Annotated in this window: 42 protein-coding genes and 3 tRNA genes; 40 read left to right on the top strand and 5 right to left on the bottom strand. The window is 68.8% G+C overall.

Annotation, left to right across the window (positions count from 1 at the left end; all coding sequences use genetic code 11):
- Positions 1 to 168: 168 nt before the first annotated feature.
- From H6A07_RS09380 to mfd, 17 genes are all read left to right on the top strand, one after another.
- On the top strand, positions 169 to 438 hold the full coding sequence (locus H6A07_RS09380) for a hypothetical protein (protein WP_204814662.1): 270 nt from the start codon (positions 169 to 171) through the stop codon (positions 436 to 438).
- A gap of 42 nt (positions 439 to 480) precedes the next feature.
- On the top strand, positions 481 to 816 hold the full coding sequence (locus H6A07_RS09375) for a YbaB/EbfC family nucleoid-associated protein (protein ID WP_204814661.1): 336 nt from the start codon (positions 481 to 483) through the stop codon (positions 814 to 816).
- Positions 817 to 834: 18 nt separating this feature from the next.
- Entirely contained in the window at positions 835 to 1,443 is a 609-nt protein-coding gene (recR, locus tag H6A07_RS09370; RefSeq protein WP_204814660.1) for a recombination mediator RecR, read from the top strand.
- A gap of 22 nt (positions 1,444 to 1,465) precedes the next feature.
- On the top strand, positions 1,466 to 2,296 hold the full coding sequence (locus tag H6A07_RS09365; RefSeq protein ID WP_204814659.1) for a hypothetical protein: 831 nt from the start codon (positions 1,466 to 1,468) through the stop codon (positions 2,294 to 2,296).
- Positions 2,297 to 2,401: 105 nt separating this feature from the next.
- Positions 2,402 to 2,478, top strand: a tRNA-Asp gene (locus H6A07_RS09360).
- A gap of 128 nt (positions 2,479 to 2,606) precedes the next feature.
- Entirely contained in the window at positions 2,607 to 3,308 is a 702-nt protein-coding gene (locus H6A07_RS09355) for an HAD family hydrolase (RefSeq protein WP_204814658.1), read from the top strand.
- Positions 3,309 to 3,338: 30 nt separating this feature from the next.
- Positions 3,339 to 3,827 carry an RrF2 family transcriptional regulator gene (locus tag H6A07_RS09350; protein WP_204814657.1) on the top strand — a complete coding sequence of 163 codons (489 nt, stop codon included), beginning with the start codon at positions 3,339 to 3,341 and terminating at the stop codon, positions 3,825 to 3,827.
- Positions 3,824 to 4,693 carry an adenine glycosylase gene (locus H6A07_RS09345; RefSeq protein ID WP_204814656.1) on the top strand — a complete coding sequence of 290 codons (870 nt, stop codon included), beginning with the start codon at positions 3,824 to 3,826 and terminating at the stop codon, positions 4,691 to 4,693. The genes H6A07_RS09350 and H6A07_RS09345 overlap by 4 nt, the downstream gene beginning before the upstream one ends.
- Before the next feature lie 68 nt (positions 4,694 to 4,761).
- Complete coding sequence (gene rbr, locus H6A07_RS09340) at positions 4,762 to 5,307, top strand: rubrerythrin (RefSeq protein WP_204814655.1); 546 nt, start codon at positions 4,762 to 4,764, stop codon at positions 5,305 to 5,307.
- 206 nt (positions 5,308 to 5,513) lie between these two features.
- The gene (locus H6A07_RS09335; RefSeq protein WP_204814654.1) at positions 5,514 to 6,785 is read left to right on the top strand and encodes an ATP-binding protein; all 1,272 of its coding nucleotides are present in this window, start codon (positions 5,514 to 5,516) and stop codon (positions 6,783 to 6,785) included.
- A 159-nt stretch (positions 6,786 to 6,944) separates the two neighbouring features.
- The gene (glgB, locus tag H6A07_RS09330) at positions 6,945 to 9,089 is read left to right on the top strand and encodes a 1,4-alpha-glucan branching protein GlgB (RefSeq protein ID WP_204814653.1); all 2,145 of its coding nucleotides are present in this window, start codon (positions 6,945 to 6,947) and stop codon (positions 9,087 to 9,089) included.
- A 97-nt stretch (positions 9,090 to 9,186) separates the two neighbouring features.
- Positions 9,187 to 11,637: a glycogen/starch/alpha-glucan phosphorylase gene (locus H6A07_RS09325; RefSeq protein WP_204814652.1), complete on the top strand. Its 2,451-nt coding sequence runs from the start codon at positions 9,187 to 9,189 to the stop codon at positions 11,635 to 11,637.
- A gap of 57 nt (positions 11,638 to 11,694) precedes the next feature.
- A complete protein-coding gene (locus H6A07_RS09320; protein ID WP_204814651.1) occupies positions 11,695 to 12,843 on the top strand; it encodes a glucose-1-phosphate adenylyltransferase in 1,149 nt (382 codons plus the stop codon).
- A 2-nt stretch (positions 12,844 to 12,845) separates the two neighbouring features.
- A complete protein-coding gene (glgD, locus tag H6A07_RS09315; RefSeq protein ID WP_204814650.1) occupies positions 12,846 to 13,940 on the top strand; it encodes a glucose-1-phosphate adenylyltransferase subunit GlgD in 1,095 nt (364 codons plus the stop codon).
- Between the two features lie 14 nt (positions 13,941 to 13,954).
- Positions 13,955 to 15,454: a glycogen synthase GlgA gene (gene glgA, locus H6A07_RS09310; protein ID WP_204814649.1), complete on the top strand. Its 1,500-nt coding sequence runs from the start codon at positions 13,955 to 13,957 to the stop codon at positions 15,452 to 15,454.
- A 93-nt stretch (positions 15,455 to 15,547) separates the two neighbouring features.
- Positions 15,548 to 18,724: a 4-alpha-glucanotransferase gene (locus tag H6A07_RS09305; RefSeq protein WP_342636586.1), complete on the top strand. Its 3,177-nt coding sequence runs from the start codon at positions 15,548 to 15,550 to the stop codon at positions 18,722 to 18,724.
- 292 nt (positions 18,725 to 19,016) lie between these two features.
- Positions 19,017 to 22,460, top strand: a complete 3,444-nt coding sequence (mfd, locus tag H6A07_RS09300; RefSeq protein ID WP_204814647.1) for a transcription-repair coupling factor — start codon at positions 19,017 to 19,019, stop codon at positions 22,458 to 22,460.
- Between the two features lie 207 nt (positions 22,461 to 22,667).
- Here the strand turns inward: mfd and H6A07_RS09295 are convergent, their stop codons facing one another.
- Complete coding sequence (locus tag H6A07_RS09295; RefSeq protein ID WP_204814646.1) at positions 22,668 to 23,708, bottom strand: YitT family protein; 1,041 nt, start codon at positions 23,706 to 23,708, stop codon at positions 22,668 to 22,670.
- Between the two features lie 207 nt (positions 23,709 to 23,915).
- Here H6A07_RS09295 and H6A07_RS09290 point away from each other — a divergent pair, with 207 nt between their 5' ends.
- From H6A07_RS09290 to H6A07_RS09190, 21 genes are all read left to right on the top strand, one after another.
- Positions 23,916 to 24,377, top strand: coding sequence for a PTS sugar transporter subunit IIA (locus tag H6A07_RS09290; protein WP_204814645.1), 462 nt, complete (start codon positions 23,916 to 23,918; stop codon positions 24,375 to 24,377).
- 27 nt (positions 24,378 to 24,404) lie between these two features.
- Positions 24,405 to 24,890 carry a PTS system mannose/fructose/N-acetylgalactosamine-transporter subunit IIB gene (locus tag H6A07_RS09285; protein ID WP_204814644.1) on the top strand — a complete coding sequence of 162 codons (486 nt, stop codon included), beginning with the start codon at positions 24,405 to 24,407 and terminating at the stop codon, positions 24,888 to 24,890.
- A gap of 119 nt (positions 24,891 to 25,009) precedes the next feature.
- Positions 25,010 to 25,804, top strand: a complete 795-nt coding sequence (locus tag H6A07_RS09280) for a PTS mannose/fructose/sorbose/N-acetylgalactosamine transporter subunit IIC (RefSeq protein WP_204814643.1) — start codon at positions 25,010 to 25,012, stop codon at positions 25,802 to 25,804.
- Entirely contained in the window at positions 25,804 to 26,646 is an 843-nt protein-coding gene (locus tag H6A07_RS09275) for a PTS system mannose/fructose/sorbose family transporter subunit IID (RefSeq protein ID WP_204814642.1), read from the top strand. The genes H6A07_RS09280 and H6A07_RS09275 overlap by 1 nt, the downstream gene beginning before the upstream one ends.
- On the top strand, positions 26,646 to 27,758 hold the full coding sequence (locus tag H6A07_RS09270) for an SIS domain-containing protein (RefSeq protein WP_204814641.1): 1,113 nt from the start codon (positions 26,646 to 26,648) through the stop codon (positions 27,756 to 27,758). Before H6A07_RS09275 ends, H6A07_RS09270 begins: the two co-directional genes overlap by 1 nt.
- A 176-nt stretch (positions 27,759 to 27,934) precedes the next feature.
- Positions 27,935 to 28,654, top strand: a complete 720-nt coding sequence (locus tag H6A07_RS09265) for a GntR family transcriptional regulator (protein ID WP_204814640.1) — start codon at positions 27,935 to 27,937, stop codon at positions 28,652 to 28,654.
- 50 nt (positions 28,655 to 28,704) lie between these two features.
- Positions 28,705 to 29,334, top strand: a complete 630-nt coding sequence (locus tag H6A07_RS09260; protein WP_204814639.1) for an HAD family hydrolase — start codon at positions 28,705 to 28,707, stop codon at positions 29,332 to 29,334.
- A 348-nt stretch (positions 29,335 to 29,682) separates the two neighbouring features.
- Positions 29,683 to 30,579, top strand: a complete 897-nt coding sequence (locus tag H6A07_RS09255; protein ID WP_204814638.1) for an HAD-IIB family hydrolase — start codon at positions 29,683 to 29,685, stop codon at positions 30,577 to 30,579.
- Entirely contained in the window at positions 30,576 to 32,672 is a 2,097-nt protein-coding gene (locus H6A07_RS09250) for a BglG family transcription antiterminator (RefSeq protein ID WP_204814637.1), read from the top strand. The genes H6A07_RS09255 and H6A07_RS09250 overlap by 4 nt, the downstream gene beginning before the upstream one ends.
- 327 nt (positions 32,673 to 32,999) lie before the next feature.
- Positions 33,000 to 33,473: a PTS sugar transporter subunit IIA gene (locus H6A07_RS09245; protein ID WP_204814636.1), complete on the top strand. Its 474-nt coding sequence runs from the start codon at positions 33,000 to 33,002 to the stop codon at positions 33,471 to 33,473.
- 84 nt (positions 33,474 to 33,557) lie between these two features.
- Positions 33,558 to 33,851 (top strand): PTS sugar transporter subunit IIB, encoded by a 294-nt coding sequence (locus H6A07_RS09240; RefSeq protein ID WP_204814635.1) that lies wholly within the window; start codon positions 33,558 to 33,560, stop codon positions 33,849 to 33,851.
- A gap of 50 nt (positions 33,852 to 33,901) precedes the next feature.
- The gene (locus H6A07_RS09235; RefSeq protein WP_204814634.1) at positions 33,902 to 35,281 is read left to right on the top strand and encodes a PTS galactitol transporter subunit IIC; all 1,380 of its coding nucleotides are present in this window, start codon (positions 33,902 to 33,904) and stop codon (positions 35,279 to 35,281) included.
- 50 nt (positions 35,282 to 35,331) lie between these two features.
- A complete protein-coding gene (locus H6A07_RS09230; protein ID WP_204814633.1) occupies positions 35,332 to 36,000 on the top strand; it encodes a class II aldolase/adducin family protein in 669 nt (222 codons plus the stop codon).
- 115 nt (positions 36,001 to 36,115) lie between these two features.
- Positions 36,116 to 36,685 carry a hypothetical protein gene (locus tag H6A07_RS09225; RefSeq protein WP_204814632.1) on the top strand — a complete coding sequence of 190 codons (570 nt, stop codon included), beginning with the start codon at positions 36,116 to 36,118 and terminating at the stop codon, positions 36,683 to 36,685.
- A 28-nt stretch (positions 36,686 to 36,713) separates the two neighbouring features.
- Positions 36,714 to 37,706, top strand: a complete 993-nt coding sequence (locus H6A07_RS09220; protein WP_204814631.1) for a dihydroxyacetone kinase subunit DhaK — start codon at positions 36,714 to 36,716, stop codon at positions 37,704 to 37,706.
- A gap of 33 nt (positions 37,707 to 37,739) precedes the next feature.
- On the top strand, positions 37,740 to 38,384 hold the full coding sequence (locus tag H6A07_RS09215) for a dihydroxyacetone kinase subunit L (protein WP_204814630.1): 645 nt from the start codon (positions 37,740 to 37,742) through the stop codon (positions 38,382 to 38,384).
- Positions 38,385 to 38,393: 9 nt separating this feature from the next.
- Positions 38,394 to 40,094 (top strand): dihydroxyacetone kinase family protein, encoded by a 1,701-nt coding sequence (locus H6A07_RS09210; protein WP_204814629.1) that lies wholly within the window; start codon positions 38,394 to 38,396, stop codon positions 40,092 to 40,094.
- An 848-nt stretch (positions 40,095 to 40,942) separates the two neighbouring features.
- Positions 40,943 to 41,794 carry a nucleoside triphosphate pyrophosphohydrolase gene (mazG, locus tag H6A07_RS09205; protein ID WP_204814628.1) on the top strand — a complete coding sequence of 284 codons (852 nt, stop codon included), beginning with the start codon at positions 40,943 to 40,945 and terminating at the stop codon, positions 41,792 to 41,794.
- Positions 41,795 to 41,893: 99 nt separating this feature from the next.
- Complete coding sequence (locus H6A07_RS09200; RefSeq protein ID WP_204814627.1) at positions 41,894 to 42,478, top strand: FtsB family cell division protein; 585 nt, start codon at positions 41,894 to 41,896, stop codon at positions 42,476 to 42,478.
- The gene (locus H6A07_RS09195; protein ID WP_204814626.1) at positions 42,475 to 43,488 is read left to right on the top strand and encodes a Ppx/GppA phosphatase family protein; all 1,014 of its coding nucleotides are present in this window, start codon (positions 42,475 to 42,477) and stop codon (positions 43,486 to 43,488) included. The genes H6A07_RS09200 and H6A07_RS09195 overlap by 4 nt, the downstream gene beginning before the upstream one ends.
- 42 nt (positions 43,489 to 43,530) lie before the next feature.
- Positions 43,531 to 43,615, top strand: a tRNA-Leu gene (locus tag H6A07_RS09190).
- Positions 43,616 to 43,688: 73 nt separating this feature from the next.
- Here the strand turns inward: H6A07_RS09190 and H6A07_RS09185 are convergent.
- Positions 43,689 to 44,342 (bottom strand): zinc ribbon domain-containing protein, encoded by a 654-nt coding sequence (locus H6A07_RS09185; RefSeq protein WP_204814625.1) that lies wholly within the window; start codon positions 44,340 to 44,342, stop codon positions 43,689 to 43,691.
- A 125-nt stretch (positions 44,343 to 44,467) separates the two neighbouring features.
- On the opposite strand from H6A07_RS09185, the gene H6A07_RS09180 reads away from it, so the two are divergent.
- Positions 44,468 to 44,543 (top strand) — tRNA-Glu (locus H6A07_RS09180).
- A gap of 77 nt (positions 44,544 to 44,620) precedes the next feature.
- Here H6A07_RS09180 and H6A07_RS09175 read toward each other — a convergent pair.
- The 3 genes from H6A07_RS09175 to H6A07_RS09165 form a co-directional block, all read right to left on the bottom strand.
- Positions 44,621 to 45,811, bottom strand: coding sequence for a Fic family protein (locus tag H6A07_RS09175; protein WP_204814624.1), 1,191 nt, complete (start codon positions 45,809 to 45,811; stop codon positions 44,621 to 44,623).
- A 142-nt stretch (positions 45,812 to 45,953) separates the two neighbouring features.
- A complete protein-coding gene (locus H6A07_RS09170; protein WP_204814623.1) occupies positions 45,954 to 46,913 on the bottom strand; it encodes a hypothetical protein in 960 nt (319 codons plus the stop codon).
- The gene (locus tag H6A07_RS09165) at positions 46,910 to 47,932 is read right to left on the bottom strand and encodes a response regulator receiver protein (RefSeq protein WP_204814622.1); all 1,023 of its coding nucleotides are present in this window, start codon (positions 47,930 to 47,932) and stop codon (positions 46,910 to 46,912) included. Before H6A07_RS09165 ends, H6A07_RS09170 begins: the two co-directional genes overlap by 4 nt.
- Positions 47,933 to 48,165: 233 nt before the next feature.
- On the opposite strand from H6A07_RS09165, the gene H6A07_RS09160 reads away from it, so the two are divergent.
- The coding region (locus tag H6A07_RS09160; RefSeq protein ID WP_204814621.1) for an iron-containing alcohol dehydrogenase at positions 48,166 to 48,775 on the top strand (610 nt) is incomplete at its 3' end.

Raw genomic sequence — 48,775 nt, 5'->3', positions numbered from 1 at the left:
GCCCCCGACCCCGTCCCCTACACCGACGCCGACCTCTCTCCGTGCGCGGAATCCGCCGAGCCCGAGCCGGCCAACGCGGCGCCCGCGGAGCCTCCCGTGTCGGCGAACTCTCCGACAACGTCTCCGGTCGCCGACCCCGCCGGGGCCTCCCCCGATGCGAGTCACGAAGTGAGCGACGAGCGTAGCGAGGAGCGCCGAGCGATCGGGGGAGGCCCCGGCGGGGTCGGCGCCCCGCAGGACCTCTCGCCGGAGTTCGCCGACATCGCGGCCCAGCTCAGCGCCGCGTTCGGCCAGCCCCTCTCGGTGAGCGTGGAGTCCGCGGCCTCCACCTCGGACGAGGAGGCTGCTGAGGAGCTCTCCTACGAGGAGGCTCCCGCCGAGGACCCCGGCTTCATCGACGAGCCGACCGACGACAGCGAGGACGGGGACGACGACTAGCCCTTCTCGCCCGCCAGACAACGACGACGAAAGGAAACACAGATGGCAAAGGGATTCAACATGGGCGGCATGAACCGCAACCAGATGATGGCGCAGGCCCGCAAGATGCAGGAGCAGCTCATGGCCGCCCAGCAGAAGGCGGCCGAGACCGAGGTGTCCGCGAGCGCGGGCGGCGGCGCCGTCAAGGTCACGGCCAACGGCGGCCTGCGCCTGACCTCGCTCACGATCGACCCGGACGCGGTGGACCCGGAGGACGTGGAGATGCTGCAGGACATGATCCTCGCCGCGGTCAACGACGTCCTGGAGTCCGCCGAGCAGATGGCCAGCCAGCAGCTCGGCGCCGTGACCGGCGGCCTCAACATCCCGGGCCTCTTCTAGGACGCGGTGACCGACCGCATGGACGCAGCCATCAACGACGGCCGGGCGCTCCAGCGCCTGCTGGACGAGCTGGGCCGCCTGCCGGGGATCGGCCCCAAGTCGGCCCAGCGCATCGCCTACCACCTGCTCGAGGCCGACGTCGACGAGGCCCGGCGCCTCGCGCGGGCGATCATGGAGGTCAAGCAGCAGGTGCACTTCTGCCCGGTGTGCTTCTCGTACGCCACGCGCGAGACCTGCGACGTCTGCGCCGACGCCTCGCGCGACCGCGCCTCCATCTGCGTGGTCTCCGAGCCGCGCGACGTGAGCGCGATCGAGCGCACCGGCAGCTACCACGGGCTCTACCACGTCCTCGGCGGCGTCATCAGCCCGATGGACAAGATCGGCCCGGAGCAGCTCCACGTGCGCGAGCTGCTCTCGCGCCTGGCGAGCGGCGAGGTGGGCGAGGTCATTCTCGCCACCAACCCGGACGTGGAGGGGGAGACCACGGCCACCTACCTCGCGCGCACGATCCGGCCGCTCGGCGTGCGCGTCTCGCGCCTGGCGAGCGGGCTGCCCGTGGGCGGCGACTTGGAGTACGCTGACGAGGTGACCCTCGGGCGCGCCATCGAGGAGCGCCGCGAGGTCTAGCACGAGGGATCGGGGGACTTTCATGCCTTTCAGGGACGAGAAGAACGCGCGCCCCGCACATCACGCGAGCCACGCCGCGCCCGCCGGCCGCCCGACGGCGCGCCGCGCGCGGCGGCAGGGCCAGGGCCCGGGCCTTGCGAGCGACTCCGAGCAGATCTCCACCATCCGCGCCGGCCAGGGCGCCCGCGTCACCACGCGCGCCAACGCCGCCGAGGCCGCCGGCCGCGCCCGCAAGAGCGCCGAGCGCCGCTACGCCGAGCGCCACCCCGAGGCGCGCGCCCCGCAGGCGGGCCCCCGGCGCAGCGCGCTCAACGTGGTCCTTCTCGTCGTCGCGGCCATTCTGGCGCTGGCGGTGATCTTTGTCCTGGGCACGCTCGTCACCTCGTGGCTCTTCCCGACGCCGCAGGAGGAGCCGGCCGCCCAGGAGCAGACCCTGCGCCCCACCGAGGAGGAGCTCCAGGTCCAACAGCAGCAGGAGGAGCACGACGCGGGCCAGGAGCAGGTCGGGACCGACGGCTCGGTGAGCTACGGCGGGGAGACCTACGCGCTGCGCCAGGCCGACGACGGCTCCTGGGGCCTCGTGAACGCGGCGGGCGACGTGCTGCTCCAGCTCGAGGGCACGCCCTTCGGCCTGGTGCGCTCCGCCGACACCCTGCTCGTCCCCGAGAGCCGTGACGGCGGCTGGGACGTGGTCAGCTACGTGGTCGGCGGGCACCTGGACGGCATCACCTACGTCATGGGGCCGGACGGCAACCCCGTCGGCGGCTCCGGCGACATCACGGCGGTGGAGCTCGACGGGACCACGCTGCGCGTGACGGCGGGCGGCGCCACGACCGACGTCGCGCTCGCCTAGCTCCGGGCGCCCGTCCGGGGCCTCGGGGCGGCCCTAAAATTTTTTGAGATTGGGCCTTGCCACGCCCCGGAGTCTATGAGAGAATAGCTCCCGCGCAAGGCGCACGGGGTGTTAGCTCAGCTGGTTAGAGCGCCGGCCTGTCACGTCGGAGGTCGAGGGTTCGAGTCCCTTACATCCCGCCATTGCAACGCGAGGGCTCCTTCGGGAGCCCTTTTTCATGCCGAACGGCGCCCGCTCGTCCCGCCGCCGTCGCGCGAATGCACGCGGCGCGCTATCATATCCCTGTCACACACGCGGGAGCGGGGGCGCCATGGCAGCCAGCGCAGACAGCTCGGACAGACGGCCGCGCCAGGTCGCGGTCTTCGACTTCGACGGCACGTCGATCGACGGCCAGTCCGGCTCGCTGTTCACGCGCTACCTCTTCTCGCACGGCATGATGTCGCCGCTGCGCCTGGCAAAGCTCGCATGGTGGGGAATCCGCTACAAGCTCCATCTGCCGTTCCGGCAGGACGAGGCGCGCGAGCTGGTCTTCGGCTGCCTCGGCGGGCGCACCTCCGAGGAGGTCGACGCCATCATGGCCGGCTTCCACGACGAGGTCCTTGCGCCGCTCTACCGCCCGCAGGCGCTCGCGGAGGTGGCCTGGTGCCACGAGCGGGGCATGGTCGTGCTGCTCGTCTCGGCGACCTTCGAGCCGATCGCCGAGGTCGCCGCGCGCCGGATGGGCGTGGACGGCTTCGTGGCCACGCGCATGGAGCGCGACGAGCGCGGCCGCTACACGGGCCGGGTCGACGGCCCGGTGGTGGCGGGCGCCGAGAAGTGCCGCGCGGTCGAGACCTGGTGCGACGCCCACCTCGGCGCCGGGACCTGGGTGCTCGAGCGGGCCTACGCCGACCACCACACCGACGCCCCGCTGCTCGAGGCCGCCCGCGAGGCGCGCGCCGTCTGCCCCGGCAAGACGCTCGCGATGAGCGCCCGTCGCCACGGGTGGCCCGTGCTCGACTGGGGGCTCTAGCGGGACGCCGCCGCGAGGAAGGGACATCGCATGGACGTATCCAGAAAGACCGACTACGCGCTGCGCATGGTCGCCGAGCTGGTGGAGAACCCCGGCGGCACGCTCTCGGTGCGGACCGCCGCGCGCGAGGGCGGCGTGCCGTACTCCTTCGCGCGCTCGATCCAGCGCGACCTCGCCTCGGCGGGCATCGTCACCAACGCGCGCGGGGCGAGCGGCGGCATGCGGCTGGCCGTGGACCCGCGCACGACCACGCTGCTGCAGGTCGTGGAGGCGGTGCAGGGCCCCATCGCGCTCGCGTGCTGCCTGGACGCGGACGGCGACGGCGCCGTGTGCCCCAACCGCGAGCGCTGCCACTACACGTCGGTCTGGTGCAACGCCGAGCGCCTGCTGCGCGCGTTCTTCTCGAGCGTGACCCTGCACCAGCTCGTGGTCGAGCGCCGCTCCCCGCTGCCGCACGCCACCTTCGAGCTCGTGCCCGAGGAGGAGGCCCGTCGCGCCGCCGGGGAAGCGTCCGCATGACGGGCGAGAAGGACCTCGAGGCCTTTCGTTCCCTCGTGCTGGGGCGCGGCCGCGAGCTCTACCGCGACCTGCCGTGGCGCCGCACGCGCGACCCGTACCAGATCTGGATCTCCGAGGTCATGCTCCAGCAGACGCAGACCTCCCGCGTGGACGGCCGCTGGCAGCGCTGGCTCGAGCGCTTCCCCACGCCCGCCGCGCTCGCGACGGCGGAGCCGGCGGACGTCCTGGAGGAGTGGCAGGGCCTCGGCTACAACCGACGCGCCCTCGCGCTGCACCGCGCGGCGCAGGCGGTGGCGGCGCTCGGCGGGGAGCTCCCGTCGGAGGCCGCCGCGCTCGAGGCGCTGCCCGGCGTGGGGCCCGCCACGGCGGCCGGCATCCGCGCCTTCGCCTTCGACCTGCCGGCCGTCTACCTGGAGACCAACGTGCGCGCGGTCCTGCTCCACGAGCTCTTCCCGGACGAGGAGCGCGTGAGCGACCGCGCGCTCGCGCCAATCCTGCGCGCGACCTGCCCTGCGGACGCGCGCGACCCGGAGGACGACCCGCGCACCTGGTACTACGCGCTGCTTGACTACGGCGCCTACCTCAAGCGCACCGTGCCCAACCCATCGCGGCGCTCGAGCGGGCACGCGCGCCAGTCGCGCTTCGAGGGATCGCACCGCCAGAAGCGCGCCGAGCTGCTGCGCGTCCTTCTCGCCCATCGCGGCGAGCCGTCCGGCGTGAGCCTCGACGCAATCGTCGCGGAGCTTGCAAGCGTGGAGGAGAAAGCGGGTAGAAGCCCGATAGGCGCCCGCGAGGTCGGCGCCCTGCTGGAGGAGCTCTCGCGCGAGGGCTTCTGCCGGGCGGGCGACGGCGCGTGGCACGTCTGACGCACGGTTCAGCGGCCGGGCACGGGCCCGGCCAGAGATGTCCCTGCGGGGACGGGAAAGGAGCTCCGATGGCCGTCGACTTTGAGAACTCGCAGACGAAGAAGAACCTCGAGGCCGCCTTCGCCGGCGAGTCCCAGGCCACCAACAAGTACGCCTACTACGCGAGCAAGGCCAAGAAGGAGGGCTACGTCCAGATCTCCGACATCTTCACGGAGACCTCCGGCAACGAGAGGGAGCACGCCAAGCTCTGGTTCAAGTACCTCCACGGCGGCGAGGTACCCGACACCCTGACTAACATCAAGGACGCCGCCGCCGGCGAGAACTACGAGTGGACCGACATGTACAAGGGCTTCGCCGAGACCGCCGAGGCCGAGGGCTTCACGGAGATCGCCGCCAAGTTCCGCATGGTCGGCGACATCGAGAAGCACCACGAGGAGCGCTACAACAAGCTCGCTGAGCGCGTGGAGAAGGGCGAGGTCTTTGCCCGCGAGGGCGTCAAGGTCTGGAAGTGCCTCAACTGCGGCCACCTGCACGTGGGCGCCGAGGCCCCCGAGGTCTGCCCGGTGTGCAACCACCCGCGCGCCTACTTCGAGGAGCAGAAGATCAACTACTAGGCACGGCTCGCGCGGCGCTAGCGGCCCGTCGGCCCCCCCTCCCGGGGCCGGCGGGCCCTTTGCGTACGTACGGAACCCGGCGTGTTCGGAATCTACTAACGAAAATCCAATATTTCTACTAACAAAAATTCGATATTCCTACTAATGTAAAACCACCGTTCTTAGTAACATGGTGATTGTCAGAGGCGGAGAGGGGTCCCCGGGACATGGAGCGATACCTTCCTCGCGTCTTCGACCGCGTGCTCGAGCGACGGCTCGCCAGCAAAGACGCGGTTCTGATTGAGGGCGCGAAATGGTGCGGCAAGACTTCGACGGCAGAGCGACAGGCCGCGAGCGTGCTCTACATGCAGCGGCCCGAGACGCGCGAGCAGAACATTCGCCTCGCGGAGATTTCGCCCTCGCTGCTGCTGCAAGGAGACGCTCCGCGTCTTATCGATGAATGGCAGCTCGCCCCGAAGCTGTGGGACGCCGTGCGCTTCGAAGCGGATAGGCGCCAGGAATTCGGTCAGTTCATCCTTACCGGATCGACGGTGCCGCCCAAGAAGGGGGAGCGTCGTCACACGGGCATCGGGCGCATCGGACGGATGCGGATGCGCCCCATGGCGCTTATGGAGTCGGGCGAATCCACAGGCGCGGTCTCTCTCGGCGACCTCTTTGCGGGTAAGTCACTTCCGATTGCGCCTGCAGACATCACGATCGACCGCCTCGCCTTCCTCGTGGCGCGCGGGGGCTGGCCACGCGCGATAGGCCAGGGGGAAGCCGAGGCCCTCCAGCAGGCATACGACTACCTGGACGCCGTGGTCGAGGACGATATCTCCGAGGTTGACGGGGTCGCGCGCGACCCGTCGCGAGCCCGCCGTATCATGCGGTCCTACGCCCGCTTCACCGCGTCGCAGGGCAAGATCTCCCAGATGGTCGCCGACGTGGCTCAGTCCGATGATCCCTCTGCCGACATGACCGTGCGGTCCTATCTCACGGCGCTCAGGAACCTGTTCGTCATAGAGGAGCTTCCGGCGTGGAACCCCAACCTCCGCTCGAAGGCGGCCATCCGAACGACCGAGACCCGTCACTTCACGGACCCGTCCATTGCGGTGGCCGCGCTGGGGACGAGTCCCGACGGGTTGCTGAGGGACCTGGAGACCTTCGGCCTGCTGTTCGAAAGCATGTGCGTCCGTGATCTGCGGACGTACATGGACGGCCTCGGCGGCTTTGTGTCCCATTATCGCGACAGCTCGGGACTTGAGTGCGATGCCGTGGCGCACCTGCGCGACGGGTCGTACGGGCTGATAGAGATCAAGCTGGGCGGAGACGGGCTCGTTGCCGAGGGGGCTCGGTCGCTGCTCAAGCTCAGAAAGACTATCGACACGAGCAGGATGGGCGAGCCGGCATTTCTCATGGTGCTCACGGGCGTGGGGGAGTACAGCTACCCGCGCGAGGACGGCGTTCTCGTCGTGCCGATCGGAACGCTGGGGGTTTGAGGCGCCCCGTGCCGGAGAGCCGGCGGGGCGGGATGGTTCCCACCCGACGGCCCTTCTCGCCGCCGCGCTCCCCTCGCTCGCCGTGTTTTCGTGGACAGGGCGTTGACGGAACGTTCACAATGAGTGTTGTCCTGTGCACAGTCCATCGAGGAGTGAGACATGGAATCCCCTGACAGCACCCTCTACCTGAGCAATGACGACCTGTTCCTCTTTGCCCGCGGCGAGTGGTACCGCAGCTACGAGAAGATGGGAGCGCACCCCGCCGTCGCGGACGACGGCACCAACGGCTACCACTTCGCGGTCTGGGCGCCGGGCGTGCGGAGCGTCCACGTCATCGGCGACTTCAACGGCTGGGACGAGACGGCCTCGCCGCTCGCCGAGACCGAGACCGGCGGCATCTGGCAGGGCTTCGTTCCCGGCCTCGGGGAGGGCGCGCTCTACAAGTACCTCATCGAGTGCAAGGACGGCCGCAAGCTCTACAAGGCCGACCCCTACGGCTTCTACGCCGAGAAGGTCCCCGGCACCGCGTCGCGCACCTTCGACCTCGCGGGCTATGACTGGGGCGACGGCGACTATATGAAGCGCCGCGCCAAGCGCGACATGTTCGCCGAGCCGCTCAACATCTTCGAGGTGCACCTGGGCAGCTGGCGCCGCCATGGCGACGAGCCGCAGGGCGAGCCGCGCCCGGACGGCACCTACCCCGGCCCCGGCGACCCGTTCCCCGCGCAGCGTGGCGTGGTCTACAGCTACGACGACCTCGCCGACGAGCTCGTGGCCTACGTCAAGGAGATGGGCTACTCCCACATAGAGATCATGCCCGTCAACGAGCACCCCTTCGACGGCTCCTGGGGCTACCAGCCCACCGGCTACTACGCCGCCACGTCCCGCTACGGCAACCCCAAGCAGTTCATGCACTTCATCGACGCCTGCCACGAGGCCGGCATCGGCGTGATCTTTGACTGGGTGTGCGGCGGCTTCTGCGCCAACGCCGAGGGCCTCGCCAACTTCAACGGCGAGATGCTCTACGAGCACAAGATCCACCCCAACTGGAACACCCACCAGTTCCACTACGGTCGCGGCGAGGTCCGCAGCTTCCTCGTCTCCAACGCCCTGTTCTGGGCCAACCTCTTCCACGCGGACGGCATCCGCATGGACGGCGTCTCCTCGATGCTCTACATGAACTTCGGCATCGACGACCCGGGCCAGAAGCGCTTCAACGAGAAGGGCACCGAGGAGGACCTGGACGCCTCCGCGTTCATCCGCCAGACCAACACGGTCATGGGCAAGGAGCACCCCGACGTCATGATGATCGCCGAGGAGTCCACCGCCTGGCCGCTCGTGACCTACCCGCCCGAGGACGGCGGCCTCGGCTTCCACTTCAAGTGGGACATGGGCTGGATGAACGACACCCTGCACTTCATGCAGACCGACTTCCCGTGGCGCCCCGGCAACTACCGGATGCTCACGTTCTCGTCCATGTACCAGTTCAACGAGAACTTCATCCTGCCGCTCTCCCATGACGAGGTCGTCAACGGCAAGTGCTCGCTGATCACGCGCATGCCCGGCGACTACTGGCGCCAGTTCGCCGGCATGAGGGCGCTCGCCTTCTACCAGATGACGCACCCCGGCGGCAAGCTCAACTTCATGGGCAACGAGATCGCCCAGTTCATCGAGTGGCGCTACTACGAGGCCATCCAGTACTTCCTCGCCGAGCAGTACGACACCCACCGCCACCAGCAGCGCTTCGTCCGGCACCTCAACCGCTTCTACAACGAGCACCCCACGCTGTGGCAGCGCGCCTTCTCCCCCGAGGGCTTCGAGTGGATCGACGCGGACAACGCGGACCAGTCCATCATCAGCTTCGTCCGTCGGGGCGACGACCCCAAGGAGGACCTGGTCATCCTCATCAACTTCGACGTCAACGCGCGCGAGGACTTCCGCATGGGCGTGCCCGAGTGGGGCGTCTACGAGGAGCTCTTCAACACCGACAACGAGCGCTTCGGCGGCTCGGGCGTCGTCAACACCGGCAAGATCAAGTGCCAGGACGAGCCCTGGAACGGCCGCGAGCAGTCCATCGTCGTGCGCGTCCCGCCGCTGGGCGGCATGATCCTCAAGAAGACCGGCACGCTGCGCCGTCCGGCCAAGAAGACCGCCGCCAAGAAGCCCGCGACCAAGAAGGCGGGCGAGAAGGGCGAGAAGAACGCCAAGCCGGCGGCCAAGAAGGCCGCCCCCAAGAAGGGCGCCTCTGCAAAGGGCGCGTCAGAAAAGAAGCCCGCCGCGAAGAAGAAGCCTTCGACGGAGTAAGCTTACAGGGGCCGCCCTCGGGCGGCCCCAACCGGGAGGACCCGCGACGCCTCCCTGCGCGGCCGCAGCCGCGCGCCCCCGAGTACGCGTCGCCCTGATGCAAGGAGTTATCTTGACTGACAACACCAAGATCTTCGAGAACGAGCAGGACTTCGTCGAGCAGTACCGCGAGGCGTGCCTCACGCGCTACGGCACCCCCTTCGAGGAGCTTGCCGACCACGAGCGCTACTACGCCCTCGCCGAGCTCATCGCCAACAAGGGCCGCGCCATCTTCCCCGAGTCCCACCCCAAGGGCGCCAAGAAGGTCTACTACTTCTCCCTCGAGTTCCTTCTCGGTCCCCTGCTCGACAACTACCTGATCAACTTCGGCGTGCGTGACGTGGTCGCGGCGGGCGTCAAGTCCATGGGCTCGACCCTGGAGGACCTCTGCCGCCAGGAGGTCGACCCGGGCCTCGGCAACGGCGGCCTGGGCCGCCTGGCCGCGTGCTTCCTGGACTCCATGGCCCACGAGGGCATGGCCGGCTACGGCAACGGCATGCGCTACCGCTACGGCCTCTTCCGCCAGTACATCGAGGGCGGCCGTCAGGTCGAGCGCACGGACAACTGGCTCGCCAACGGCTTCCCGTGGGAGACCCGCAAGGACGGCAGCGCCGTGCTCGTGCGCTTTGGCGGCCAGGTGGTGCGCCACGAGGAGAACGGCCACTTCTGGTTCACCCAGGAGGGCGGCGAGATCGTCCGCGCCGTGCCGTACGACGTGCCCATCATCGGCTACGGCGGCAAGGTCGTGAACAAGCTGCGCCTGTGGTCGGCCGAGCCCTACACCGAGGACTTCGACCTCGACGCCTTCAACGCCGGCGACTACGCGCGCGCCAACAAGTTCCGCTCGGACGTGGAGGCCATCTCCACGATCCTCTACCCCAACGACGCCGGCGAGCACGGCCGGATGCTCCGCCTCAAGCAGGAGTACCTGTTCGTCTCCGCCGGCCTGCAGACCATCCTGCGCACCTACGAGCGCGAGTTCGGCCCCGACTGGGAGCACCTCGGCGAGCACGTCTGCATCCACACCAACGACACGCACCCCGCCATGTGCGGCCCCGAGCTCATGCGCCTGCTCGTGGACGAGAAGGGCGTGGACTTTGACCTCGCCTACAAGGTGGCCAAGGAGACCATCTCCTTCACCAACCACACGGTCATGCCCGAGGCGCTCGAGAAGTGGCCGATCAACACCTTCCGCAACCTGCTGCCGCGCCTCTACATGTTCATCGAGGAGGTCGACCGCCGCTACCGCGAGAACCTGGCCAACCACCTCTCGCCCAACGAGGGCAACTGGACCAACGTCCTGCAGAACACCGCCATCCTCTGGGACGGCCAGGTCCGCATGGCCAACCTCTCGATCATCTTCTCGCACTCGATCAACGGCGTCTCCGCGCTGCACACGCAGATCCTCAGGGACAGCGTCTTCCACGAGTTCTACGAGATGATGCCGCACCGCTTCAACAACAAGACCAACGGCGTCACGCACCGTCGCTTCCTCGCCGAGGCCAACCCGGCCTACTCCAAGCTCATCACCGAGGCCATCGGCGACGGCTGGATGGGCGACGCGATGGAGCTCGAGAAGCTCGTCCCGTTCGAGCAGGACGCGAGCTTCCTCGACGGCATGGAGCTCGCCAAGAAGGCCGACAAGGAGCGCCTGGCCGCCTACATCAAGGAGACCTCGGGCGTCGAGCTCGACACCAACATGGTCTTTGACGTGCAGGTCAAGCGCTTCCACGCCTACAAGCGCCAGCTCCTGAACGTCTTCAAGGTGCTCGACGTCTACAACCGCATCCTCGCGGACCCGAGCTACAGCCCGCGCCCGACGGCGTTCATCTTCTCCGGCAAGGCGGCCCAGAGCTACACCTTCGCCAAGGAGGTCATCCGCCTCATCAACTCCGTCGCGGACGTCATCAACAACGACGAGCGCGTGAACGACAAGATCAAGGTGGCCTTCGTGCCCAACTTCGCGGTCTCCAACGCGCAGCTCATCTACTCCGCTGCGGAGATCTCCGAGCAGATCAGCGTGGCCGGCGCCGAGGCCTCCGGCACCTCCAACATGAAGCTCATGATGAACGCGGCGATCACGCTCGGCACCCTCGACGGCGCCAACATCGAGATCTCCGACCTCGTGGGCCCCGAGAACATCAAGATCTTCGGCCTGCGCGCCAACGAGGTCGAGGACCTGCGCGCCTCGGGCCGCTACTACGCGTGGGACATGTACAACGGCGACCGCGACCGTCTCGGCCGCATCGTGGACATGCTCACCGACGGCTCGCTCGCGCGCCTCTCGGGCAACTTCGAGAGCATCCACGACTACCTCATGGTGGACAACGACCCGGACCTGGTCCTGCGCGACTTCCACTCGTACGTCCAGGCCTTCGACGAGCTCACCGGAGCCTACGGAGACCGCCGCGCGTGGAACCGCTCGGCGCTCCACAATACCGCCAAGGCCGGATATTTCTCCTCAGACCGAACTATCCGCGAGTACATGGCGGACATCTGGCACATTTAGGCGGTACGTCCCGGGGGCCGCGCCCCCGTGCATTTGGTTGTCGAAAGGAGTGGGGGTATGAGCAAGAAAGAGTGCATCGCAATGCTCCTCGCCGGAGGGCAGGGCAGTCGCCTCGGTGCGCTGACGAGCAACGTGGCAAAGCCCGCCGTTTCGTTCGGTGGCAAGTTCCGCATTATCGACTTTGCTCTGTCGAACTGCGCGAACTCGGGCATCAACACGGTCGGCGTGCTCACGCAGTACCGTCCGTACCTGCTGCACAGCTACATCGGAACCGGTGAGGCCTGGAACCTCGACGAGCGCGGCGGTGGCGTCGCCATCCTGCCGCCGTTTGCCACGCAGACCGGCGGCGCCTGGTACGAGGGCACCGCTGACGCCGTGACGCAGAACCTCGGCTACATCGAGACCAACGACCCGGAGTACGTGCTCATCCTCTCCGGCGACCAGCTCTACCGCATGGACTACGCCGACATGCTGGCCACCCACAAGGCCAACAACGCCGACCTCACGATCGCCGTCATGCCGGTGCCGTGGGAGGAGGCCTCCCGCTTCGGCATCCTGACCGCCGACCCGGACGGCCGCATCACCAAGTTCTCCGAGAAGCCCAAGAAGCCCGACTCAAACCTCGCCTCCATGGGCATCTACATCTTCAATGCCGACCTTCTCGTCAGCACCCTCAAGGAGGACGCCAACGACCAGAACTCGTCCCACGACTTCGGCGGCGACATCATCCCCAAGCTCCTGGACGCCGGCAAGCGACTCTTCACCTACAAGTTCGAGGGCTTCTGGCGTGACGTCGGCACCATCTCCAGCTACCACGAGACGAGCATGGACCTCCTCGGGCCCAACCCCGCCTTCGACATCTTCAGCACCGACTTCCCGATCATGAGCAACTCCTCCACGCGCCCGCCCGCGTTCGTGGGCAAGGACGGCACGATCGACGACGCCCTGATCGCCAACGGCTGCCAGGTCTACGGCACCGTCAAACACTCGATCCTCTCGACCGACGCCTACGTCGGCGAGCGGGCCACCGTCATCGACTCGGTGCTGCTGCCCGGCGCCGTGGTCAAGGACGGCGCCAACGTCGTGCGCGCGATCCTCGGCGAGAACTCCGTGGTGGAGGAGAACGTCAGCGTCGGAAGCGTCGACCAGACCAAGGACACCGCCGTCATCGGCAACGACGTCGTGGTCGGGAAGGGGGAGAACTAGTCATGGAGAAGGTCATCGGCCTCATCACCTGCAACTACTCCGCCAAGGAGTCCAGCGCGCTCACCGAGAGCCGCCCCGTGGCGTCGCTGCCGTACTTCAGCCGCTATCGCCTCGTCGACTTTGCCCTGTCGAACCTCGTGAACTGCGGGATCCGCACCGTGGGCATGGTCATGCCGTACAACTACCGCTCGATCATCGACCACGTGGGCTCCGGCAAGGACTGGGACCTCGACCGCAAGAACGGCGGCCTGTTCATCCTGCCCGGCTCCGCGTTCGGCACCTCGCGCACCGGCGCCCGCTTCCTGCTGCGCGACCTCATCCACAACAAGGCCTACTTCACGCGCAGCAGCGCCGACGCCGTGATCTGCTCGACGGCCAACTTCGTCTTCAACATCGACCTCGACGAGGTCTACGCGGCCCACAAGGCCTCCGGCGCGGACATCACCGTCCTCACCAAGACGGCCTCCGAGAAGGACGCCGACGTGACGGCCTTCGACGTCATCGACGGCCGCGTCCAGGGCGTGCGCCAGGGCGTCAACTTCGGCGACACGATGTTCCTCGACTGCTTCGTCATTAACCGTCAGCTCCTGCTCGACATGTTCGACTGGTACGCGCCGACGGACTACCTCGACATCTTCGAGGCCATGACGGGCGACTTCGGCCGCGTGGACGTGCGCACCTACGACTTCAACGGCTACGTCGCGCCGATCTTCAACAAGCGCGCCTACTTCCGCGCCAACATGGACCTGCTCGACCCGCGCATCACCGCCGAGCTCTTCCCCGCCGACCGCTCGATCAAGACCAAGACGCACGACACGCCTCCCGCCAAGTTCGAGGTGGGCTCCCGCGTGCTCAACTCCGCCGTGGCCTCGGGCGACCGCATCTACGGCAGCGTGAGCGACTCCATCCTCGGCCGCAACGTCATCGTCGAGGCGGGCGCCACGATCCGCAACTCCATCGTGATGCAGGGCTGCGTCGTCAAGAGCGGCGCGCGCGTCGAGAACGCCATCGTGGACCGCGGCAACGTGGTCCCCGCAGGCACCGAGCTGCGCGGCACGCCCGAGGAGGTCCTCATCACCGAGAAGGCCCACGAGTAGGCGGGGAGGGACGTATGGCAACCACAGCCAAGCGCAGGAAGATCCGCGTGCTCTTCGCGTCCTCCGAGGCCGTTCCCTTTGCCAAGACGGGCGGCCTGGGTGACGTGGCGGGATCGCTGCCCCGCGCCCTCAAGCACGCCGGCGCCCGCGTCGCCGTGATCCTGCCCAAGTACGCCAGCATCCCGCAGGAGTACAAGGACCAGATGAAGCACGTGGCGGACTTCTACGTGCCGCTCGCCTGGCGCAACGAGTACTGCGGCATCGAGAAGCTCACCCTGCAGGACCTGGACTTCTACTTCGTGGACAACGAGGCCTACTTCAAGCGTGACGGCCTCTACGGCTACTTCGACGACGGCGAGCGCTTCGCGTTCTTCTCCAAGGCCATCTGCGAGGCCATCGCCAAGGTGCCGGAGCTCGAGTGCGACGTCCTGCACTGCAACGACTGGCAGACGGCGCTCTGCTGCGTCTTCCTGCGCGAGTTCTACCAGCAGGTCCCGCAGTGCGCGGGCGTCAAGACCGTCTTCACGATCCACAACGTGAAGTTCCAGGGCCAGTACAGCGACAAGGTCCTCGAGGAGGTGCTGGGCCTCGCCCACATCCCCGCCGCGCGCGACCAGCTCTACTGCGACCGCGACTCCATCAACTACATGAAGGGCGCCCTCTGCTACACGGACTTCCTCACCACGGTGAGCCCGAGCTACGCCTACGAGCTGCAGATGCCCTTCTACGGCGAGGGCCTCGACGACATCTTCCGCCGTCGCCAGAACGTGCTGCGCGGCATCCTGAACGGCATCGACCAGACCATCTGGGACCCCGCGACCGACCCCATGATCCCGGCCAACTACACGGCCAAGGAGCTGGAGAACAAGGCGGAGTGCAAGCGCGCTCTCCAGGAGGAGCTGGGCCTGGCCCAGGACCCCACGCGCCCGCTCGTCGTCTCCATCGGCCGCCTCACGGACCAGAAGGGCCTGGGCCTCGTGCGCTACGCGATGGACCACCTCATGCAGCGCGGCGTCCAGGTGGCGATTCTCGGCACGGGCGACAAGGACCACGAGGACGCGTTCCGCTACTTCGATGCCAAGTACGGCGACCAGATGTGCGCGCGCATCGCCTTTGACAACGCGCTCTCGCACCGGATGTACGCGGGCGGCGACCTGCTGCTCATGCCGTCCGAGTTCGAGCCGTGCGGCCTGTCGCAGATGATCGCCATGCGCTACGGCACCCTGCCCGTGGTGCGCGAGACCGGCGGCCTGCGCGACTCCGTCACGCCGTACAACAAGTACACCGGCGAGGGCACGGGCTTCTCGTTCGCCAACATGAACGCCGACGAGATGGCCGACACCCTGCTCGGCGCCTGCGAGATCTTCTGGACCGAGCCCGAGGCCTGGCACCAGCTCCAGCTCCAGGCCATGGACACGGACTTCAGCTGGCGCCGCGCCGCGAACGACTACATGGACATCTACCATGACCTCCACCCGGAGATCATTCGGTACAACAAGAGGAGAGACAGGTAGCGCTTGAAAGCACGTCACGTCACCTCAGAGCGTGAGTACCGGTCCCCATTCGGTGCCGTCCAGCTGGGCGGCACCGTTTCGCTGAGCATAGACGTGTGGGAGGACGACGTCACCTTCTGCACGCTGCGCGTGTGGACCGACGCTCACGGCGAGGAGCTCATCGAGATGCGCGGCGCCGAGCACGCCGGGGGCCTGCGCTTCACCGCCACGTACAAGCCGGCCGAGACCGGCGTCGTCTGGTACAGCTTCGACATCGAGGCGAGCGACGGCGCTGTGTGGCGCTACGGCGCCCGCCCGGGCTGGGTCACCGGCGAGGGGGCCTTTGCCTACGGGGACCCGCCGTCGTTCCAGATCACGGTGTTCACGCCCCGCGCCCGCCAGCCCCGATGGTACCGAGAGGGCATCGTCTACCAGATCTTCCCGGACCGCTTTGCGCGCGGGGAGGACTGGCGCGAGCGGGCGGAGGCCGCCCTCGCGCAGCGCCGCGGCGGCGGGCCGGAGCGCGCCCTGGTCGAGGACTGGGACACGCCGCCCACCTACGCCCGTACGCCCGAGGGCGGCATCGCCCGCTGGGACTTCTACGGCGGCACGCTCGAGGGTATCCGCGAGAAGCTCGGCTATCTGGAGGACCTGGGCGTGACGGCGCTCTACCTCAACCCGATCTTCGAGGCGGCAAGCAACCACCGCTACGACACGGCGGACTACCTCAGCATCGACCCGATGCTCGGCGACGAGGAGAGCTTCCGGGCCCTCTGCGTGGACGCCGAGGAGCACGGGATCTCGATCATCCTGGACGGCGTCTTCAACCACGTGGGCGCCGACTCGCGCTACCTCAACCGCTTTGGCACCTACCGCGAGCCGGGCGCCTGGCAGGGCGACGCCTCGCCCTACCGAGACTGGTTCACCTTCAACGACGACGGCACCTACGCCGGCTGGTGGGGCGACCAGAACCTCCCCTCGATACGTCCCGACTGTGACGCCTTCCACGAGCTGGTGTGCGGGCGCGCCGGCGTGATTCGCCACTGGCTGCGCCAGGGCGCGCGCGGCTGGCGCCTCGACGTGGCCGACGAGCTCACCGACGAGTTCATCGTGCAGATCAAGCGCGCCCTGCTCGCCGAGAAGCCCGACGGCGTGCTGATCGGCGAGGTGTGGGAGGACGCGTCCCACAAGATGGCCTACGGCAAGCTGCGCCAGTACTTCGAGGGCGCCGAGCTGGACGCCACGATGAACTACCCTGTGCGCACGGCGCTCCTCTCCTACATCCGGCGCGACATCACCGCCGGCGAGCTGGCCATGCGCCTGGAGGAGCTGCGCGAGAACTACCCGCGTGACAACTTCTACTCGGCGCTCAACCTGGTGGGCAGCCACGACCGCGAGCGCCTGTTCACGGTCCTCGGCGGCGCGCCCGACCCGGACTCGGTGCCCGAGGAGGAGCGCGCGACCTGGCGCCTCTCCGAGGAGCAGGCGAGCCTCGCGAAGTCGCGCCTGTGGGTGATGGCGCTGCTGCAGATGACGCTGCCCGGCGTCCCGTGCGTCTACTACGGCGACGAGCGCGGCGCCGAGGGCTTCCGCGACCCGTACAACCGCGCGAGCTTCCCGTGGGACGACGGCCGGCGCGACTGCACCGACATCTACCGCAACGCGATCGCCCTGCGGCGGATGCTGCCGGACCTGCTGGTGGACGGCGAGTTCGAGCCCTTCTCGTCCGGCGAGGACGTCTTTGGCTTCTGGCGCACCGGCGCGGGGGACGAGCGCGTCTGCGTGCTCGTCAACGCGAGCCTCTCCGACGCGCGCACGGTGAAGGTCCCGGTGGGCGGCCGCCAGGTGAGCGACGTGGTCTCCGGCACGGCGCCGCGCGTGAGCCACGGCCAGGCGGAGGTCTTCCTCTGGCCGCTCGGCACCGCCGTGCTGCACTTCCACGAGTCCGCGCGCCTGCAGGCCCCGCTCGAGCGTGGCATGGGCGTGCTCTGCCACGTCACCTCCGTGCCCAACGGCGGCTGGCCCGGCACGCTCGGCGCCCCGGCGCGCCGCTTCGTGGACTGGCTCGCCGCGGCGGGGCAGAAGTACTGGCAGGTCCTGCCGGTCAACCCCACGGACAGGTTCGGCTCGCCGTATGCGGGCCTCGGCGCCTTCGCGGGCAACATCGGCCTGCTGGAGCTGCCGGCTCCGGCGGCGCTCGCACGGCTGGAGCGCATCGGCAACGACCCGGAGTACCTGCGATTCTGCGACGAGAACGACTACTGGCTCACGCCGTACGCGATCTTCCGCGCGTGCAAGGAGCTGCTGGGCGAGAAGCCCTGGCAGGAGTGGCCGGAGCCCTACCGCACCTACTCGCCGCGCCTGGCCTCCGACCGCAAGCTGCGCCATGCGATCGAGGCGCACCGCCGCCTGCAGTTCGAGTTCCAGCGAGAGTGGGACGACCTGCTCGAGTACGCACACGCGCGCGGCGTGAGGATCATCGGCGACATGCCGATGTTCGTCTCGGCCGACTCCGCCGACGTCTGGAGCGAGCCCGACATCTTTGACCTTGACGAGCGGGGCTATGCCCGCCGTGAGGCCGGCGCGCCCGGAGACGCCTTCGCGCCCGACGGCCAGAACTGGGGCAACCCGGCCTTCCGCTGGGACATCCTGCGCGAGCAGAACTTCGGCTGGTGGCTGCGTCGCTTCAGCCGGATGCTGGCGCTCTACGACGTGGTGCGGCTCGACCACTTCATCGGGTTCATGTCGTACTTCGGCATCCCGGCGGGTAAGACCGCGCGCGACGGCGCCTACGCCTTCGGGCCGGGGCTCGAGCTCTTCGAGGCGGCGCACCGCCAGTTTGGGCCGCTGCCGTTCATCGCCGAGGACCTGGGCGCGATCACGCCGGCCGTGCGCGCGCTCGTGGCCGCGACGGGCTTTCCCGGCATGGACGTGGCGCAGTTCTCCGACTCCGACGTGCGCGAGGGCTACGTGCCGCGCCCCGAGACCGTGGCCTACACGGGAACGCATGACAACCAGACGCTGGTCGGCTTCTGCGAGGAGCGCTACGGCCTGGAGCGCGAGGAGGCCGTCGAGGTCGCGGACGGCATCCTGCGCCGCGTGCTCGCGAGCGACGCCGACGTGGCGATCGTGCCGCTGCAGGACGTGCTCGGCCTCGGCGACGAGGCGCGCATGAACGTGCCCGGCGTCGCGAGCGGCAACTGGAGCTGGCGCGCGGACGATGACGCGGTCGCCGCCGCGGGCCCGCGCCTGGCCGACCTCGCCGAGCGGAGCGGGAGGATCCTGGGGTAGCGCTGCGGGCGGGCGTTCTTCTCGCCTGACGGACTGGCCCAATACGCGGTTTCCGACGAAATCGGGCCCGGAAACGTTGGAAGTCGCGTACTGCCAGTTGGCGATACGCGATTACCAACAGAATCGGGGCCAGAAACGTTGGAAGACGCGTATTGCGCACGGGCGAGAAGAACGCGGGCCCGGGCGCGCGTTAGCCTGCGGCCGCCCGGCCCGCTACAATGGGCGAGAAGAACCGCCCGCCGCGACCGACCCCGCACGCCGGGGCCGGCGCGTCTTCCTGTAGAGGGACCCCATGCTCATCGACCGCGTTTCCCGTCAGCTGGCCGCCGCCCCGGAGCTCGCCCCGCTCGTGCGCGAGCTCGACGCCGGCCATGACGCCAGCCTCTCCGTCGCCCAGTCCGCGCGCCCGCTCGTGCTCGCCGCGCTCTGGGCGAGAAACCCGCGCCCCTGCCTGCTCGTCGTCTCCGGCGAGGAGGCCGCCGACCGCACGGCCCGCTCGCTCGCGGCGTGGCTCGGCCAGGACGTCGTCGGCCGCTACCCCGAGCGCCGCGACCGCCCCTGGGCGGACGCCGCCCCCGACGACGCCGTCATCGGTGCGCGCTGCCGCTCCGTGGCGCGCCTCGCCGCCGGCGAGCGCTGCGTGATCGTGGCCTCCGCGCACGCGCTGCTGCGCCGCGTGCCGCCGGTCGGCAGCGGCTACTTCGCCTCGAGCACCTTCGCGGTGGGGGACGAGGTCCCCTTCGAGGAGGTGCCGGCGCTGCTCGTGGGCATGGGCTACAACGACGCCGGCGACGTGGACGCCCCCGGCACCTTCCACGTGCACGGCGACGCCGTGGACGTCTTCCCCGCGCAGGCCACGAGCCCGGTGCGCATCGAGTTCTTTGGCGACGAGATCGACCGCGTTCGCCGCATGGTCCCCTCCACGGGCCAGACGATCGGCGAGCTGACCGAGGTCACGGTCTCGCCCTGCCGCGAGCTCGCGCTCACGGACGAGACGGTCGCCCGCGCCGAGCGCGCCCTCTACAAGGCGGCGCAGGACAGCACCAAGGTGGCCGCCGACCTGGAGCTCATTCGCCAGCGCGCCGCCGCGCCCGCGCTCGAGCGCTACCTCCCGCAGCTCTACGGCGGCACGGCGTCCCCGCTCGAGCACATCTCCGCTGACGCCCTCGTCGTGCTCGCCGAGCCGCGCGCCCTCTTCGACGACTGCATGCGCGCCACCGACGAGCTCTCCGCCGCCGCCTCGGCCGCCCGCGCGAGCCTCGACGGCCTCTACACCTCCCCGCGCGACATGGACTTTGGCAAGCAGCAGCGCCTGTCCTTCTCGTCCATGATGCGCGCGGGCTCCGGCGCGTCCACGGCGGACCTGGAGGTGCGCCAGCCCGGCATCGCCGGCTCGGACGCCAAGCTCATGGGGCGCGTGCGCCAGCTCGTGGCGGACCGCTGCGCCGTCATCTTTGCCGTGCCGGACCGGGGCGCGCGCGAGTCCCTGGAGCTGCGCCTCTCTGACGAGAACGTCCCCTTCGTCGAGTCCCTGGGAACGGCGGCCGAGAACAACGACCCGCAGGTGCCGCCCCTGGAGCGCGGCCGCGTCACCTTCACCGACGCGCCCGTGCCGGCCGGCATCGTGATCCCGGGCGCGCACCTGGCCGTGCTCTCGGTCTCCGACCTCGCCGCCCGCACGGCCAAGGCGCGCCGCCGCGTCCGCCGCGTGGACCCCACGAGCGTGACCTTCCCGTTCAAGCCCGGCGACTACGTGGTCCACGCCACCCACGGCATCGCGCTCTTCGCCGACATCGTGCGCCAGGAGGTGGCCGGGCGCGAGCGCGACTACTTCCTGCTGGAGTACGCGGGCGAGGACAAGCTCTTCGTGCCGCTCGAGCAGGTGGACCGCATCACGCGCTACGTGGGCCCGGACGGCTCCAGCCCGCGCCTCACCCGCCTCAACACCGCCGACTGGTCCCGCGCCACCGGCAAGGCGCGCCGCTCCGCCAAGAAGCTGGCCTTCGACCTGGTGGACCTCTACACGCGCCGCAGCTCCGTGCCCGGGCACGCGTTCTCGGCGGACACGCCCGTCCAGGAGGAGATGGAGGCGAGCTTCCCCTACGAGCTCACGCACGACCAGCGCGCCTCGATCGCGGACATCAAGGCGGACATGGAGGCCCGCCGCCCCATGGACCGGCTGCTCTGTGGCGACGTGGGCTTCGGCAAGACGGAGGTGGCCCTGCGCGCGGCGTTCAAGTGCTGCCAGGACGCCAAGCAGGTCATGGTGCTCTGCCCCACCACGATCCTGGCGCAGCAGCACTTCGAGACGTTCTTCTCGCGGTTTGCGCCCTTTGACCTCAAGGTGGCGGTGCTCAGCCGCTTTGTGACGCCGGCCCGGCAGCGCAAGGCGCTCGAGGGGTTCGCGGACGGCTCGGTGGACGTGCTCATCGGCACGCACCGGCTGCTCTCCGCAGACGTCAACCCCTACGACCTGGGGCTCGTTATCATCGACGAGGAGCAGCGCTTTGGCGTGCAGCACAAGGAGCAGCTCAAGAACATGCGCGAGCAGGTGGACGTGCTCACCCTCTCCGCCACGCCCATCCCGCGCACGATGCAGATGGCCATGAGCGGGGTGCGCGACATGAGCCTCATCATGACGCCGCCGCCCGGGCGCCTGCCGGTCAAGGTGACGGTGGGGGAGTGGGACCCGGACGTGGTCTCCGCCGCCATCCGCGAGGAGCTCGCGCGGCGCGGACAGGTCTACTACGTGAGCAACCGCGTCCACACGATCGACGACGCCGTGGAGCGCGTGCGCGAGGCGGCGCCCGAGGCCCGCGTGGGCGTGGCACACGGCAAGATGAGCGCGCGCGAGGTCGAGGACGTGATGCTGCAGTTCCAGGAGCACGAGATCGACGTCCTGGTGGCGACCACGATCATCGAGAGCGGCATCGACAACCCGCACACCAACACGCTGATCATCGAGGACTCGCAGCGCCTGGGCCTGGCGCAGCTCTACCAGCTCAAGGGCCGCGTGGGCCGCGGGCGCACGCAGGCCTACGCCTACTTCATGTTCCCGGCCGACCGCCCGCTCACGCCCGAGGCCACTGACCGTCTCACGGCAATCAACGAGTACCAGGACCTGGGCAGCGGCATGAAGATCGCGATGCGCGACCTGGAGATCCGCGGCGCGGGCTCGCTCATGGGAGCCGAGCAGCACGGCAACCTCTCCAGCGTGGGCTTTGACCTCTTCACGCAGATGCTCGGCGAGGCCGTGGCCGAGGCACGCGGCGAGACGCGCGACGTGGAGCAGGCCGAGGTCACGATCAACCTGCCGGCGGACTTCTTCCTGGCGGAGGAGTACCTGCCCGACGTGGACAAGCGCGTGCTCGTGTACCGGCGCCTGGCGGCGGCCGTGGACCTTTCCGAGGTGGACGACCTCCAGCAGGAGTGCGAGAAGGACTTCGGCGCGCTGCCGCTCGCCGGGCGCAACCTCTTCGACCGCGCCCGCGTGCGGATCCGCGCGCAGCGGCTGGGGTGCGCAAGCGTGAGCCTGGCCAACGGGCGCCTGGTTTACCAGGGCGTGGAGGTCTCGCGCCAGACGGCGCTTCGCCTCAAGGAGCGCGGCGGCGTGGTCTACCCCAAGACCAAGAAGGTGGCCTACCCGTTCCACCGCACGCAGGAGGAGGTCATGCCGGCCGCGCTCGGCGTGCTCGAGGAGATCGGCGGCGACGACGAGACGGACGACGTGGAGTAGCGAGCGGACGTCCTTCTCGCCCGCTGGCGGTTGGGGACGCGCCGCTCGCAGGTTATGCGCGATCCCGTAGGTTGTGCGCACCGCCGAAGGGTGTGCGCACAGTTGAGGTATTCATATCCGCAGGCAGATGCGCCGGGCGAGAAGAACCTCGCGTCGCGGCGTGCGCATAACCTCTGCGTGTGCGCATAACCTGCCCGCCCACGCCCCCTACACCCAGCGGAAGCCGTGGCCGGTGATCTGCGACGTGTTCACGTAGGTCACGAAGGCGTCCGGGTCCACCTCGCGCAGGAACCGCTCGAGGCGGGTGGCCTCGGCGCGCGTGAGCACGGTCATGATGACGGAGACCTCGCGCCCGGAGTAGGCCCCGTAACTGCGGGTTATCGTGGCGGTCCGGCTGAGCTCGCGGACCAGGAACTCCTCCACGCGCGCCGGCCAGCGACATATCACCGTGCAGACCTTGTGCTGCTTGAGGTCGTCGAGCACGCCGCTCACCACGACGGTCTGCACGAGCAGGCCGAGCACGCAGTAGAGGCCCACGCGCGGCCCGTAGAGCGCCACGCCCGCGCACACGATCCCGCCGTTCGCCACCGTCACGGCGTGCCCGACCGGCAGGCTCGTGCGACGCGCGAGCGCCATGACCACGATCTCCATGCCGCCCGTGGAGGCCCCGGCGTTGTAGGCGATCGCGTTTCCGAGCGCGACGAGAAGGACCGTGCAGCAGAGGTCCAGCCAGAGGTCGCCCGTGATCGACGCCGTGACCGGGATCAGCCACTGGAAGAGCGACACGTACGCCGAGAGCGCGACCGACGCCACGACGCTCCAGACCACCGCCCGGCGCTCCACGAAGACGAGGCCCGCGACCACGAGGGCGGCGTTCACGACCCAGAGCGCGACGTCGTTGGGCAGCCCCGGAATCGCCGAGGAGAGAACGATCGAGAGGCCCGACGCGCCGCCGATGGCGAGATGGTTGGGCCCCTGGAAGAGCACGTAGGCCAGGGCGCAGAGAATGACGCCCGCGTTGAGGGCGGCCACGAGGCGCAGCGTCCCCGGGGCGTCGCGCCGGCTGATGGCCCGCTCGCTCTCGCGCGCCTCCTCGGGTGTCTGGAGGTCCGCCGCCTGGATGACCGCCGAGCCCTCGTAGGCCGGCCTCGCGCGCTCCGGGTCGACGCGCGCCCGGTCGAGCTCCTCCTCGTCGGCCGTGCGCGTGCGGGCGCACGTGCTTCTCGTCCTGCGAATCCTCTTGAGCATGCCGCCTCCTTCGTAAAAGTGATAAGACGTCTATAACGTCTAGATTGAGTTGTCAAGCACGGACCAGAAACTGCCGTTTACCGTAGAAATCAATGCGTTCAGAAGCTGCAATTTGACAGATACAAACCGGAAGTGGAATCTAAACGCAAGACGTCTATAACGTCTATACATACAAACAGCCCAGACCGCCAAGAGAGAGGGGCGCAGATGCCCAACAACCTTGTCCTCGTAACGCACGCCGACTTTGCGAAGGGCATTCTCACGTCCCTCGAGCTCATCCTGGGCAGCCCCTGCCCCACCAAGGTCGTGAGCGTCACGGCGGCCGAGACCATCCCCACGGTCGCCGCCATGATTGAGGGCGCCATCGATGCCATGGACCCCGCCAACCCCACCGTCGTCCTCACGGACATCCCGGGCGGAAGCACCACGCAGGGCGCGATCCTGGTCTCCGCCGAGCGGCCCGATGCCTACTACGTGGCGGGCCTCAACCTCGGCCTGCTGCTCGAGGTCGCGCTGCTCCCGCTCGACCCCGACCCCGCCGCGCGCGAGGCCAACCTCGCCCTGCTCCGCCAGACGGTCGAGGCGTCCCGCGCGGGCATCGGCCTCGTGGCCGACCTCGCCGGCGCCGTGCCCACGGCAGACATCGACTCGGAATCCGGCGAGCTGTAGGGCCCGCCCAGACCAAAGGAGGAAACCATGATCGAGCTGCTTCGCGTTGACGACCGCCTCATCCACGGGCAGGTCGCCGTCACGTGGACCTCTCAGCTGGGCGCCGACACCATCGTCGTCGCCAACGACCGCGCCGCCACGGACAAGCTCATGCAGTCGGCGTTCCGCATCGCCGCGCCGCCCCAGGCCACGCTCTCCATCAAGTCCGTCAAGGGCGCGATCCTCGTGATCAACAATCCCAAGCACGAGGCCCGCAAGATCTTCGTGGTCTGCGCCAGCCCCGCCGACGCGCTCCAGATCGTGCGCGAGTGCCCCTCCGTCCGCAAGGTCTGCCTCGGCGGCATCCGCCAGGCCGGCGAGCGCCGGCGCGTCACCCAGCAGGTCTACCTGGACGAGAAGGACCTGGAGGCCGTCGACGGCATGGTGGCGCTCGGCGCGCAGGTGAGCCTGCAGTCCCTGCCCGACCAGTCCCCGATGGACGTCGCCGCCGTGCACCGCGCCTACGGCGCCTAGCCCACCCGCCGAATCAGGGGCGCGCGCACGGCCGGCGCGCGCCGCCTCGGAAGAGCCCGCGGATCCGGAACCGCACCCGGCTCACGTTGGAAGAGACGTACGGAACTTAGGAGGTAGAAATGGTTGTTCAAGCCCTGCTCCTGGGCATACTCGCGGGCTTTGCCATGTGGGACGGCCGCGTCGCCGGCCAGACCATGTTCGAGCGCCCGCTCGTGACCGGCCCGATCGTGGGCCTCATCCTCGGCGACCTGCAGACCGGCATCATCATGGGCGCCTCCGTGGAGCTCGTCATGATGGGCATCGCCGGTATCGGCGCCAGCACCCCGCCCGACGTCGTGAGCGGCGGCATCCTCTCCACGGCCTTCGCGATCCTCTCCGGCCTGGACACCGGCACCGCCGTCGCGCTCGCGCTGCCCGTGGCCACCCTCGGCCAGCTGCTCGGCATCTTCGACCGCACCGTCAACCTCGCCTTTGCGCGCATCGCCGACAAGGGCGCCGAGGAGGGCGACCCGTCGAAGGTCACCTTTGCCCTGTGGGGCGGCGCCGCGGTCTTCTGGATCACCTCGTTCCTCGTCGTGTTCCTGGGCGTGCTGCTCGGCTCCGCCGTCATCGAGGACTTCGTCAACTGGCTGCCTGACTTCATCCTGCACGGCTTTGAGGTCGCCTCCGGCATGCTGCCCGCCCTTGGCATCGCCATCCTCATGAACCTGATCTTCGACAAGACCAACGCCGCGTACTTCTTCGTGGGCTTCGTGCTCACGGCCCTTCTCGGCATGAGCACCACCGGCGTGGCCATCGTCGGCGCCGTGATTGCCTACGTGATCTACCAGACCACGAAGCGCCACCAGGCGGAGCTGGCCTCCGTGACCGTTGCCCCCACCCACGAATCCGACGACTTGGACGGTGAGCTGTAATGGCAAAGACTGACGAGCCCCTGAAGGAGGGCGGCATCATCACCGAGGGCGACCTGCGCAAGGTCTTCTGGCGCTCGTTCCCCCTCCAGGCATCCTTCAACTACGAGCGCATGCAGAACGTGGGCTTCTGCTACTCGCTGCTGCCGGTCCTGAAGAAGCTCTATCCCAACAAGGATGACATGGCCGCCGCGCTGAAGCGCCACCTCTCGTTCTTCAACACCACGCCGCAGGTCGTGACGCTCATCACCGGCGCGTGCGTGGCCATGGAGGAGGAGAACGCCCAGGCCGAGCGCGCGGGCGGCAGCTTTGACATGGAGTCCATCGCGGCGCTCAAGGCGGCCCTCATGGGCCCGGTCGCGGGCATCGGCGACTCCTTCTTCTGGGGCACCTTCCGCGTCATCGCCGCCGGCGTGGGCTGCGGCCTCGCCGCGCAGGGCTCCATCCTCGGCGCGATTCTGTTCCTGCTGATCTTCAACGTGCCGGCGCTTCTCGCCCGCGCCTACGGCCTCAAGCTCAGCTACAAGGGCGGCGTCAGCTTCATCGACTCCATGCAGGGCTCCGGCACGATCGGCCTGCTCACCGAGTGCGCCAAGGTGCTGGGCATGTGCGTGGTCGGCGCGATGGTCTCCAGCATGGTCACCTTTGCCACGCCGCTCGTCATCACCATCGGCGACGCGTCGGTCGAGCTCCAGGCCATCTTTGACCAGGTGCTGCCGTGCCTGCTTCCGCTCGCGCTCACCTTTGGCTGCTTCGGTCTGCTCAAGAAGGGCGTGAAGACCACGACCCTCATGTTCGCCCTCATCATCGTCGGCATCATCGGCGCGTTCTTTGGAGTGCTCTAATGGCAAGCATCATGTACGACTACATCCGCGAGACCCCGGAGGTCCTGACCCACATCATCGACGAGCGCGCTCGCATCTGCGCCGAGTTCGTGGAGCGCTTCAAGGGCGAGGACATCGAGACCGTCTACGTCATCGGCTCCGGCACGAGCTACCACGCGGGCGTCTCCGCCAAGCTCTACCTGGAGGAGCTCACCGGCTGGAAGGTCATCCCGATGTACCCCACGCGCTTTGCGCGGGACGAGAGGGTCTATGACAAGAAGTCGCTGGTCATCGGCATCTCGCAGGGAGGCCAGAGCCTCTCCACCGTGGAGGGCCTCGACGCCGCCGCCGAGCGCGGCCTGCTCACTGCGGCCGTGAGCGAGAACCCCACGGCGCTCGTCTTCGAGCACGCGCAGACCAAGACGCTGCTCGAGGTCGGCAACGAGAAGTGCGGCGCCAAGACCAAGGGCTACGCCGGCTCCATCGCCACGCTGATGCTCATGGTGGGCGAGCTCGCCCTCGCCAAGGGCGTCACGGACCAGGCCACCGTGGACGGCTACCTCGCGCGCATGCGCACGGTGATCGCCAACCTGCCCGCCGTGACCGACGCCGCGGTGGACTGGTACGGCCGCATCGCGGACGACCTGCTCCCCGCGCGCCGCGTGATCGTGGTCGGCTACGACGGCATGTACGGCGACGTCCTCGAGGGTGCCCTCAAGACGCTCGAGACGCTGCGCGTGGGCATCGCGGGCTACGACATCGAGGAGTTCTTCCACGGGATCTACAACTCGATCTCCGAGGACAGCTACCTGTTCTACCTGGCCTCCGAGGGGGACTACAAGCCCCGCACGCTGCGTCTGATCGAGATTCTGAGCGAGTGGACGAGCCACAACTACCTCATCGCGTCGCCCTCCGGCGTCCCCGCGCCCACCGACTTTGACTGCATCGTGCCCTTCACCGAGGACCCGCTCTTCTCGTGCTGGGAGTTCATCATCCCAATGCAGGTCGTGGCGTGCTTTGGCGCCGAGGCGCGCGGCATCGACCCGTCCATCCCCAAGGACCCGCTCTTCCACGAGCGGATCGGCAGCAAGAAGCTCGACGGCGTGCGCGACAACTACGTCGAGAAGGACTAGACGTTCTTCTCGCCTCAACCGCAGGTCTATGGCCGTGGTCGCGCGACGTGTTGGCTGCGCGGCCACGGCCGTTTGCGGAGGCGATGGACGCTCTGTTAAAGGGAGGTGTTACGATTATGCAGGTTACCGGCTCCCGAATACGCGGGAGGGCTCGAAGAGAAGGACGCGGTGCCAGCATGAACGACCTAGCACCCCTCTACCAGCAGATATACGAGGACATCAAGGGCAAGATCGAGGACGGCGCCTACGCCGAGGGGGACCGCATCCCCTCCGAGCAGGAGCTCTGTGCGACGTACGGGGCGAGCCGCATCACGGTCCGTCGGGCGATCAGCGACCTCTGCACCAACGGCTACCTCGTGAAGCGGCAGGGTGTGGGCACCTTCGTGAGCCGGCCGCGCATCTTCCGCGAGCTGCGGCGCAGCGGCCACACCATCAGGACCTTCACGGACATCTGCCGCGACAACGGGGCCCGCGCGGGCGCTCGGCTGCTCGAGCGCCGCATCGTGCCGTCGCGCGAGGACGAGCGCGCGTTCTTTGGGCTGGGCGAGAACGACCTCCTGCTGTACGTCCAGCGCCTCCGGACCGCCGACGACGTGCCCGTGTACGAGGAGAACGTCTTCCTGCCCTACGAGGAGTTCGCCGGGCTCATGGGCGCCTCGCTGGACGACGTCTCGCTGTTCGACACCATCGAGGCGGTCTCCGGCCGCCGGCCGGTGCGCAACGCCCGCCTCACGATCGAGGCGGTGGCCGCCACCCCCGAGCAGGCGGGGCGCCTCCGCGTGCCCACGAACGCGCCGCTGCTCTACATGAACGGATACTTCGAGGACCGGGACGGCCGGCCGGTGGCCATCGGGCGCCAGTACTACGTGGGCAGCCGCTACGCCTTCGACGTGTAGCGCGGCTGCGGCCCCTTCTCACCGCTCGTTCCGCGCCGACGGGAGGACCCATGATCAGGGCCGTCATATTTGACATGGACGGGGTGCTCGTGCGCTCCGAGCAGTTCTACAACCAGCGCCGCTCCGACTTCCTGGCGCTGCACGGCCGGGAGCTGCCGGCGGGCTTTGACGCCACGGGCTCCAACGACCGCGCCGTGTGGCGGACGCTCGTGCCCGACGACGAGGCGCTGCGCGAGCGGCTCAGGCTCCAGTACCTGGCCTACGCGCGGGAGCATCGCCCGCCCTGGCGCGAGCTGCTCGCCCCCGGCGTGCGCGAGACGCTCTCCGGGCTCAGGGGGCGCGGCGCGGCGACCGCGATCTGCTCCTCGTCCAGGCGCGCCTTCGTGGAGGACTTCGTGGAGACGGTCGGCATCGGCGGGCTGCTCGATGCCCTGGTGACGGGCGACGACTGCGCCGCGCTCAAGCCGGACCCGGAGCCCTACCGCCGCGCGATGGGCCTGCTCGGCGTCGTGCCGGAGGAGGCGGTCGTGGTGGAGGACTCGCCGATCGGGATCCGGGCCGGCAAGGCGGCGGGCGCCCACGTGTGCGCGGTGCGGCAGGGGGAGGGCGTCCTTCTCGACCAGAGCGAGGCGGACCGCGCGATTGACGACCTCCGCGAGCTCGTGGACCTGCTCGCCTGATCTGCGGGCGCGCGTCCTTCTCGCCCGTCTAAGAATCCCGGACCTTGGCGCGGTCGGCTCTAGGAATCGCCGGCCTTGCGCGCTCGGAGCGCCGTGCAAGCGTGCAACCCCTCGGATTTCTAGGCGCAGGGCGACAAGGGCGGCGTTTTCTAGACGCCGCTGCGACAAAGATGGGATTTTTTAGAACCCGGCGCACCAAGGGCCCCATTTTCTAGACGCCCCCGTGACAACCCCGGCGATTCCCGGAGCCCCCGGCCTTCCGCGCCCAAAAGGGGTCAGACCCCTTTTAGGCACGTCTCGGGTTATGATGGGCGGAGGGACAGTTGCCTCTGGGGGGAGGGTGCTACCTTGATCAAGCTTGCCCTGACGGACCTCGACGACACGCTCATCGCCTTCGGGACGCCGTCCGCGACGAGGCGCTCGCGCGACGCGATCCACGCCCTGCTCGCCGAGGGGCTGCACTTCGGCCCGGTGACGGGTCGGCTGCCCGTGGACATGGGCTGGATGTTCGACGGAGACGAGGCCTGCTACGCCACCGGCGCGTTCTGCAACGGGCAGATCGTGCGCGTGGACGGCGAGGTCGTGCGCACCGTGACGATTCCGGCCGCCGCGCTCGAGCGGGTCGTCCGCGTGCTGGACGAGCATGACGCGGACGCCTACCTCGCGCTCTACCACCCCTGGACGGCGGGCATGACCGCCTACGTCACCGAGCGCGAAGCCCGCCTGCTCGCCAACCCCCCGGAGACCTACAAGCGCTCGATTGAGAAGATCGTGGCGCGCGTGACGGACTTCCCCTCCCAGGGCGTGCCCGGCGGCGAGCCCGCCTACGTGAAGGCCAACATCCAGTGCGCCTGCCCCCGCGAGCGCATGGCCGAGTTGCGCGACCTGCTGCGCGCGGAGGTGCCCGAGCTGGACTTCGTGTTCCCGAGCGCGGTGGCGCCGGTGATCGACGTCATGCCCGGCGGCTGGACCAAGGGCGACGGCGTGCGCGTGCTGGCGGAGGCGCTCGGCCTCGCGCCGGACGAGTACGCGGCCTTCGGCGACTCGGAGAACGACCTCGCGATGATCGAGGCCGTGGAGAACTCCGTCGCCGTGGCCAACGCGACGGAGGCCGTGGCCCGCGCCGCGCGCTGGCACATCGGGGCGTGCGCGGACGGCGCCGTCGACGACGCGCTCCTGGAGATCGCCGCCGCCTGGCGCGAGGGCCGCCTGCCGAGCTTCATGACCGGGGGAGGGGTCGCATGAACGAGCGAATCGTCGCCATAGCGCAGGAGCTCGCGCGCTCCGACCGGACGCTCACGCTCGACGGCCTCGCCGGCGAGTACGAGGTGAGCTCGCGCACCATCAGAAACGACGTCAAGTCGATCAACCTCTTCCTCGCCGAGAAGGGCATGGAGCAGCTCGAGTACGGCCCCGGCGGCGCCATCGTGGTCCCGCCGGACTTCTCGCGCGTCCTGGCGTCGCTGCCGGTCCAGGGGTTCTACTCCTACAAGCTCTCCAGCGAGGAGCGCAAGACGCTCGCCGTGGTCATCATGGCCCTCGAGCCCGGTTACGTGACGCTCGCCGCCATCGCCGACCGCTTCTCGGTGAGCCGCGCCACCGTCCTGAACGACCTGGACGGCATCAAGGCCGTGGCGCGCGACGCCGGGCTCGAGGTGATCTCGCGCCCCAACCGCGGCCTCAAGGTCGTGGGCGACGAGACCGCGCTGCGCGGCTTCCTGCTGAACTTCGTGCTCACCAAGCCCGCCCTCGCCGAGCAGTGGGCCGCCGTCTCGGCGGGCAAGGTCGGCCAGGCGGACGAGGTGACCATCGACAAGATTCTCAACGAGCAGTGCCGCCTGCATAAGGCGGTTCTCGACGACCGCTCCTTCGGCATCGTGCGGCGCTACCTTCAGATCGCGGTGCAGCGCTGCCGCGACGGCATGCGGATGAAGGGGGACTGGGTGGTCCCCTCCGAGCGCCAGGAGGCCCTCTCCTTCGCGCGCGACGTCATCTCGCTGCTCGCCCAGTACTGCGGCGTGGGGATGGGCGAGGGCGAGGCGGAGAACCTCTCCCTCGTCCTCGAGACGAGCGGCTTTCGCAGCGACGCCGAGTTCACGATCGAGGACGTGCAGGTCCAGACCGTGACGCGCCGCTTCGTCCAGAACGTCTCGCTCGCCTGCGGGGTGGACCTCAACGGGGACTACAGCCTCTTCGAGTGCCTCTCCAACCACCTGGAGACGATGTTCTCCTCGGACGCCTCGCGCTTCCCGGTGAACCCCGTCCTGCGCGAGGTCGTGACCGACCAGCCCCAGGTCCTCGACGCCGTCAAGGACAACCTCCCCATCCTCGAGGCCTACAGCCGCCGGCGCATCACCGAGGTGGAGACCATCTACGTGGCGCTGCACATCTGCGCGGCGCTCGAGCGGCGCAAGAACCGGGAGCGCCGCCTGCGCGTGGTCGTGGTCTGCGACGAGGGCGTGGGCACCTCGCGGCTCGTCGTGGAGGACCTGCGGGGGCGCTTTGACATCCGCGTCATCAAGGTGATCCCGGCCCACGAGGCCCCCTACCTCGAGTCCTATCGCGCCGACCTCGTCATCTCCACGGTCGCGCTCAACGAGTGCCCGGTGGACAACGTCGTGGCGCTGCTGCCCTTCTCGGACCGCGACTACGAGCGGATGCGCGAGAAGATCGACGAGGTCCGCTCCCTCTCGGACGGCTTCCAGGACGGCTACGACGAGCTGGGGGCCCAGGGGCTTCTCGACAAGATCGAGCCGATCCTGCGGCGCGAGCTGACCGGCGGGGGCGAGCGCGTCATCCGGGAGATCCGCACCGAGGTGCGCCGCTACTTCCACGAGGCGCAGCACATGGAGGAGGAGATCCTCACGCCCTACCTCCACCAGCTGCTCCCCCCGAGCCACATCCAGCTTGACGTGGAGGCGAGCGACTGGCGCGACGCGATCGCCAAGTCGGCGCGCCCGCTCGTGGAGATGGGCTACATCGAGCCGCGCTACATCGACGCGATGATCCAGAACGTCGTCGACCACGGCCCCTACGTGGTCCTGGTCCCGCACTTCGCCATCCCGCACGAGGCGCCCGAGAAGGGCACGTACAAGATGGGGATGAACCTCATCCGCCTCAGGACGCCGGTCAAGTTTGACGCCGACGACCACGACCCGGTCGAGTTCGTCTGCACCCTCGCGCCGACGGACCACAAGTCCCACCTCAAGGCGTTCTTCAACCTCCTCAGCATGCTGACCAAGCCGGAGCTCAGCATCTTCCAGGAGCTGCGGGACGCCCGCACGCCCGAGGAGGCGGCCGCCGCGATCGAGACGGCGGAGTACCAGATAATTCAATAACGCATAAATCTGCTCGCCGATTCGAGCTTGCGGGGCGTCCCTGAAACTGGTAGGAACGCCCCGTTTTGCCTCAAGCGGCGCAAACAAAGCCCAGTTGGCACCCTCAGATAGGACAGCTTTCTTCACGGAGCCGTGAAGAAAGCTGTTTCAGTTGGTAATTCTGCACGTGCAGTGAACAACCTTTGGCTGTTTTGTGAAGAACGGGTGCCGGAAACTGGTATCAGAAAGCAGCGCCGATGGCGGCGCCTGCGCACGGGAAAAGTTTCGGCCCCGTCGGACGGGCGGGGCCGTCAAGGCATCAACAGGCCACGGGAGAAGGGAAGCCCCATGCTCGGAAAAGAAGTGATCATGCGTGAGCTGACGGTGCTGGACCTCGACGCGCAGACGCCGGAGCAGATCTTCGACATCATGGGCAAGCGCTTCGAGGAGCTCGGCTACGTCAACGACACCTACATCGCCTCGATCAAGAAGCGCGAGTCGATGTACCCCACGGCGCTCCCCACCGAGCCCTACCCGATCGCCATCCCGCACACCGAGGCCGACGCCATCGTCAAGCCCTTCATCGCCCCCGTGCGCCTCAAGAACACGATCGCCTGGGGCGACATGTCCGACCCGGACAACAAGCTCGACGTCAAGCTGGCCTTCATGCTCGGCTTCTACGAGCCCGGCGCGCACATCGAGCTGCTCCAGATCCTCATGCACAACTTCCAGCGCAAGGACTGGGTGGACACGCTCTTCGCCGCCGAGACCGAGGACCAGTTCTACGACGCGGTCATGGACATGGAGTGGTGGCACGACTAGGCGCCTCACGGCAACACAGGCCTGGACAGGGGCCTTTTGCACATAGCGTTGGAACTGTAGGACGAGAAACAGGAGGTAACAGAAATGCCCGTTAAGGTTGTCGTCGCATGCGGCAGTGGCGTCGCCACGTCCCAGACCGTCGCCTCGAAGGTCAACCGCATGCTCAAGGAGGAGAAGATCGACGCCTCGGTCGAGGCCGTCGACCTCAAGAGCGTCGACCGCCACCTCAAGGACGCCGCTGCCTACATCACCATCATCCGTGACAAGAAGGAGTACGACGTCCCCGTCATCGACGGCATCGCCTTCCTCACCGGCGTTGGTCAGAAGCAGCAGTTCGACAAGCTCGTCGAGGCGATCAAGAACTACAAGGCCGTCTAGACGTTCTTCTCGCAAGGCCTGTAAGCTAGACTGAAAGGGGTGTCCAACCTATGGACCTCGCACAAGCAACTGCTTGGATTCAGGAATTCCTGAACAGCGTGGGCGCCGCCGTCTTCGTGCCCATCATCATGATCGTCATGGGCCTCGTCGTCCGCATGAAGGTCAAGGACGCGATCAGCTCCGGCATCCTGCTCGGCGTCGCCTTCTCCGGCATGTCCATGCTCATCAACTACATGTCCGGTCTCGTCCAGCCCGTCGGCGAGGCCATGCTCACCCGTCTGGGCATCGACCTGCCAATCATGGACGGCGGCTGGACCACCATGGCGGCCATCGCCTGGTCGTGGCCCTTCGCCATCCTGGTCTTCCCGCTGCTCATCGGCATCAACGTCATCATGCTGATCGCCAACAAGACCGAGACCTTCAACGCCGACCTCTGGAACGTCTGGGGCAAGATCTTCACCGCCATCGGCGTCGTGGGCATCACCGGCTCCGTGCCGCTGGCCTTCGTGATCGCCGCCATCCAGATCGTCTTCGAGCTCAAGACCGCCGACCTCTTCAAGGACGAGATCAACGAGCTCACCGGCATCCCGGGTGTCACCTGCACCCACAAGATGATCTTCCTGTCCGCGATCTTCTATCCCATCGACAAGGTCCTGCGCAAGATCCCGGCCCTCAACACCAAGGCCGACGCCGCCGCCCTCAAGGAGAAGGTCGGCATCTTCGCCGAGAACCACGTCCTGGGCTTCATCATCGGCGTGCTCTTCGGCCTGCTCGGCGGCTACGACGTGCCCGCTATGCTGACCCTCGGCGTCCAGGCCGCCATGTGCCTCACGCTCTTCCCGGTCATCTCCAAGTACTTCATGGAGGCCCTGTCCCCGATCTCCGAGGCCGTGTCCGACTTCATGCACAAGAAGTTCGCCGACCGCGACCTGGTCGTCGGCCTCGACTGGCCGTTCATGGGCGGCTCGAACGAGATCTGGCTCACCGTCATCTACGCCATCCCCATCACGGTTCTCTTCTCGTTCATCCTCCCCGGCAACGGCATCCTGCCCTTCGCCGGCATCGTGAACATCGCCGTGGCCGTGCCCGCGTACCTCGTGACCCGCGGCAACCTGCCCCGCATGCTCATCCTCGCCACGATCGGCGTGCCCATCTTCCTGTACGTCGGCACCGTCTTCGCGCCGTTCGTCTCCGACCTGGCCCACAGCACCGGTGCGGTGGAGCTCGCCGAGGGCGCCCTCATCTCCTGCTCCTCCATCGACGGCCCGGTCCAGACCTACGCCTTCGCGACGTTCCTGGACTTCCTGAACGGCAACTTCCTGCCGCTCGGCGTCCTGGTGATCTGGATCGCCGGCTACTTCTACACCTACCACGACCTCAGGAAGCAGTCCAAGGCTCGCAAGGCCGAGGCTGCCGCCGAGCTCGAGTAGCGCCCAGGTATCGTCTCTGACCGAACCCACCACAGATTGGAGCGCCCTCAATGCTTGAGGATCTTAAGCTCAAGGTCATGAACATCGCCAAGCAGGCCCAGCGCGAGGGGATGTGCAAGCACAAGTCCGGCAACTTCTCCGCGCGTGACGAGGAGACCGGCCTGGTGGTCATCACCCCGACGAGCGTGGACCGCGAGGACCTCGTCGTCCCCGACATGATCGTCATGGACCTCGACGCCAACGTCATCGAGAACCAGACGGGCCTGCGCCCGACGAGCGAGTCGCTCATGCACCTCAAGATCTACCAGACCCGTCCGGACGTGAAGGCCATCGCCCACACGCACTCCATGTACGCGACCGTCTTCGCCGTGCTCAACAAGCCGATCCCGGCCGTGGTCTACGAGGTCGCCAACCTCAACTGCTCGAAGGCCCGCATCCCGGTCGCGCCGTACGGCCGTCCCGGCACGCCCGCCCTCGCCGAGTCCGTCGTCGAGCCGGTCCAGGAGGCCGACGTCTTCCTGCTCCAGGGCCACGGCGCCGTCGCCGTCGACGAGACCAACATCGAGGAGGCCTACCTCAAGGTCTGCTACATCGAGGAGCTTGCCGAGCTGTACCACCACGCTCTGACGGGCGCCGGCGGCCAGGAGCCCTACTCCTTCCCGCCCGAGGAGCTCCAGAAGTGGGAGTACCCCAAGGAGATCAAGTTCCCGACCAAGTAAGTCGCGGTTCTCTCGAGGCGGGTCGCATGGCGCCATGTCGTGCGACCCGTCTCTTGTACCGAGGTGTTTTTCTGGCGCGCGGTCCTTCTCGGCCGGCGCGCCCCGAAGGGAAGCCATGGCAACGAAGAAGAAGGACAAGAGCGGCAAGAACAAGAAGAGGCAGGGCTTCAAGCTCAAGAAGGTCTCCGAGCGCAAGAACCCGCCCGCGATCTCCGTGGGCGCCCGCGTGATCACGGTCGTCGAGATGCTGCTCGTGTGCGCGATCTGGCTCATGGCCGCCTTCGCGCTGTTCGACAAGACCGACCTCCTGTCGATGGCCCTGCTCTGCGCGGTGTACTTCCTCTGCGCGCTCGCGATGTACTTCACGCGCGCGGTGCTCGAGAGCATGCGGCGCTACGGCCGGCACGACTCCGAGGCGGTCTTCTACTACAGCCAGATGCTCAAGAGCGACCAGAAGTGGTCCCTGTGGATCGGCCTGTCGTTCTTCGCCGTGTTCACGGTGCTGGGGTGGCTGTTCCCCTCGCCCAACCTGGACATGACGTGCGTGAACATCGCGTCCAGCTTCTACCTGGGCTTCATTTGGACGAGCGCCTACAAGGAGGAGGAGCGGATCCCGTTCCAGTACATGGAGACGGTCTTCCTGTTCCTCACCGTCATCAGCAACTACATCGTCTTCTTTCTCTAACGTCTCTCGCTAACGAAGGGAAGCTCCCATGAAGAAGATCATCAACGCGCCCGAGAGCTATGTCGACGAGATGCTCGAGGGCATCTACGCGTCCTTCCCGGACAAGGTCAAGTGCGCGGAGGGCGACCTGCGCTGCTACTGCATCGCCAACAAGAAGCCGGGCAAGGTCGCCATCATCACCGGGGGCGGCTCGGGCCACGTGCCGCTGTTTTTGGGCTACGTGGGCGAGGGCCTGATCGACGGCTGCGGCGTGGGCGGCGTGTTCCAGTCCCCGTCCGCCGAGCAGATCTACAACATCGCCAAGGAGGTCGAGGCCGGCGCCGGCGTGCTGTTCCTCTACGGCAACTACACCGGCGACATCATGAACTTCGACATGGCGACCGAGCTGCTCGAGATGGACGACATCGAGGCCGTCTCCCTCGTGGGCGCCGACGACGTGCTCTCCAACGCCAACGTGGAGGCCCGCCGCGGCGTGGCCGGCATCTTCTTCATGTACAAGGCCGCCGGCGCCAAGGCCGACCAGATGGGCACCCTCGAGGAGGTCGCCGCCGCCGCCAAGAAGGCCGGCGACAACGTGCGCACCGTCGGCTTTGCCCTCACGCCCTGCATCGTGCCCGAGGTCGGCCACGCCAACTTCGAGCTCGCCGACGACGAGATGGCCTTCGGCATGGGCATCCACGGCGAGCCGGGCGTCTGGAACGGCCCGATCAAGACCGCCGATGAGCTCGCCGAGGAGTCCGTGGGCGAGATCCTGAAGGACATGCCGCTCGCCGAGGGCGACGAGGTTGCGCTGCTGATCAACGGCCTGGGCGCCACCTCGCTCGAGGAGCTCTACATCCTCAACAACGCCGTCCGCAAGCAGCTCGCCGCCAAGGGCGTCACGGTCTACCGCTCCTGGACGGGCGAGTACGCCACCTCGATGGAGATGATGGGCGCCTCGATCTCCATCTGCAAGGTCGACGACGAGCTCAAGGGCTACTTCGACTACCCCGTCAACACGCCGTTCATCTGCCAGCGCTAGCGCGGCGCGCTGACCCACCGATTGGAGGAACGCATGGACAAGCTGACCGTTGCCGAGATCCCGGAGATGTTCGAGAAGGTCGCCGAGGTCTTCGCCGAGAAGAAGGACGAGCTGTGCGCGATGGACGCCGCCATGGGCGACGGCGACCTCGGCCTCACGATGAGCAAGGGTTACGGCGCGCTGCCGGGCTTCCTGCGCGAGACGGCCGCCGAGGGCGAGATCGGCAAGCAGATGATGAAGGCCGGCATGAAGATGCAGAACGAGGTCCCCTCGACGATGGGCACCCTCATGAGCTCCGGCATCATGCAGGCCGGCAAGGCGTTCAAGGGCAAGACCGAGCTCGTGGCCGCCGACCTGGCCACCTACGTCACCGCCTTCGCCGAGGGCATCAAGAAGCGCGGCAAGTGCGAGCTCGGCGACCGCACGATCCTGGACTCCGTGGACGCCGGCGCCAAGAAGGCCGCCGCGCTCGTGGAGGGCAACCCCGGCGCGACCTTCGCCGAGGTCATCACCGCCGCCGTGGACGGCGCGAACGAGGGCTGCGAGGCCACCAAGGACATGATGCCCAAGTTCGGCAAGGCCGCCGTGCACGCGGCCAAGGCCAAGGGCGTCGTGGACCAGGGCGCGCTCGCCGGCTACTACATGCTGCTCGGCCTGAAGAACTACTTCGTCGCCTAAGGAGGCCCGATGCTCTACAACGATCCCAAGACGTTCCGCGAGGACATGCTCAGGGGCTACGTCGCGGCCTACCCCGACTACGTGGTCGAGGTCCCCGGCGGCGTCGCGCGCGCGACCAAGATGGCCGAGGGCAAGATCGCCGTCATCAACGGCGGCGGCTCGGGCCACTACCCTGCGTTCTGCGGCATTATCGGCGACGGCTTCATGGACGCCACCGTGGTGGGCAACGTCTTCACCTCGCCCTCGACCGAGGACGTGCTCGGCGTGGCCCGTTCCGTGGACCAGGGCACGGGCATCTTCATCGTGGGCGGCAACTACGCCGGCGACAAGATGAACTTCAACATGGCGCGCGACCGCCTCGTCGAGGAGGGCGTGGACGCCCGCACGTTCTACATCACCGACGACGTGGCCTCCGCCAAGCCCGAGGAGGCCGAGAAGCGCCGCGGCAACGTGGGCACCTTCATGGTCTTCAAGGCCGCCGGCGCGGCCGCTGCCGCCGGCGTCTCCTTTGACGAGCTGGTGCGCATTACCGAGAAGGCCAACGCGCGCACCCGCACCATGTCGATGGGCTTCCGCGGCTGCACCCTGCCGGGCGGCGACGCGCCGCTCTTCCATGTGCCCCAGGGCAAGATGGAGGTCGGCCAGGGCATCCACGGCGAGCCGGGCGTGGGCGAGACCGACCTCGCCAGCGCGTCCGAGGTGGCCGAGCTCCTCGTGGAGCGCGTGCTCGCCGAGGCGCCGGCGGACGACTCCAAGCGCATCGCCGTCATTCTCGACGGCCTGGGCTCCACCAAGTACGAGGAGCTCTTCGTGGTGTGGGGCACCGTGCGCGCGCTGCTCGAGGAGCGCGGCTACACGCTGGTCGAGCCGCTCGTGGGCGAGTACGTGACCTCGCTCGACATGGAGGGCATCGCGCTGGCCGTGGAGTACCTCGACGACGAGCTGGAGGCCTACTGGAGCGCGCCTTGCGACACGGCCTCGTTCCGCAAGGGGGCGAGCTCCATGGCCGCCGGCGAGCGCAAGGTCTACGCCGAGCTCACCGAACAGGTCGACACCTTCGAGCAGGGCTCCGAGGCCTCCGAGAAGGCGGCCGACTACATCGTCGACGCGTTCGCCCGCATGCAGGCTGCGATCGCCGACGCCGAGGAGGAGCTCGCCAAGATCGACGGCGTGGCCGGTGACGGCGACCACGGCCGCGGCATGGTGAAGGGCTCCACGTTCGCCGCCGAGGCCGCGCGCGACGCCCGCGAGCGCGGCGCGGCCGCCGGCTCCGTGCTGCGCGAGGCCGGTCGCGCCTGGGCCGCCAAGGCCGGCGGCACCTCCGGCGTGCTCTGGGGCTCCGCGCTCGAGGCCGCCGGCGCCGTGGTGGGCGACCAGGCCGAGGGCTACGACGCCACCGTCGCCGCCGAGGCCGTGCGGGCCGCCTACGAGAAGATGCTCTCGCTCGGCGGCGCCCACCGGGGCGACAAGACCATGCTCGACGCGCTGATCCCGTTCGGCGAGGCGCTCGAGGCCGCCGCCGGCGAGGGCAAGTCGCTCGAGGAGGCCTGGGCCGCCGCGGCCGAGGTCGCGCAGAAGGCCGCCGAAGACACCGCCACCATGGTGCCCAAGGTCGGCCGCGCCCGCCCGGCCGCCGAGCGCAGCCTCGGCACCCCGGACGCCGGCGCCATCTCCATGGCGCTCTGCATCAGGACGGTGCTTCCCGAGTAGCTCTGCGGACACGATGCGCGACCGGCGGGGAGGGCGCTTCTGCCCTCCCCGCCGCCGTTTCCAGGAACCGGCGGGGTTGCGCACCCGGAGCGCCGCCCTTTGATCCAAGAAAGAGCGCCCTTGTCCCGGAGCCTTCTAAGAATCGTTGACCTTGCGCACCCGGAGCGCTGCGCGGCCGCGCAACCTCCGGGATTCCCGGAAATAATTGCGACAAGGCCAACGTTTCCTAGAGTCCGCTGTGACAGGGGCGACGTTTCTTAGAGCCCCTTGCGACAAGGGCGGCATTTCCCGGACGTCACTGCAACAACCCCGGCAATTCCCGGACGGCCGCGTCGTCCGCAGCCTCCCACTCCGAGAAAAGCGGGCCTTGTCCCAGGGGCTTCTAGGAATCGCCAGCCTTGCGCACCCGGAGCGCCGTCCAGCCGCGCAACCTCCGGGATTCCGGGATAAACCGCGACAAGGTCGCTGTTTCCTAGAGCCCGCCGCGACAAGGACGACCTTTCTTAGAACCCGCCGCGACAAGGGCGGCATTTCTTAGACGCCTTTGGAACAACCCCGGCGATTCCCGGACGGCCGCGTCGTCCGCAGCCTCCCGCTCCGAGAAAAGCGGACCTTGTTCCAGGGGTGTCTAGAAATTGGCGGGGTTGCGCGGCTGGGAGGTCTCGCGGGCGCGCAACCTCCGGGATTTCTAGAGTTGGACGTGACAAGGGCGACGTTTCTTAGGGCCCGTTGCGATAAGGGCGGCGTTTCCCGGACGTCCCCGGAACAACCCCGGCGATTCCGGGAGGCGCGCACCAGGTCCCGGCGCGGTAGAATCGGGCGCGAGAAACGCGACGAGAGGAGCCGCCATGTCCCAAGCCGCTGACCGCGTGGACGCCGAGACCGCCGCGCGCCCGGGCGCCCCGGCCACGCATCCCGAGTTCGACCGCCTGGTCCGGACGATGTGGCGCCTGCGCCAGCCGGACGGCTGCCCGTGGGACCGCGAGCAGACGCACCGCTCGATCACGCGCAACATGGTCGAGGAGGCCTACGAGGCGGTGGACGCCATCGAGGCCGACGACGCGGCGCACCTCGTGGAGGAGCTCGGCGACGTCCTGGAGCAGGTGGTCCTGCACGCGCAGATCGCGGCCGACGAGGGCGCCTTCACGATCGACGACGTGATCCACGGCCTGAACGAGAAGCTCGTGCGCCGTCACCCGCACGTCTTCGGCGAGCACGCGGCGGCCGGCGACGGCGGCGAGGTCCAGGACATCTGGGACGAGGTCAAGGCCGCGGAGCGCGCGGCGGCGGGCGAGAAGGACGCGGAGCCCGGGCTCCTCGACTCCGTGCCGCGCAGCCTGCCGGCCCTCATGCAGGCCCAGAAGATCTCCAAGCGCGCGGCCAAGGCGGGCTTTGAGTGGGAGACCGTCGCGGACGTCTGGGACAAGGTGGCCGAGGAGCGCGCCGAGTTCGAGCGGGAGGCTCCGGGCAGCGACGCGCGGGCCCTGGAGTTCGGCGACCTGCTCTTCGCGCTGGTCAACGTCGCCCGCCGCGAGGGGATCGACGCCGAGGAGGCGCTCGCGGCCTCCAACCGCAAGTTCAGGGCGCGCTGGTCACGCATGGAGGAGCTCGCCCGCGCCGAGGGCACGTCCCCGGACGAGCTCGGCACCGCCCGTCTGAACGAGCTCTGGGACCGTGCGAAGGCGGAGGAGAAACGCTGACGCGCCGCCCGCCCGTCGCGGCCTCTGCTATAAAGGGGATGCCGAGGCGGTCGCGCCCGGCACCGCCCTGCCACAACGGACCAGAATCGAAGCGACGGCATGAGCACAGACAAGACCACACGCGAGCGGGCCGCCGGCCGTCCCGCCAGACGCGCCGCCGGCTCGCGCCCGAGCACGGCGCGACGACCCGCCGCCCGCGCGCCGCGCGCCGCGAGCGGGCGTTCTTCTCGCCAGACGGGCCCGTCCGAGGGCGTAGCCGAGAAGATCGCGGGCGCGGTGAAAGGTGGGGTTTCCGACCCGCGCGCGACGCTGGCCGCCCACCGCGTCCCGGTGCTCGTCGCCGGCGTCGTGCTGATCCTCATAGTGGCGCTCTACGGTCCGGCCTGCGGCCTCTACCAGGCATGGCGCGAGAACGGCGTGCTCCAGGCGGAGGAGGCGCGCGCGAGCGCCGAGAGCGCCGAGCTGGAGGGCGACATCGACACCCTCATGACCGAGGACGGCATCAAGGACGAGGCGCGCCGCCGCGGCTACGTCGACGAGGGCGAGACGCGCATCATCGTCGATGACGGCGGCTCGGCGGAGGGCGAGCCGGCCGACGACGCGCAGGGGGATGACACGCCCTGGTACCTGGGCGTCACCGACTTCATATTCCAGTACCATCCGAGCGACGAGGGGGAGCGATGACGCGTCTGGCCTGCATCGACATCGGGACCGTGACCGCGCGGCTGGCCGTGGCGGACGTGGAGGGCGGGCGCGTCCTGCGCCTGGTCAAGCACTCCGAGATCTGCAACCTCGGCCAGGACGTGGACGCCACCGGGCGCCTTGACGAGGAGGCCATGGCGCGCGTGGTCGCGTGCGTGCGCGGTTACGTGGCGTCCGCCCGCGAGGCCGGTGCCGTGGCGGCGTGCTGCACGCTCACGAGTGCGGCGCGCGACGCGGAGAACGCCGCCGTGCTGGGCGCGGAGCTCGACGCGCTCGGCCTGGACCCGCTGATCATCCCCGGGCAGGTCGAGGGCGCCCTCACCTTCCTCGGCGTGACCCGGGACTTCCCCGGGCGGCGCGTGCTCGTGGCGGACAACGGGGGCGGCTCCACGGAGCTCGCCTGCGGGTGCGCGCCCGAGGACGGACCTCTTGACCTGCGCTTCGTTCGCTCCATTGACGTGGGCTGCCGTCGCGTGACCGAGAAGTTCCTCTCGCCGGAGGGGCCCGACGACCCCGGCGCCGTCGCCCGCGCGCACGAGTTCGCGGCCGCCGCGTTTGGGCCGACGGTGCGCGAGGACGGCCTGCGCGCCGCAGGTTCCGAGGGCGCGACCGACGGCGCCCCCGCCACGCTCGTGGTGACCGGCGGCACGGTGACGAGCCTCGTCGCCGTGAAGAAGGAGCTCGACCCCTACGACCCCGCGCAGGTCCACCTCGCCGAGCTCACCCGGGCCGACCTCGAGGAGCTCGAGGGGCGTCTCGCGGCCCTCACGGTGGCCGAGCGCGCGGAGCTGCCGGGACTGGTCGCCAAGCGCGCGCCCGTGATCCTGGGCGGCGTGGTCGCGGTGCTGGAGCTCATGCGGCAGACGGGCTTCGAGCGGCTCACCGTCAGCGAGTCCGACCTGCTCTTCGGCCTGGCGATCGCGGCCGAGACCACGCTGCGCCGCGTGGAGTCGCCCGTCGGCTGGGGCCCCACGATGCGCGTGCTGCGCTAGGATGGTGGTGCCGGCGGCGCTGCGGCGCGCGGCGGCACGCGCGGGGGCGTGGCGGAACTGGCATACGCAGGAGACTTAAAATCTTCGGCCGCAAGGATTGTGGGTTCGAGTCCCACCGCCCCTACCAGACACAGACGAGGCCGCGGGCCCATGGGCTCGCGGCCTCGACGCGTTTCTAGGCAGGGCTTCTCGCCCGAGGGCTAGTTGGTGAACAGAGACGCGCGCTTGTCGAAGTAGACCTTGTTGAGGACGATGTAGATGATGACCCCTATGACGTACCCGAGGATTTCATAGAAGGAGATGAACTCAGACGCAAAGTCGAGGGGGCTGATGTAGGAGGGCAGCAGGGGAGAGACGCGGGCCATCACGATGATGACGAGCGCGCCGTTATAGATGACGCTTGCGGCGAGCTCGGCTCCACAGAGGAGCAGGAAGAGCCGCGGCGCGCCCTTCTTGAAGCCGGCGAGCTGCTGCCGCACGTAGATCATTGCGGCGGCGAAGGCGATAAGGACGATGCCGTAGACGATGTCGATGATTCTGACCTGGGAGAACATCGCATAGACGAACTCGGCGTCGCCCTGGTACTGCATGCCCATGAAGGCCATGAGGCCGTTGCCGAGGCTGAGAAGGGCGCCCGCGAAGAGGGAGAAGTAGATCAGGAACTTGTACCACTTCATCTCGGGGGCCGGGGCGGCGTAGGGCACCGGGACCTGCCCGGGAACGGGCGGCGTGACGGGCGCGCCCTGGGGCGCGGACGCGCCGGGGGTCGGCGTGGCCCCGCCGAAGGAGGAACCACAGCTCGGGCAGAACCTCGAGTCGTCGGGAACCTGGCTCCCGCAGTTGGGACAGAACATGGGTGGCCTCCTGTCTGGACCGGGTGACGTAAGCGCGGCAAACGTGTGCCATGGCAATTGTACGGCATGGCCGCGACATCGCCGCAAGCCCGCGTCCTTCTCGGCCTTTGGTATACTGGGCGCGCGTCCCCATCGTCTAGTGGCCTAGGACATCGCCCTTTCAAGGCGACGACACGGGTTCGACTCCCGTTGGGGGCACCACGCAGAAGCGCGGGCCCGCCCGGAACCCCCGGACGGGCCCGTTTTTGCGCTCGCGGCCGCGCGAGGACCGTTCCGTCCTACCCGGCGAGCGTGCGCCGGATGCCGGGCACGCTCGTTATCTCCTCGAGCACGCCGATGAGCTCGTCGCTCTGATAGTAGTCCCCGCGCCGTCGCGAGCCGAGGGGTCGCAGCATGCCGTATTCGCATGCGCGCGCGACCAGCGTGGACGCCGCGCGCGGCGTGATGCCGAGCCCCCGCGCCACGTACGAGACGGTGACCACGGGCTGCTCCGCCAGCAGGGCGGGGAGCCTCCAGATCGCGGAGCCCGCGCGCTCCGTGATGGCCTGCCCCCAGCTCGACATGGTCGCGTCGATTCGGTCGGCAACCCTCTGACCGACGACGAGAGCAAGCTCCAGCGCCCCGACGACGCACTCGACGATGGGGGTGAGATCGCCGTCCTGATATGCCGTGACGGCCGCCATGTAGTCTTTCACGTCGTGGAGCAGCCCGGCGGAGATGGGCAGCGTCGCATGGGAGAGGACGCCGTCGCGTCTCAGGGCACGGTGGAGAAGGACCCTGCCCGTGCGACCGTTGCCGTCGATGAACGGGTGGATCGTCTCGAACTGCGCGTGAACGACGGCGGCCTTGACGACGGTGTCGACGTCCTCCTGTCGGGCAAAGGCGACGAGGTCGTCCAGGTATGCCTCGACCCGTTCCGGCACGGGCGGGACGAAGAGGGCGCCGTGCGGGCTGTACGCGCTGCCGCCGACCCAGACCTGCTCGTCTCGAATCTGCCCGCCAAAGGACTCCCCGGTGGGGGAGATGAGCGCCCGGTGGATGGCGCGAATCTGCTCGACCAACGCATCCGGCGCGAGTGAGAGCGCCGTGCGCATTGCGGCAACGTTGCCCTGCACGATGCGGGCGTTGGCCGGGGCGTCCTTTGAGATTTCCGCCAGCGCGACGTTGCGCACGCTCGACGTGAGGCGCTCTATCTGCGAGCTCGCCGCAGACTCGCTGCGCAGCAGGAGCGCCGGAAGGTCGTAGCCGCGCGCCGCCTGGGCCTCGTCGAAGCGCGCGAGCCTGACCAGCAGCTTGCGAATACGGGTCGAGAGGTCGGCGGGGACGTCGGGGGAGAGTCCGGCGATAGATGCGGGGACGGCCGCGCGATACGTGGGCGCGATTCGACGGCGGGCGCTCTTGGGGATGAGCTCGCGCTCGTCGGGGTCCATGTGCCAGCTGACCTCCTCGAAGGTGACGCTTGGCCACATATCGAGCCTCCTCTGTCTTGGTGCGCGCGACGCGGTTCGCTTCCCTTGATTCAGAATAGCGGAAGCGAATCGGGTTTCACTTCCGAAAACGCCCCAAGACGGGAAGCGAAGCCAAGGCGCGGGCGAGAAGGACGCCGGCTCGCTACCAGTCCAGGTCGCTGCGCTCCGCGAAGGCGCGCGCCGACTCGACCAGCCAGTCGCGCTCCTGGCACCAGGGTATGAACTCGGGGACGTCGGCGATGATCGGCTCCGCCTCGCGCACGGCCATGACCGCCTCCTCGAAGCCGCACGGGGCCGCCTCCGGGCGGTCCGGCAGGTAGGGCTCCACGAAGACGGGCCGCAGCAGCGCGTAGGCGCCGCCGTCGCAGAGGCGGTCGAACCCGCGCAGGGCGCGCTGGGCGGCGGTCAGACGGTTCAGCTTGTAGAGCAGCAGCACGCGGGCGAGGTGCGACCAGGCGCTCTCGCGGCCTGCCCAGCGCGCCTCGAGCGCGCCGAGCCCGGCCTCGTCCTCGAGCCGCGCGCACGCGAGCATGTGCGTGTGGCGCGCCCCGACCGGGTCGGAGGGCGCGACGCCCGTGACCCACTCGGCCGCTGCGGAGGCCATGCGGTAGCGCGCCCCGTCGAGGCAGGCGCGCGCGACGGCGGCGCCGAGCCGCACGCGCGGGCGGAAGAAGACGTCGTCCCAGGCGTCGCCGTCGGGTGGCGCGACCTCGGGGAGGGCGTGGCCCAGGTCGAGCAGGGCGGCCCCCAGCCGGTCCGGGTCAAGCTCGGCGGCGCTCAGGGCCACGAGGCGCGCGTCGAGGCAGTCGGGGTCGATCGCGACGGCGCGCCCGCACTCCGCGCGCAGGGCGGCGAGGCGCCGGGAGCGCTCCGTCTCGAAGGCCTCGTCGTCGAGCAGGTCGTCGCGCGAGAGGCTGGCGCGCCACGCGTCGAGCGCGCCTGCGAGCACGAGCAGCGCCCGCTCGGGCGCCTCGTCGGCAAAGTCGGCGGGATTCTGGCGCACCGCGAGCAGCAGCTCGGCGTAGGCCTCGTCGGAGAGCGGGCCGATCTTCTCGTTGCGGCGGCGCGCGCAGCGCTCCACCAGCTCGTCCCAGGCGTTCACGGCCGCACCGCCCTCTCGTCGTCCTTCTCGCCCGACAGGTCGGCGGCCGCGTGGGCGAGCCACGACCCCAGGACGCCCCGGCCCGAGCGCTCCATGCCCTCCTGCAGCAGCACGACGCCCTCGCTCAGGGCCACGACCAGCTCGTCCTCGCCGTAGGACGGCACGCGGATGCGCGCGAAGCGCCCGTCGGGGATCTCCGTCTGGCGGATCAGCGTGGCGGCGCAGTCGGGGTAGGTCTCGAGCAGGCGCTCGGTCAGGCGGCGCGCCTCGGCGAGCCGGTAGGACTTGTGCGCGAGCGCGATGCGGGCGAGCTGGATCCAGGCGTCGTCGGCGGCGCGCGGCGCGGCGAGGGCGGGGTAGCGCGCGGCGAGGCGCTCGAGCCCTGGCTCGTCCTCGAGCTTGGCGAGGGCGTAGGCGAGCGTGAAGCGCGCGTCGGAGAGGTCGTGCGGGTCGGCGGCGAGCAGGCGCTCCGCCGCCTCGGCCGCCTCGCGGTTGCGGCCGCAGATTAGCGCGCACTCGGCCGCGTCCGCGAGCCAGCGCCACCACGGGCGCATCGCCACGCTCGCGCCGAGCGGGCGGCGTGCCTCGTCGAGGGCGTCGCAGAGCCGGTCGCGCGCGAGCTCGCACGACGCGCGGACCTCCTCGGCCCCCTCGCGCAGGAACCGGGAGCGCTCCTCGGGGGAGGTCGTCTCCAGCGAGACGCGCATGCGTGCGGCGTCGTGGCAGGCGGGGTCGAGCGAGAGGGCCTCGTCGAGCAGGGCGCGCCCGCGCGCGACGAGGGTCCCGGCGAGCTCGTCGTCGGCGAAGGGCAGCCGGTAGTCCACGAGCTCGGTCGCAAGGGAGACCAGGTGGAAGGCGCGGTCGGCGTCGGACTGCGGCAGGGAGTCGCGGTCGCGCGCGAGGCGCCGCCCGAACGAGGCGAACTCGCGCGCCGCACGGCCCGGCTCGCCGCCGTCGAGCGAGAGCGCAAAGCGCAGGCTCATGCGCAGGTAGTCCTCGCGTCTCGAATCGTGTGCCATCGCGCCTCCCCTCTCTCACCATCCTAGCCGAGTTGCCTAAAAGGGGTCAGACCCCTTTTAGGCAAGAGCTGGGATGCGGGTCGCGCGTCCTTCTCGCCCGCTCGCCGCCGGGCACGAAAAAACGGATTGTTGCCACCCCGTTTCGCTATACTGAGGGCGGCCGAGAAGAACGTCTTCCCGACCGCATCCACGATCCGTCGCGGGGGCGACGGCAAAGGAATTGGAGGAGTGTTATGGGACGTTTCACCAATCCGCGTGACCTGTACTTCGGCGAGGGCGCCCGCCACGAGGTGAAGAACCTCAAGGGCGAGCGTGCGGTCATCGTCACCGGCGGCGGCTCCATGCGTCGCGGCGGCTTCCTGCAGGACGTCGAGAACGACCTCAAGGAGGCCGGCTTCGAGGTCAAGCTGATCGAGGGCGTCGAGTCCGACCCCTCCGTCGAGACCGTCATGAACGGCGCCGCGGTCATGGCCGAGTTCAAGCCCGACTGGATCGTCGCCATCGGCGGCGGCAGCCCCATCGACGCGGCCAAGGCCATGTGGATCAAGTACGAGTACCCTGAGACCACCTTCGAGGACATGTGCAAGGTCTTCGGCCTGCCCGAGCTGCGCACCAAGGCCCACTTCTGCGCCATCTCCTCCACCTCCGGCACGGCCACCGAGGTCACGGCCTTCTCGATCATCACGGACTACTCCAAGGGCATCAAGTTCCCGATCGCCGACTTCCAGATCACCCCTGACGTGGCCATCGTCGACCCCGAGCTCACCTACACCATGCCCGCCAAGCTCTGCGCGCACACCGGCATGGACGCGCTGACCCACGCCATCGAGTCCTACGTCTCCA

The organism is Olsenella uli (assembly GCF_016899935.1).
Taxonomy (GTDB): Bacteria; Actinomycetota; Coriobacteriia; order Coriobacteriales; family Atopobiaceae; genus Thermophilibacter; species Thermophilibacter uli_B.
Note: the sequence above shows the minus strand (reverse complement) of the source record. Positions and strands in the feature narration are given on the sequence as shown.

Coding starts and splice junctions, on each gene's coding strand:
- H6A07_RS09290 (WP_204814645.1), top strand. CDS start 23,916: ATGCCCAACAACCTTGTCCTCGTAACGCACGCCGACTTTGCGAAGGGC.
- H6A07_RS09375 (WP_204814661.1), top strand. CDS start 481: ATGGCAAAGGGATTCAACATGGGCGGCATGAACCGCAACCAGATGATG.
- H6A07_RS09185 (WP_204814625.1), bottom strand. CDS start 44,342: ATGTTCTGTCCCAACTGCGGGAGCCAGGTTCCCGACGACTCGAGGTTC.
- H6A07_RS09325 (WP_204814652.1), top strand. CDS start 9,187: ATGCAAGGAGTTATCTTGACTGACAACACCAAGATCTTCGAGAACGAG.
- H6A07_RS09335 (WP_204814654.1), top strand. CDS start 5,514: ATGGAGCGATACCTTCCTCGCGTCTTCGACCGCGTGCTCGAGCGACGG.
- H6A07_RS09350 (WP_204814657.1), top strand. CDS start 3,339: ATGGACGTATCCAGAAAGACCGACTACGCGCTGCGCATGGTCGCCGAG.
- H6A07_RS09355 (WP_204814658.1), top strand. CDS start 2,607: ATGGCAGCCAGCGCAGACAGCTCGGACAGACGGCCGCGCCAGGTCGCG.
- H6A07_RS09265 (WP_204814640.1), top strand. CDS start 27,935: ATGAACGACCTAGCACCCCTCTACCAGCAGATATACGAGGACATCAAG.
- H6A07_RS09345 (WP_204814656.1), top strand. CDS start 3,824: ATGACGGGCGAGAAGGACCTCGAGGCCTTTCGTTCCCTCGTGCTGGGG.
- mfd (WP_204814647.1), top strand. CDS start 19,017: ATGCTCATCGACCGCGTTTCCCGTCAGCTGGCCGCCGCCCCGGAGCTC.
- H6A07_RS09220 (WP_204814631.1), top strand. CDS start 36,714: ATGAAGAAGATCATCAACGCGCCCGAGAGCTATGTCGACGAGATGCTC.
- H6A07_RS09245 (WP_204814636.1), top strand. CDS start 33,000: ATGCTCGGAAAAGAAGTGATCATGCGTGAGCTGACGGTGCTGGACCTC.
- H6A07_RS09250 (WP_204814637.1), top strand. CDS start 30,576: ATGAACGAGCGAATCGTCGCCATAGCGCAGGAGCTCGCGCGCTCCGAC.
- mazG (WP_204814628.1), top strand. CDS start 40,943: ATGTCCCAAGCCGCTGACCGCGTGGACGCCGAGACCGCCGCGCGCCCG.
- H6A07_RS09175 (WP_204814624.1), bottom strand. CDS start 45,811: ATGTGGCCAAGCGTCACCTTCGAGGAGGTCAGCTGGCACATGGACCCC.
- glgA (WP_204814649.1), top strand. CDS start 13,955: ATGGCAACCACAGCCAAGCGCAGGAAGATCCGCGTGCTCTTCGCGTCC.
- H6A07_RS09210 (WP_204814629.1), top strand. CDS start 38,394: ATGCTCTACAACGATCCCAAGACGTTCCGCGAGGACATGCTCAGGGGC.
- H6A07_RS09235 (WP_204814634.1), top strand. CDS start 33,902: ATGGACCTCGCACAAGCAACTGCTTGGATTCAGGAATTCCTGAACAGC.
- H6A07_RS09320 (WP_204814651.1), top strand. CDS start 11,695: ATGAGCAAGAAAGAGTGCATCGCAATGCTCCTCGCCGGAGGGCAGGGC.
- H6A07_RS09225 (WP_204814632.1), top strand. CDS start 36,116: ATGGCAACGAAGAAGAAGGACAAGAGCGGCAAGAACAAGAAGAGGCAG.
- H6A07_RS09165 (WP_204814622.1), bottom strand. CDS start 47,932: ATGGCACACGATTCGAGACGCGAGGACTACCTGCGCATGAGCCTGCGC.
- H6A07_RS09260 (WP_204814639.1), top strand. CDS start 28,705: ATGATCAGGGCCGTCATATTTGACATGGACGGGGTGCTCGTGCGCTCC.
- H6A07_RS09195 (WP_204814626.1), top strand. CDS start 42,475: ATGACGCGTCTGGCCTGCATCGACATCGGGACCGTGACCGCGCGGCTG.
- H6A07_RS09365 (WP_204814659.1), top strand. CDS start 1,466: ATGCCTTTCAGGGACGAGAAGAACGCGCGCCCCGCACATCACGCGAGC.
- H6A07_RS09275 (WP_204814642.1), top strand. CDS start 25,804: ATGGCAAAGACTGACGAGCCCCTGAAGGAGGGCGGCATCATCACCGAG.
- H6A07_RS09240 (WP_204814635.1), top strand. CDS start 33,558: ATGCCCGTTAAGGTTGTCGTCGCATGCGGCAGTGGCGTCGCCACGTCC.
- recR (WP_204814660.1), top strand. CDS start 835: ATGGACGCAGCCATCAACGACGGCCGGGCGCTCCAGCGCCTGCTGGAC.
- H6A07_RS09270 (WP_204814641.1), top strand. CDS start 26,646: ATGGCAAGCATCATGTACGACTACATCCGCGAGACCCCGGAGGTCCTG.
- H6A07_RS09285 (WP_204814644.1), top strand. CDS start 24,405: ATGATCGAGCTGCTTCGCGTTGACGACCGCCTCATCCACGGGCAGGTC.
- glgB (WP_204814653.1), top strand. CDS start 6,945: ATGGAATCCCCTGACAGCACCCTCTACCTGAGCAATGACGACCTGTTC.
- glgD (WP_204814650.1), top strand. CDS start 12,846: ATGGAGAAGGTCATCGGCCTCATCACCTGCAACTACTCCGCCAAGGAG.
- H6A07_RS09215 (WP_204814630.1), top strand. CDS start 37,740: ATGGACAAGCTGACCGTTGCCGAGATCCCGGAGATGTTCGAGAAGGTC.
- H6A07_RS09280 (WP_204814643.1), top strand. CDS start 25,010: ATGGTTGTTCAAGCCCTGCTCCTGGGCATACTCGCGGGCTTTGCCATG.
- H6A07_RS09295 (WP_204814646.1), bottom strand. CDS start 23,708: ATGCTCAAGAGGATTCGCAGGACGAGAAGCACGTGCGCCCGCACGCGC.
- rbr (WP_204814655.1), top strand. CDS start 4,762: ATGGCCGTCGACTTTGAGAACTCGCAGACGAAGAAGAACCTCGAGGCC.
- H6A07_RS09200 (WP_204814627.1), top strand. CDS start 41,894: ATGAGCACAGACAAGACCACACGCGAGCGGGCCGCCGGCCGTCCCGCC.
- H6A07_RS09230 (WP_204814633.1), top strand. CDS start 35,332: ATGCTTGAGGATCTTAAGCTCAAGGTCATGAACATCGCCAAGCAGGCC.